Below are 57,671 nucleotides of genomic sequence, written 5' to 3'. Positions count from 1 at the left end.
TTGATAGAACAGCCAGGCCGCAATCCACGGCAGCGTCCACAGCAGGAATACATTGCGCAGGCCGACCAGGTCGCCCAGGCGCCCGGCGGCCAGCGCACCGAGCGTGCCGGCGGCCATGCCGAACAGGGTCAGATGGGCCGATACCCGCGCCTTGTCCACCGGCGCATGCGCGATGCGGCTGGTGTTCACAAGCGCATTCACGCCCAGCCCGAGCCCGAGCAGGACCGATGCGATCAGGTAGCTCGGCGTCGTCGGATACAGTCCAAGCAACAGCAAGGCCGCCATGATGGCCAGGTGCGCGGCGCCATAGATGCGGTCGCGGTGACGGCTGCCCAGCACCGCATTGCCCATGCCAAGCAGCACCGCGACGAAGCTGATGCCCTGCACCGCCATCAGCCAGACTGCATGGTCTTGCGGCCAGTGCAGCAGCTGGATCGCCAGCAGGATCGAGAACACGCCCACGCTGGAAGCGGTAAAGCTGGCCAGCACCTCGAACAGATAGGTGGTGCGCACGACCGGCAGGCGCAGGAGCTCGCGCCAGTCCGACGCCTCTGCACCCTTGCCCTGGGCGCGATGGCCGGTATGGTCCGGCAGCACCTGCCAGCCGAGCAGCGCCAGGATGGCGAACATCGCCGCCGACACATAGAAGCCGCCCGTCAGCCCGAGGTGGGCGATGACGTAATTGCCTGTCAGCGGACCGGCGAACTGGATGCCGAGCATGAGGGTTCCCTTGTACCAACCGGCCTTGCCCTGCCCCAGTTCCGGCAGGCGCACCAGGAACACGGTGCTCATCGCCACGATGCGCAGCGCGATGCACAGGCCGACCAGGAACATCAGCACGGCCACCCACTGCCAGCCGGGCAGCCAGGGCAGGATGCAGAACAGGCCGGACAGGGTCAGGCTGATGGCGGCGTACAGGAATTTCGGATTGCCGCGTGCGAGGATGCGCCCGGCCGGCAAGGTGCCGATCGCCATGGCGGCAGTCTCGGCGCTGCTGATCAGGGCCAGCTGGAAGTTGGTGACGCCCAGGTGCAGGCCGAACATCGTGGCCAGCACCTTGTTCATCCCGATCGTCATCCCGGACAGCATCGTCAGGCCGATGAAACCGACCAGGAAGCGCCGCAACTCCTGCGGCGCGAACAGCGGCGCGCTGGCGGGATTGGCGCCGCTCGTCAAGTCGCTCATCAGGCTGACCTTCCCCGCGCCAGCAAGCGCGCTGCTCGCGTGAACAGCAGGTTCAGCACCAGTGCCAGCAGCGAGATCACCAGCACCGACAGCAGCACCACGTCCATGCGGCCGGTCTGCTCGCTGGCGAGCAGCAGCGAGCCGATACCGGGCGCCGCGGCGAACAGCAGCTCGCCGCCCAGGCAGGCCAGCCAGGCGAACACCTGGGCGTGCGTCACGCCGGTGATGATGGCCGGCAGCGCGGCCGGCAGCAGCACGCGCCGGAAGGTCTGGGCGCGGGTGAGCGTCAGCATGGCGCCGACCTCGCGGTAGCGCACGTCCACCTGGCGCATACCCTCGAAGGTATTGAGCACCGTCGGATAGAAGGCCGCGATCCCGATGATCAGCAGCTTGGCGAATTCGCCGCTGCCCGCCCACAGGGCGATCAGCGGCACGAGGCCCAGCAGCGGCACCTGGCGGATGGTGTGGTACAGCGGCCCAATCAGGCGCTCGGCGACGCGCGACTGCGCCATCAGGGTGCCGGTCGCGATGCCGAGCAGCGCGCCGCACACCAGCCCCGTCAGGGCGCGTTCCAGGCTGGCCGCCACGTGCAGCGCCAGCGTGCCGTCGGCCAGCAGCTCCTGCAAGCCCGTCCACAGCTGTTCGAGCGGCACGAACACATAGGCGGCGCTGGCGCCGCGGCCGGATGCCCACTGCCAGGCCAGCAGCAGGATGGCCGGCAGCACCATGGGACGCAGCGCGGCGCGGGCGGCTTGCCAAATCGGTTTCATCGTCACTTTCCCTTCAACGGCGCTGCCAACGCATCAGCCAAGCCTCGAGCAGGCGGAAGCCCCGGTCCAGCACCAGCCCGACCAGGCCGGTCAACACGACGCCGACCATCACCACATCGAGCCGGAACATCTGGCGCGCCATCTCCATCATCTGCCCCAGGCCATTCTCGGCTGCCAGCAGCTCGGCGCCGACCAGCACCATCCACGAGCGGCCGAGCGCAATGCGCACCCCGGTCAGGGTGGCCGGTACGATGGCCGGCAGCACCACACGGCGGATCACCTGCAACCGCGAAAAACGCAGCATCGCCGCCACCTCGAGGTAGCGCACCGGCAGGCTCTTGACGGCGTCGTGCACCGCCAGCGCCACGATGAAGAAACTGGCCTTGGCGACGATGACGACCTTGAAGGTCTCGCCGATGCCGAACACCAGGATGAAGAGCGGGATCAGGGCCACCGACGGAATCTGGCGCAGCACCTGGAAGGTCGGCGCCGTATACGCATCCAGCCGCGACGACAAGCCGACGGCCAGGCCGAAGACCACGCCCAGCACGCTACCAAAGCCGAAGCCAGACAGCAGCCGGGAGAGGCTGATCCCCACGTGCTCTCCCAGTTCTCCGCTCTCGGCCAGCTCCCAGCCGCTCACCAGCACCTGCCAGGGAGGGACGAGAATCTGCTCCGGCGCCAGCGCCAGTTCGGTGGTCGCCACCCATAGCGCCAGCACCAGCAGCGGCGAGGTCCAGCCCGACCAGCGCCAGTCGAGCCAGCGCTCGACCAGGGAGCGCGCGCGACGTGGCCGCGCGACCCTGGCCGGCGTCGGGGTCTCCGGCCGTCCGGGTTGCACCACCTTGCGCGCATGCTCGGCCAGGCCCAGGCCGCGTGCGCCGGCCGACAGCACACCTGGATTCATCGGCTCGCCCACAGGTTCTGCAGCTTGAGCTCGGCCAGCGCCTGCTCGACGAATTGCGGCGCATACAGATTGGTGGTGTCCAGCGGCCGTCCGATCAGGCGCGCCTGCTGGGCATAGGCGGCGCCGGCGGCGTAGTGCGCGCGCAACTCGGGCGTGAACAGCGGCGCCCAGCGCGTGTTCCAGTCGGTATTGTCGCCTTCCCACTCGCGCTCGATCAGGCTGCGCGCATGGCCGGCCGCGACCTCGTGGCGGATGTAGTTCTCGCGACCGTTCTCCCCAATCACGCTCTGGTGCGCCTTGACGTAGGCGGTGGCCACCAGTTGCGCGAGCCGCGGATGCTTCTGCAGGAAGGCGCTGTCGCCCCACAGCTCGGCGCGCATCTTCCAGTCCTGGGGCGCCTGCTTGCTGGACCAGATGATCTTGCCGACCTTTTTATCTTCCAGCAGGAAGGCGTCGCTCAGCGTGAAGAAGGCGTCGGCGCTGCCGCTCGCCACCGCCGAGGCGCCGGCCTGTGGATTCAGGTTCAGGATGCGCACGTCCTTCTGCGTCATGCCGTTGGCTGCCAGCAGGCGCGAGAACGGGAATTCCCACGGCCGGCCGCGGTGCAGCGCTATCTTCTTGCCCTTCAAATCCTTGATCGAGCGCGCGCTGGAGTCGGCCGGCACCACCAGGTAGGTGTTGTTCATGCTGCCGCCAGGGACCACGAGCTGGGTGCGCAGGCCCGAGGCGTTGGCGATGATCGACGGCAGGTCGCCATACTGGGCGAAGTCGATCGACTTGTTGGCGAAGGCTTCATTGACCTGGACCGCCACCGAGTTGGTGGTCACCGGCACCCACTGCAGCTTGACGCCCAGCTTGCCCAATTCGGCCGCCAGCCAGCCCTGCTCCTGCACCAGCGCCGAGGAACCGGCGAACAGGGTCTTTCCGGATGTCCCGGTGCGCGAAACGGCGGCGATCCGCAAGGCCGCGGGCAAGGGTTCGGCGGCGCGGGCCTGGGTGGCGGACAACAGTACCGGCATCAGCGCGGCCGACAGTCCGACCAGGCGGCGCCGCTGCGAGAATGGTGGAACACGCATGGTCGGCTCCTTACAGGTCGGTCGCGGGCAGCAGCGACAGCGAACGCGCCTGGTCGATCAGCTTGCTCATCTTCCACTGCTGCAGCAGGACGCCGGGGCCGAAGTCGCGCGAGCCGCCCACCGCCTCGGCCGCGATCTGGATCTTGGCGCCTTCTTCCAGCAGCAGGATGAACTCGGCCGTCTTGAGCAGCCCTCCCTTGCCCCATACGGTGGAGCCGCCATTGGCTTCCAGGATTGCCGTCGCATATGGGTTCTTCGCGATCTCGTCGAGGATGAAGTCGACCTCTGGCTGGCGGCGATCGATGTAGATCGGGATCTCGCGGATCAGCTGGAAGCGCTGCACTGGCACGTAACGGATCGGCAGGGTGCGGTGGGTCTGGGCCCAGGCGCCGAGCGCCGGCGAATGCACGTGCGAGATGGTGGTCACGTCCGGGTGGGTATTGAACAGCTTCAGGTAGCGCCCCGCCCCGCCGCCGCCCTTGTTGTCGCCGACGTAGATCGTGCCGTCCAGCCCCGCGACGGTAGCCACCAGGGGCTCGCCCTTGCGGAACGGGCCTGGGTCATTGACGATGACCACCAGCTCTTCGCCCGGCACCCGCTCGACGAAGCCGACGGTACCGAAGGCCGTCAGGCTGCCGGTCTCGCGCAGGGCGGAAAACGCCAGCTGGGCGTCCTTGCGGGTTTGTTCGACGAAGGCGAGGACCTTCTCGCTCAGGCGGGTGGTGGTGTCGGGTTTGACTGCTTCGAGGATGTCGCTCATGGTTGTTCTCCGGTGTCTGGTGGGTCGATATTCAAAGGTTTGCAAGACGTATGCCAGCTCCTGGGAGTGGCAACTGTTGGCTGCGCAGCAGCGGCGGCCAGCGGCACTGCTGCTGCGCCAGCAACGGTGTCTCGATCAGAAGTGATAGGTGTACGATCCACCAACGCGCCGGCCCGGCGCCCAGTAGACGACGTCGCCATTGGTGGTACCCGGCACGAAGGCCGTCAGCGAGTGGTTTTTATAGACCTTGTCGGTGATGTTGTCGGCGTAGACGCGGAACTCGTGCTGGCCGCCCGGCGCGGTATAGATGGCGCGCGCATTGGTCAGCGTGTAGCCGCTCTGGTTCAGCAGGTAGCGCGAGTCGAGCTGCGGATCGACGAAGTAGAACTGCTTGCCGGTGTAATGGCTGTCGACGCCGAACACAACGCGCCCGCCATTGGCCAGCGGGACCTTGTAGTCGGCCGCCAGCAGCGCCGTCACGTGCGGCGAGCGCACGAATTCGTTGCCGTTGCGGCTGCCGCCGCCGTTCTGGATCTCGAAGCGGTCGAACTGGGTGCGCAGCAGGCCGACGCTGGCCTGCAGGTGCAGCGCTTCGGTGGGACGGGCCTCGAGTTCGAATTCGGCGCCAACCACGTGGGCGCGGTCGACGTTCTGCAGGTAGTTGACGGTCTGGGTCGGGTCGCCGTTGTAGATGCCGGTGATATTGACTTGCACCTTCTGGTAATCGTAGTAGAACAGGTTGGCGTTCAGGTTCAGGCGCCGGCCCAGCCATTCGGATTTCAAGCCGACCTCGTACGAATCGAGTTCTTCCGGCTCCACCGTGTTCAGCGCACGCACGTCGGCGGCGCTGGTGTTGTAGCCGCCCGACTTGATGCCGTGCGCGTACTTGAAATAGACGCGCTTGTTCTCGTCGATCTTGTACTGCGGCGTGAAGTCGTAGGTCCAGGCGCGCCAGGTGGTCGACGGGTTCGACGTGAAGTTGTTGCGGGCCACCGCCGGCGCCCCGAAATTGCCGCCGACGAGGGTGTTCCACCAGTTGTCGGCGTTGCCGAAGCTGATGGTATTCGAGGCGGCCTGGATGCGGCGCAGGTCGAGGTCTTTCGTTTCGGTGGTCCAGCGCAGGCCGATGGTGGCCAGCAGGCGCTCGGTGAAGTCGACGGTGGCGCTGCCGAAGGCAGCGAAGCTGCGCGTCTTGTGTTCGTAGACGGTGTTATTGAAGCCCACCGGCTGGGTGCTGGGCAGGAACGCGCCCGCGATCGGTTCCGGCAGGCGCGCCACCGAGGAATCCGAATCGATCGTCTCCCTGAAATAATGCAGGCCGCCGACCCAGTTGATGCGGTCGCCCTTGGGCGAGGCCAGCCGCAACTCCTGCGAAAACTGGCGGCTGCGCGCCTCGGTACGGCCCCGGCTGATTTCCAGCGGAGAGTTGTCCGAATCGGTCAAGCTGTCCGATTCGAAGTCCTCATACCCCGTGATCGACGTCAGCGCATAGTCGCCGAACGCATGCTCGAGCGTCAGGTTGGCGCCCTTCTGTTCGATGTTCTGGATCGATGGCGCATTGCTGCTGACGTCCTCGGGGTCGCGCGACGGGACGTAGCCGTTGCGGTACACGCCATTGGGCGCGTAGCTGGCCACCGTGGTGGTCGCGCCGTCGACCCGGTAGTCGCGGTAGTGCACCGACAGATTGGCGGTGAAGTCGCGATTGATCTTTGCGCGCAGCTGGGCGCGCAAGGCGTTGTCCTTCAGCTCACCATCCTTCGTGCCCTTGAAGACGTTGTTGAAGTTGCCCTCGTGCTGCTCCTCCGAATGGAAGGAGATGCGGCCGGTGAGCACGTCGTCCTTGATGCTGCCGCCGATCGCGCCCTGCAGCAGCACCGTGTCATGGCTGCTGTAGTCGGCCTTGAAATAGCCGTCGGTCTGGGCGCTGGGCTTGCGCGACACCACGTTGATGGCGCCGCCCGTGGTGTTCTTGCCCCACAGGGTGCCTTGCGGGCCGCGCAGCACTTCCACGCGTTCGAGGTCGAACAGCGGGAAGCCGGTGGCGCTCGAGTTGCTGATATAGACGTCGTCGCGGTAGAAGCCGACCGGGTTCGGGAAGTCGATCTGCTGCTGGCCGGCGCCGACACCGCGGATCCACCAGCGCGGACGGCTGTGCTGCTGGGTGCCGGCCGAGGCATTGGGTACATAGTTCAGGATCTCGCTGGCCGAACGGCCCACGCCTTCGGACAGCAGTTCGTTCCCGCCCAATACCGTGATCGCGCTCGGCACATCCTGGGCGCGGCCCTCGCGTTTTTGCGCGGTCACGGTCACGGTCTGCAGGGTCACTGGCGCCAGCGCCGGCTCAGGCGCGGCTTCCACCGGGGCTTCGACAGCATCTGGGGCGTCTTCTGGCGCGGCATGCGCCACGCCGGCGAACGCGCAGCCGCCGAGCGTCACAGCGAAGGCGGCGCGCATGGCGCGTACGAGCAGGGTTGGATTCAGATTGGTGGTGTGCCCCGGGGTGGCAGGAGAGTTCGAACTGCGCATATGCATCCTTTATTGGAAAAAGTCGTTGGACGCTGATCTATTCGCAAGCACCGTGCCCGCTGAAAATCGCCGGTTTGCGGCATTTTTATGTTGATTAGCTAGCAGTTCGCGCGCGAGTGTTGGGATTGGTGCAGTGCAGCGCGAAACGGTGCCGCGCAAGGAGCAAAAGAAAAGGCCGGGTAGCCCCGGCCTTCTTGCCTGTCATACGAACGGGTTCTATCCGACCGCGCGCAGCAGTTGCTGGCCGGCGCGCCCGCGCACCAGCGGCAGCACTTCCTCGCCCACCCGGTAGGCCTCTTCCAGGTGCGGCGTGCTGGCCAGGATGAAGGCGTCGGCGCCCAGCTGCACCAGGTCGTCCAGCCGCTGCGCCACCTGCTCGTAGCTGCCGACGATGCCCTGGGTCTGGCCGCCGCGCAGCAGATTGAAGCCCGACCAGATATTCGGCTCGACGATCAGGTCCTTGTAGCTGTTGACCGTGGTCGGCCGGTTGCCGCGCTGGCGCGCCGCGCCCACTGAATCGCTGCCGTCCACGCCGAGGAAGGCATCCAGCGTGGCCTTGTCGGTATTGGCGAAGCCCTTCGCCACCTCGGCCCAGGCTTCTTCCTCCGTGGCGCGCGCCACGATGTCGACCCGCACCGCGCACTTGATCTTGCGTCCCAGCTTGTCGGTCTTTTCCTTGACCTTGGCGAATTTCTCGCGCAGTTGCTCGAAGGGCTCGAGCCAGGTCAGGTAGTAGTCGGCATGCTTCGAGGCCGAGGCCAACGCCGCGTCGGACGAGCCTGAGAAGTAAATCTCGGGGAATTCCTGGCTGGACAGCGGATGCGCCAGGCCCGCATCCTCCACCTGGTAGAACTTGCCCTGGTAAGAGAACGAGCCGCCGCGCCAGACGCCGCGCACGATGTCGAGGAATTCGGTGGTGCGGGTATAGCGGTCGTCATGGCCGGCCGAATCGCCCCACCACAGCTGCGCCGGCCCGCCGCCGCCGGTGATCACGTTGTACAGCGCCCGCCCGCCGGTGGCGCGCTGCAGGCTGGCCGTCATGCGCGCCGCCACCACCGGGTTCAGAAAGCCCGGCTGGAACGGGATCATGAAGCGGAAGGTCGAGGTCTCGCGCGCCAGCAGGCTCGAGATCACCCACGGCTCGTCCGTCATCGGGAACGACGGTATCAGGCCGCCCTGGAAGCCGGAGATCTCGGCCGCATGGGCGATCTCGGCGATGTAGTCGATGTAGCTGAAACCGCCGCTGCCGCCGCCGACGCTGGGGTTGCGCAGGTTGTCGTTGCCGGGGAACCAGTCACCGCGATGCGGCGCGCGGCTGCGGTGCGAGCTCGGCTCGCCATGGGTGGGAATACGCCAGAAGATATCGATGGTCATGATGGATGTCCTTGAATGCGGAAAGGGTCAGGCGGCCTGGCGGTCTTGGTTCAAGCGGGCGCGCAGGCGCGGCAGCACGTGCTCCCCGAAGCGCCATGCTTCTTCGAGGGACGGCGTGGCGCCCAGCACGAAGCTGGTGACGCCGGCCTCGGCATACTCGGCCAGGCGCTGCTCGACCTCGTCGTAGCTGCCGACCAGGGTGCCGCGCTCGAAGCCGGCACGCTCTTGCCCGCTCTGCGCCAGGTAGAGCGCGGCCTCGCGCTCCGCTTCCGCGGCGTCCTCGCGCGCCAGCACGTCGATGCGCAGTCCGATCGCGAGCGACCTCCCCTGGGCGAGTTCACGCAGGCGCGCGATAGGCGCACGCAGCTCCTCGACCGGGGCGGCGGCGAACACGTGGACGTCGGCCTGGCGCGCCGACAGCGCAAGCGCCTCTTCCGATGTGCCTCCCAGGTACACCGGCGGCAAGGGGTTGCCGCCCAGCGGGCCACGGAAGCCACCGCCCTGCACTTCGAAGAAGCGGCCCTTGAAGTCGTAGGGGGCGCTCGTCTGCACGCCCCGTGCGACGGTCACGAATTCGTCGATCCGCGCCAGCACATCCTGCTGCGGCACATTGTCGGCATGGCGCCGCCGCGTCGCCTCGTCCGCGCCCGCAACGATCTGCCAGCCGAAGCGGCCGTTGGTCGCGCGCTGGAAGCTGACCGCGTTCTTGGCGGCATAGACCGCTGAACCCCAACCCGCATCGAAGCCGGCGATCAGCCGCACATGCCGCGTGCCGCGCGCCAGGTAGCCGGCCACGATCCAGGATTCGTCGCCTTCCAGGTCATGCGGGACCAGCACGCCATCGAAGCCGGTGATGTCGGCAGCGCGCGCGACCTGGTGCAGGTAGTCGAAGTAATTGAAGCGGTCGCCGCGCGGATCGCTCACGCCTTCCGTGAACGGAATGTGGCCCGGCGCGGCGCGCTCTCCGCGGCGGCTGCGCTGCGCTTGCGAGTAGCGGCCGTCGCCGCTGGTGGGCAGTTGCCAGATGAATTCGGTGGTCATACGGGATCCTCGTGAAGTGGTAAGCTCCAGTCGAGCAGGATGCATGCCATGCGGCCGATGGCCAGGCTGCTGCGCACGCAGCACCTGGCGCGCGCGCACTGTCCACAAAACGACAGCCTGCTGCATCCCGCGCAGCGGCCAGCGCCGGCCGCGGCTGGAGCGCTTCTTGCGTGCGGGTGACAGTCCCTTCATCCAACTCCTGGAGTACCGATCTTGTCCTCACCACTGAACGACGCCGCCCTCGACCAGCTGTTTCGCAGCGCCCGCACCTACAGCCGCTTCCTGCCGCGCGCGATCGAGCGCGAGACCATCGCGGCCCTGTACGACTTGCTGAAATGGGGCCCGACCGCCTTCAACGCCCAGCCGGCGCGCTACATTGTCCTGCAGTCGCCAGAGGCGAAGGAACGCCTCGCGCCAGGCCTCTCGTCCGGCAACCGCGACAAGACCCTGGCGGCGCCGGCGGTCGTGATCGTGGCCCAGGACCTGCGCTTTCACGAGCACCTGCCCGAGCAATTCCCTGTCTACGACGCCAAGGCGCTGTTCGACGCCAACCCGGCCCTGCTCGAGTCGACGGCACAACGCAATGCCGCGCTGCAGGGCGCCTATCTGATCCTGGCCGCGCGGGCCCTGGGCCTGGACACCGGTCCGATGTCGGGCTTCGATGCCGATGCCGTCAACCGCGAGTTCTTTGCGGACGGACGATACCGCGCCAACCTCCTCGTCAACCTTGGCTACGGCGACCCGGAATCGCTGCGCCCGCGCGGCCCGCGCCTCGAATTCGCGCAGGCCGTTACCGTGCTCTAGGCCGCCCGCAGGCGGCGCGCCAGCGCGGCGTCGAACGGCCGCGCATCGATCCAGCTGCGCACGTCGACCGCCGCCGGCAGGAATTCCCAGCGCAGCAAGAAGTCCGCGAAATCCTGCAGTCCGGCGATGTTCGCTTCCGACAGCGAGGTGTCCAGCCGCTGATGCGCATCCTGCCCGTAGGCCGCGGTCACCCAGTACTCGCTGGTATTCGATTCGCGCGCCAGGAAGCGGCGCGTATCGTCCGGGTGGACGCGCGCCCACTCCTGGGCGCGCAGCACCTGGTCGACGATGTCCACCGCCACGTCGAAGTGCTGCTCGACCAGGTGACTATCGACCGTCAGCGCGCGCGGCGTGCCGTTATTCGAGCGCACCAGCGGCTCGGGGTGCACGCCGGTATCGATCACCGTGTGCAGGCCAAACAGCTGCGCCAGCTGGGCCGCGATCGCGCCCTTCAGGAAGATCGCATCGACCTCGCCGCGCAGCAGGCCCACCAGCTCGGCCGCCTGGCCGCCGCTACTGCGCCGGCCGCCGAAAACATTGGTGCCGGCCACGCGCTCGGCCGGCGCGTCGCTCTGGCCCTGCTCGATCACGAAATCGACCAGCTCCACGTCGCTGACCTCGAGCCCGTCCAGGCGCAGTGCGTTCTCCAGGCCACGGATGGCTTGCGCGCGGGCGAAATCGATCTGGGCGTTGGTCCACCTGGGCAGGCCGAAGCGGCGGCCCTTGAGGTCGCGCGGGGTGCGGATGCCGCTGGTCGGCAGGGTCAGGATGCGCTGGGTCTCGTCGGCCCACGACAGGCCGATCAGCCGCGTGGCGCTGCCCGCCGCGCGCGCCCACAGCGCCGGGATGTTGCCGCCGTGGCGCACGGAGTTCTGCAGGGTATGGTCGAAATGCGATTCGCGCACGGCGCGCTGGTCCGACTCGCGCAGCGATTTGACGGCGGTGCCGCGCGCGGCCAGCGTCTCTTCGAGCCAGCCCTGCTGAACGGCGATGCCGAGCGCGGTCGGCACCGGGCAGCGGGTGTACCACAGGGTGTCGAGCGGGTGTGATGGTTCGGTACTCATGGATTCTCCTCGATGATGGACTTGGACGACGTCGGTATCTCAACCGCAAGACACGTGCCATCCTCGCGCAGCGGGCAGCTACTGGCTCCGGAGCAGCGATTGCTGACACCGCAGCAGCGGTGCGCACACGCTGCCGCAAATCCAGCAGATCCTCCGTGGCCAGCACCGGCACGCTTCCTGCATCCCTGACAGGCACCGGGCCGTTCGGCCTGCCCACCGAAGGAGCTGAGCGCATGAGCATTGATACGATCTGGTTTACCCGATGTCCCGTCCCCACCGCCACCGGCCTGGCCTACAAGCTGGGATGGCTGGACGAGGAATTCGCCGCCGACGGCATCGCCATCAAGACCTTGCAGGAAACCGGCGGCGAGCTGGCGCGCCACCATTACGACCACGGCCTGACTACATTGATCCGCGAAGGCGGCAACCTGCTTGCCCTGCCGGCGCGGGCACAAGGCGCCGACACCCGCCTGGTTGGCCTGACCTGGATCGACGAGTGGCAAACGATCCTGGTGCGGCCCGGTTCCGGCATCCGCAGCCCGCGCGACCTGCAGGGCAAGCGGCTGGCGCTGCCCGTGTTTCGCCGCGATGACCTCGAATGGAACCGGCGCGGACGGAGCATCGCACGCGGCATGAGCCTGGCCGGCTACCACGGGGCACTGGCCAGCGTCGGCCTGGGCCTGGCCGACGTGATCCTGGAAGAAGTGGGCAGTCCCGAAGCGACGCCGCCGGGCGCCGCTCCCGGCGCCAGCCTGTGGCAAGGCATCGCCGCCCTGGTGCGCGGCGACGTCGATGCGGTCTATGTCAAAGGCGCGGCGGCGGTGGAGGCGGCGCGCGCGGCCGGCGTCGAAGTCGGCATCGACCTCGACGCCCTGCCCCAGCGCCGTCACCGCGTCAACAACGGCACGCCACGGCCGATCACCGTCCACCGCGAATTCCTGGAGCGCCATTTCGACCTGTTGACCCGCTTCCTGGCCCAGACGCTGCGCGCCGCCGACTGGGCAGCCCGGCACCGCGACGAGGTGCGGGCCATCCTGCAGCTCGAGACCCAGGCCGGCGACGACGCCGTGGCCGCCGCCTACCGCGACGGCTTTCATACGGCGCTGGCGCCCGACCTGTCCGAAGAACGCCTGGCCCTGTTCGAACAGCAGAAGAATTTCCAGCTGGTCCACGGCTTCCTCGACCGCGACGTCGACGTGCGCGCCTGGGCCGACGCGCGGCCGCTGGCGGCGGCGCGCGCGCAGCTGGAGAGCCGGGAGCAGTTGGCGGCTTGAGAAATGCGGCCGGCGTCAGGCCAGGACGCCGGCCTTCTTCAGATAGGTGCGCAGCACGTTGCGGCTGATGTTCAGGTAGCGCGCCGTGCGCAGCTGGTTGCGCTCGCTGCTCTCCCAGGCGGCCACCACCAACTGCAGCTGCAGGGCCTCGAAGGTGATCTGCTCGCCCGAGTCGAGCAGCGCCTGCCAGGCGGCCTGGAAGCGGTCGGATTCGCAGGCGACGGGGGCAGACGGCTCGGGTTCGGGCGGTGGAGCTGATACAGGCGCGGCCGGCGCAAAGTACACCGGTGGAGCCGGCGCGATCACATGCGCCTGCATCAACGGCGACAAGCTCAAGTCTGCTGGAGTGACCCGGCCGTTGCGGCACACCAGCAACGCACGGTGGACCACGTTCTCCAGTTCGCGGATATTGCCGGGCCACGGATACTGGCGCAGCGCCAATTCGGCTTCTGGCGACAGGCTCACCTCGCCCAGGTGCAGGCGCTCGGCATAGACCTGGACGAAGTGGCGCGTGAGCGGCATCACGTCCCCGGGCCGCTCGCGCAGCGGCAGCAGCGGCAGCGCGATCACCTGCAAACGGTAGTACAGGTCTTCGCGGAAGCGCCCGGCGCGCACCGCCTCGGCCAGGTCGACATTAGTGGCGGCGATCAGGCGCACGTCGATCGGCACCGTCTGGCGCGAGCCCAGGCGCACCACTTCGCGCTCCTGCAGTACGCGCAGCAGCTTGACCTGCATCGGCATTGGCAAATCCCCGATCTCGTCGAGGAACAGCGTGCCGCCATTGGCGGTCTCGAACCAGCCGGCCTTGCCCTGCACGGCGCCGGTGTAGGCCCCCTTTTCGTAGCCGAACAACTCGCTCTCGATCAGGGTCTCGGAAAACGCGCCGCAGTTGATCGCCACGAATTTGCCGCCGCTACGGCGGCTCAGCGCGTGCACGTGGCGCGCGATCAGCTCCTTGCCGGTGCCGGTTTCGCCGGTGACGAGGATGGTCGCCTCGCTGGGCGCCACGCGCTCGATCATCTCTTGCAGCGCGCGGGAGCGCGGGTCGGCGAACACGAAGGCGGTGGCCCGCACCAGGAGGCTGGTCTTGGGCGCGTCGGTGAACGCCACCAGCGGTTCGGCGTCCGGGCCGCCGCGCGCGAGCTGGGCGTTGCGCGCGAATTCGGGTGGTAGGTAGGGGGCGGTCAGGTTCATGTCCTGACTATAGTCGCGCACCGCCGCGCTGCGAACGAATTGTCCGACGCAAGCTTATCCGGATTACGCATATCCAAGGCGGCCATACCCAAAACTGCGCGCCAGCCAGCAAACGCTGCGCAGAAATCAGCAATCGACAGGCGATTTGCGCTGGCCCGGCGCTTGCTCTGACTGTGGATACGACAACCTGGAAACAACACATGACATCACCACTGCATTCCCCGATCCAGCTCTGGTATAGCCACCGGGGCGGCGCCACCGCCACCGGCCTCGCCGTCGCCAAGGGCTGGCTGCACGCCGAGTTCGACGGCGGCGCCACCTCGCTGCGCTCGCTGGAAGACGCGGCCAGCCGCGACATCCGCCTGTCCTATTACCACCACGGCCAGACGGGCCTGTTCCGCGAAGGCGGCAATGTGCCGGCGCTGTGGGCCCGCTCCGAGGGCCAGGGCGCGGTGGTGGTGGGCATCACCTGGGTCGACGAATACCAGGCCATCCTGGTGCGGGAGGGCGGCGGCATCCAGACCCTGGCCGACCTGAAAACGAAGCGTCTCGGACTGCCGCTGCGCCGGCGCGCCCTGATCGACATCCACCGCGCCAGCGCCCAGCGCGGCTTCGTTACCGCGTTGAACGTTGCCGGGCTCGATCCGCGCCGCGCACGCTGGACCCATATCGAGTCGCCCGATTTCGAATTCCCTCAACGCGATCCCGGGCGCGACATCGAACTCGATGCGCTGAAGTCGGGCTATGTGGATGCGGTTTTCCTGCGCGGCGCTCAGGGCCACGCCGCGGCGCGCGATCCGTCCTTGCGCGTGATCGCCGACCTGAACCGGCTGGAAGATCCGCTGCAGCGGGTGAACAACGGCACGCCACGGCCGATCACGGTCGACGGCGATTTCCTGGCGCGCCATCCCGGCATCGTGCGCCGCTACCTGGACGTGCTGCTGCGCGCGGGGGCCTGGGCGCGCGAGCATCCGGACGAGGTGGGGCAGCTGGCGGCGCTCGAGAATCCCGGCTATACCGCGCTCGACGTGATCGGCGCGCTGGGTCCGGCCCTCCACCGCAGCCTGACGCCGGGACTCGATCCGGTGCGGCTGGCGGGGTTGGCGTCGCAGAAGGAATTCCTGCTTGATTGGGGGTATATACGGCGCGATTTCGATATCGATGACTGGATCGATCCGGCGCCATTATCCGAGGCCCTACAGTTCGCGCGACAACCCGCCCATGCCGCACCGATCTACCCGCCGGTCCAAGGCGCCGTCTACGTCCATTGAATCCGTTAGCCCAAAAACGTCGTCCCCGCGAAGGCGGGGACCCAAGTACTGCCAGCGCTGTCGAAACGCTTAAATACTTGGGTCCCCGCCTGCGCGGGGACGACGTTGATACGAGCTAGAGGTACGCTACCGGATCAGTGCTTGGTATCGCCCTTGTCCGCCGTGTGCAGCTCATGCTCCTTGACCAGCTTGCGCACCTTGGCGACTTCCGCCGCGCCGACTGGCGAAGCCTGGTTGCCCCAGCTGTTACGAACGACAGTCACCAGCTGCGCGGTCTCTTCGTCCGACAACCGCCAGGCGAAGCCCGGCATGCCCAGGTCGGAAGGCGCCGTGTGGGTCGATGGCAGGCGGGCGCCGGCCAGAATCACACGGATCAACGACGTTGCGTCTTCCTGCAGCACGGTCGGATTGCCCGGCAGCGCAGGGAACACGTCGCCGGCCGCCTTGCCGTCCACGCGGTGGCAGGCCGCGCAGTTGTCCAGGTAGAGCTGGACGCCGCGTTCGCTGTCGTTACCCTGCATGATCTTCTGCACGGTGGCGTCGCTGGCGGCGAAGGTGGCCTTCTTGTTGCCGCTCTCCGGCAGGCTCTTGATGTAGAGCGCCATCGCCATCAGGTCGTCGTCGGTCATGTTCTGGGTGCTGTGCTTGACGACGTCCTGCATCGGCTCGCCCAGCACGCCCGAGTGCTTGTTACGGGCGGTCTTGAGCGTGTCGACGATGTCTTGCGCAGTCCAGTTGCCCATGCCGTCGACCTTGTCGCCGCGCAGGTTCACCGCCAGCCAGCCATCGATCAGCGGACCGCCGGCCAGGTATTCCGGACCGGATTCGTCCAGCGCCAGCTCGTTGAGCGTCGCCGCACGCGGGGTGTGGCAGCTGCCGCAATGGCCCAGGCTCTGCACCAGGTAGGCGCCGCGGGCGATGGTCTGGTCGGAATACTTCGACAGGTCCATCGGGCCCTGCACCGGCACGAAGGTCTTGCGCCAGATGCCCAGCGGCCAGCGGGTCGACAGCGGCCAGCTGATCTCGTTGTCGCGGTTGGCCTGCTTGACCGGCTCGACGCCGTGCATGAAATAGGCGTACAGCGCGCGCATATCGTCGTCGCTCATGCGGGCATACGACGGGAACGGCATCGCCGGATACAGCGTGCCGCCGCTCGGCACGATGCCGTGGCGGACCGCGCGATCGAAATCGTCCAGCGAGTAGTTGCCAATGCCGGTTTCCTTGTCCGGCGTGACGTTGGTCGCGTACATATTACCGATCGGCGACTGGATCACGCGGCCGCCGGCGAACTCCTTGCCGCCGGGCGCCGTGTGGCAGGCGATACAGTCGGACGCGGTGGCGACATAGCGGCCCTTTTCGATCAAGCCGGCATCCGGCTTGACGCCGGGCGCCAGGTTGGCCAGTTGCGGACCCGGTTCGATCTTGCGGGTCTCGGTCGGCGCCACGGCATAGCCGTAGGCGCCGGCAAAGACCACCGCGCCGGCGATGGCGAGACCGAGGACGATCTTCTTGACAGGTTTTTGTTTGGTCATGTGTTCGTCCTCTTATGCCTGCACCAGCGGGCCCGGGTTCTTGATGTACTGTTCCCGGATCGCTTTCGCGCACCAGTAGGCCAGCGCGCCGACCATGCCGGTCGGGTTATAGCCGTTGTTCTGCGGGAAGGCGTTGGCGCCCGGCGCGAACACGTTCGGCACGTCCCACGACTGCAGGTACTTGTTCAAGGCCGAGGTCTTCGGATTCGCGCCCATGATGGCGCCGCCGACCGTGTGCGTACTCTGGTACTGGTTGATGTTGTAGTGCGTGCCCGGCTTCTTGGCGTCGCCCTTGGTCGCCAGCGGGTTCAGCACCTTGCACATCTCCTGCGCCTTGTCGACCAGGTAGGCCGACGCCGCGATCTCGTTGTCATGCCAGTCGAAGGTCATGCGCAGCAGCGGACGACCGAAGGCGTCCTTGTAGTTCGGGTCCAGATCCAGGTAGGCGTCGTCGTACGACATGCAGGAACCCTGCACTTCGTAGTAGAACGAGTGACGCATCGCGTCCTTGGCGCCCTTCTTCCAGTCGCTACCCCAGTTCGGCACGCCCGGCGCGGTCGCGATGCCGCGCACCGGACCGCCGCCAGGCTGACGCGCCCAGATGACGCCGCCGCCGACGAAGCCCGACTTGGTCGGATCGTTGCGGTTGCCGTTCAGGTCGTCGAAGGTGGTGCCGCCGCCGCCAACGCCCATGAACTGGTTGGCGTGCACGTTCTTGTCGAAGAACAGCGAGACGCGATTCAGGTTCTGGTACGAGTAGTTCTTGCCGACGGTGCCGGTCTTGGTCACCGGATCGTAGGCCGGGCCGATCTTCGACACCAGCATCAGGTGCACGTTGTACAGCGAGAACGCGCCCAGGATGACGATGTCCGCCGGCTGCTCGCATTCCTGGCCGCCCGCGTCGAGGTAGTTCACGCCGGTGGCCATCTTGCCGTCCGCCGTCAGGTTGACCTTCAGTACCTGGGCCAGCGTGCGCATTTCGAAGTTCTTGCGGCCGCGCAGCACAGGGAAGATGTTGATGTTCGGGCTGGCCTTCGAGTAGTTCAGGCAACCGTAGTCCGAGCAGAAGCCGCAGAAGTTACACGGACCCATCTGGCAACCGTACGGGTTGACATAGCTGGCCGAGGTATTCGAGGCCGGGATCGGGAACGGGTGGTAACCCATTTCACGCGCCGCGGTGTAGAACATTTCGCCGCCCAGGTAATCCGGGTTTGGTCCCAGCGGGTATTCGCGCGAACGCGAACCTTCGAACGGATTGCCACCTGGGACGACCTTGCCGTTGATGACGCCGGCCTTGCCCGAGGTGCCGCACACGTATTCGAAGTGGTCGAAATGTGGCTCCAGCTCTTCGAAGGTGACCGGGAAATCCTGGATCGACATGCCGGCTGGCATGATCTTCTTGCCGTAGCGCTGCTCCATCGTGCTGCGCAGGTTGAAGTCTTCCGGCAACGCGCGGAAGTGCACGCCCGACCAGTGCGAACCCGCACCGCCCACACCGGTGCCCGGCTTGAACGAACCCATGCGGCGCTTCGGCACCGCCACGGTGGACAGGTTATGGCGGATGGTCACGGTTTCTTGCGCCAGCGACTGCAGGTATTTGCGGTGCACCGAGCCTTCGAGTTCGTCGATCACACGCGGATACGCGAAGTCGGTCTGCGTGTCGCGGTCAGGGCCGCGTTCCAGGATGACCACGTTCAGACCGGCGTCGGTCAATTCCTTGGCCATGATGGCGCCGACCCAGCCGGCGCCGACGATGACGACGTCTTTTTTCTCTTTTACGATTGCCATATTCTCTTATCCCCTCCGTCCAGCCAGGTCCACCGGTCCCAGCGGATACGGTTTGTCGCGAATCTTCACCCACTCCAGGTAGTCGCCCCGCATGCCGGGGTAACCGATCATCTTCCAGGCGCCCATGTCCTTGTTGCCGCCGTGGCTAGGATCGGAGAAGTAGCCGGCGCGCGTTTCAGACAGGAAGTCAGCGAAGAAGGTCTTCGACGAAATGTCGGCGAGCTTGATCTTGCCGCCTTCGAGGTCCTTCAGGACCGCTTCCTGCATGCGCACGTCGAGGTCGGCGAACGCCTTGCCTGAATAGGTCTTGACGCAGTGGGCGTCGACGTTGGCGATGCCGACGCGGATGATGTCCTTCAGCGCAAGCTTGCCCTGGTAGCCGAAATCGGACGTCGCTTCCAGGAACGGGCCCTGCATGTACCAGATGCTGCCGGATGCGTACGGCGACTGCATGTGGCGATCGATGAACTCTGGCACGCCCGACTCGACGGCGCCGGGGCCGTGCTCGTCATGCGGAATCAGGCGATCGACCGCGGCGATCACGAATTTCCATTCCTTCGCGTTGAAGAACTTGGGCGTGTAGGGATTCGGCTTGCCTTCCGCGGGGGCGGTGGCGGTGGCATTGGCGTTGGGCAGACCCTGATGGATGGCTGCCGCCGCGCCCGCGCCCATGGGCACGAACACCAGGCTCTTGATGAGGCGCCGCCGCGATGGGGATTGCTGATCGTCGGACATGAAGTCTCTCTCTCAATGTAAGGAATGTATTTTGTATGCAAAATGCAAGATACATAGTACCAACAACCGGGTTGGTATGCCAGTCCCCGCCACCCGCTACGGGTAATTTCTACAGGGAAATTTTTAGGTATCCGACGTTTTGATAGCACCAATGGCCTATAAAGCCACTCACGGCAACTAATTGACGATTACCAATAGTTACACGCGCGACAGCGGCATCAGCTGCTAGAATTGCAGTTTCGAAATTTCAGAAGCTTTAGAATCTTTTGATTCATCTCGCCAGCGGCTTTGGATATCTTGATTCAGCTGGGCTTATCTCCTCTGCCGACCGTGTGCCGTCGCCAGAATGTGCATCTCGTTCACCGGCGAGCGTCGGAAGCAAATCGGGATCGTGTCTGAGAATCGCGATATGACGAACGGGCGCCACGGGCGTCGCATTTGACACTTGGTCAAACTGGATGGCAAGAGACGCCAGGCGTACTCTCGCGTTCGGATTTGTTGCAGAAATGGAACATACTGCAGCCCCGACCTATGCATGGCAGATCATTATTTTCGAGAAGTTAAGTCTGCTTTCAGCGATGCAAATACGGCCGAATGATAGAATTCCTCCAAAACTATGGAAGTGGAGACATTGAATGCAAGACTCGAAAGTTGATCCAGCTTTGGAGCGCGGCGCCGCGGCGCCGGCTCTTCCAAAGCTGGCCCGGCAGCACCTGCACGACACGGTGGTTTCCCACCTGCGCCGGATGATCGTCGAGTCCGTGTTCCCACCCGGAATGAAACTCAACGAGCGCGAACTGTGCGAAACCATGGGCATTTCGCGCACTCCCCTGCGCGAAGCCTTGAAGGCACTCGCCGCCGAGGGCCTGATCGAGATCTCGCCGAATCGCGGCGCCTCGGTCTACAAGATGTCGCAGCAAGAAGTATGGGAAACCTTCGAATTCGTCAGCGGCCTCGAAGCCCTCGCGGGCGAACATGCGTGCGCGCGGATCACGCCCGAGGAAGTGGCCGAGATCCGGGCCCTGCATGATGCCATGCTGACCTGCCGTGAACAGGGCGACCTGCCCGGCTACTACAGCCGCAACCAGGCGATCCACAACAAGATCTCCGAGGCTGCGCGCAATTCCGTCCTCCACCATACTTACCTGAACATGAACCGGCGGCTGCAGTCCTTGCGGCTTAAGTCCAATATCGTCCCCGAAAAATGGGACCAGGCGATCGAGGAGCACCAGCAGATGATGGAGGCGCTCGAGGCGCGCGACGGCAAGCGCCTGGCGGCGATCCTGTCGCTGCACCTGCTGGACAAGCGTAATTCGGTGATGGAGATGGTGACCGACGCCGCGCCGCCGCGCAAGGTATCCTGACCGGCGTCTCGGCTGCCTGCCCGCGCGACGCGAGCCGTCGCATCCACACGGACACTGCAGGTCTTCCCACCGCAGGAATCCCGCCCATGTCCCGCCAGATCCTCAAGGATGCGCGCCATCGCATCATCGGCTATATCGACACCGCGCCCGACGGCCGCCAGACCGGCCGCGATGAGCGCCTGCGCATCGTCGCCCATTACGACCCGCGCTCGAACATCACCCGCGACGAACGGCTGCGGAATGTCGGCTACGGCAACCTCATCGCCTCCCTCATCGGCTGCGGCTGAACAATCAAGGACGAAAGATGTCGCACACCCCCTGGTACCTCCCTCTCGAAAGTTGCCGCACGCTGGACGAGATCGGCCCGCTCTGGCACGGCCTGCTCGACGAGCACCAGTCCGGCCCCACCTGGCCCGAACCACGCTACGCCGACGCCATTCTGCAGTTCGCCGGCATGAGCAGCCTGCCGCCGCAACTCAAGCTGGGCGCCCTGCTGGCCTGGGGTTCGGCCTTCGACGTCGACCTGCGGCTGGTGCTCGGCGCGCTGCTCGAGGCGGTCCTCGAGGCGGACCAGCCCTGGCCTGACGCGGTCGCCGCCTCGGTGTCCGACAACGGCGCCGCCCTGCTGCTGGACACGGCCGATCCCTGGCTCGGCGCCTTCATTGCCGGACGCATGGCCGGCCTGCGCGAAACCTTCGTCCACGATGGCGTGCGTCCCGACGCCTGGCAGGCCGCATTCTGGAAGCGCTTTCTCGAAATCGCCTGCCGCCACGGCGACCTCGAGGCGGTGCGGCGCGCCCTTGAACAGGGCGCCGATCCGCTGGCCGATGGCGGCGCAGCGATCGCCGCCGCCGCGGCCGCAGGCGCCGACACGGTGCTGGCCTGCCTGCTCGACCACGCCGGCGATGCGCGGCGGCCGATGCTGGAGGTCGCCGTCGCGGCTGCCGCCGCTGCGAACGCCACGAGCACCCTGACCTTCCTGCTCACGCAAGGGGTGGACATCGCCAGCGGCGGCAGCGCTGCGCTGGCCGCGGCGGCGCGCCATCTGGCCATCGAGGCCTTCGAATGGCTGCTGGAACACGGCGCAGACGCCCGCGACAAGGATCTGCTGGCGGCTGCCGCATCGACGCTGGACGAGACGTTGGTCGAGCTGGCGCTGGCCGCGGGCGCCGACGTGGACGGCAGCGCGCTGCCCGCCTTCCTCGCGGCGCTCGACAGCACGCCGTGGGAGCTGTATTCGGTGGAGACGGAATTCTTCGACTGGAGGGTAGATGTCATCGCGCTGCTGCTGCGCCATGGCCTGCGGCCAGACGCCGGCGAGCTGGCCGCAGCGCTTCGCGGCGACGAGCGCCGCCGCGAAGTGATCGAGGCGCTGCTGGAGCGCGACGACGCCGGAGAACTGGGCCTGTCCCTGCCGGAATAGGCCTTCGGGATAGGCTTTTACAACGCGCTTACATCCGGAACCGCAGGCTCACGCCATAGGTCGTCGGGTTGTAGCGCACGTCGCGTGGCATGAATTCGCCCAGCGAGCTCTCGAACTTGGCACGCGTCAGGTTGATCGCATCGAACTGCAGCGAGACGTTGTCGTTGATCTCGTAGCCGATGCTCAGGTCGACGAAGGTCGCGGCCTTGACCACGCGGTCCTGGTTGAACGGCAGTTCGGCGATCTGCTCGACGTAGTCGCCGCGGCGGGTGGCGGCCAGGCGGCCGGTGATGCCGTTGCCCTCGTACAGCAGCGCGAAGTTGTAGCTCTTCTTGGCCACGCCGGTCAGCGGCGTGGTGGTGTAGGTGTCGCTGTCGAAGGCGGTGCGGCTCTGGTTCTCGCCGTCGATCCAGGTGTAGTTGGCCTGGGCGCCGAAGTTGGCCCATGGGCCGGGCAGGAAGTCGAAGAATTTCTGGACCCCGAATTCCGCCCCGCGCAGGCGGCCCTTGCCCGAGTTCTGCGGACGCGTCACGCGATAGACCTGCCCATCGATGACCTCGTCGCGCGTGAAGCTCTGCTCGTAGCCGTCGATATCGCGGTGGAACAGCGCGACCTGGGCGAAGCCGTTCTTCTGGAAGTAGTATTCGAGCGTGGCGTCGATATTGGTCGAGCGGGTCGGCTCCAGGTAGGGGTTGCCGGCGCCGCCGCTGCCGGGCACGTTGACGGTCGACGGCACCAGGGTCAGGGCCGGATTGAGCGTGCCGAAGTTCGGCCGGGTGATGGTCTTGCCGACCGAGAAGTGCGACTGCAGGTCTTCGGTCCAGCCGACCACCGCCGAAGCGCTCGGCAGGTAATTGGTCTCGTAGGTCGACAGGTCGACGTTCGACACCTGGTCGCCGATCCGGGTCATGCCGCTCAGCTCACGATTCAGGCGCACCACGCGCGCGCCGATTTCACCCTTGACGTCGATGCCGCCCGGGTTGGCCGCCCAGCGCGTGGCCAGGTACAGGGTGGCATTGCGCTCGCGCTGGTCGAACAGGCGGCCCGGGTCGTCCGGCACGCGTCCGCTGGCCGCGCCGTACAGGTTACGCACCGCGTCGGCATTGTCGATCATATAGTCGGACGACGGGCCGTACCAGGCGCCGCCCAGGCGGTCGAGGCCAGCTACCTGCGCCTGGAACGACGGTCCCAGGACGCTGGCGGCGCTCGGGCGCTCGCCCGTGAAGTCGGCGTGGCCTTCGGCGCCGTGATAGCTGGCCTTGCGCGAAGACAGGCGCAGCCCGGCCAGCACGGCCGTGAAGAAGCCGTCGCCGCCCAGGCGATAGGTGGCGTCGGTGCGCCATTGCAGCTGGCTGCCGGTCTGCTCGTTCCAGTTCTGCACCATGCCGCGCAACACGTAGTTGCGCGAATCCTGCAGCGCATTGGCGCTACTGCCCGGCAGCGTGATCGCGTTGAAGCCGCCATGGCCGTCGGCGCCGTACGAATACACGCTGGCGCTGGCGCCCGGCACCTGCTGGTCGACGATCACGGTATCGTTGACGAACTTGGAGCGGGTATAGCCGAACTGCGAATCGACGCTCAGCGGGCCGTCGTTGTACTTCAGGCCCAGGTTCAGGTAGTGCGTGGCGGTGCGCTCGTTCTGGCCCCAGGTGCTCGATGCCGTGTACGGATCCCAGTCGTAGGCGTTGCCGAATTGCGCGGCCGGGGCGCTGGCAGCCAGGATCGGGCAGATCGCGCCCTGCGGCGTCGCGCAGGCGCTGCCTTGCGGCGCCAGCACCACATCGGTCAGGCGCGGCGCCCAGGTGGTGTTGCTCATCACGTAGTTGACGCCGGTGCGGCCCTGGTAGCCCATGCCCAGGTACTGGGCGCTGGCCGTCAGGCGCGGATTGACCTTCCACTGGAAGGCGCCGTGCACACTCTGGCGCTCGCGCTGGCCGGCGTTGTAGATGCCGCCGATGTTCGGCAGCTGACCCAGCACGTCGCCCGGCGCGGCCGGCGCATAAGGGCCGACGTTGCCGAGGCGGGTCGCGCTGCCGTCCGGGCTCACCGAGAACACATTGTCGGGACGGTCGACGTATTGCACCGGGAAGGCCCAGTTGTCGCGGTTGACGGCGACGTCGAGCAGCGCGCCCATTTCGCCGAAGTCGGTGTTCCAGCGGTTGCTGACCAGGAAGCCGCCGCCCGGGCTGTGCTTGTCCGAGGTATTGCCGCTGCCATTGGTCTGGTTCACGCGATCCTCGACGTAGCCGGTCGCGGTGAAGCCCTTGTTGTCGAACGGCGCGCGCAGGCGGATGTTGACGGCGCCGGCGATGCCGCCTTCGAACTGGTTGGCGGTGGCCGACTTATAGACTTCCATGCCGGCGATCGACTGGACCGGCAAGTCCTGGTACGACAGGCGACGGCCGGCCGCGGTGAAGATCTCGTTGCCGTCGAGCGTGGTGGCGACGTCCGGCAGGCCGCGGATGATCACGGTGCTGGTTTCGCCGCGGTCGCGCCCCACCTGCACGCCGGCCACGCGCTGCAGTGCGTCGCCCGCCTGGCGGTCGGGGAACTTGCCGATGTCGTCAGCATTGATGGCGTCCACCACCTGCGGTGCGTCGCGCTTGATGTCTTCGGCCGAGCGCAGGCTCTGGCGCAGGCCGGTGACCTGGATCACGGCGGCGGCCGGCACGGCCTGGGCCGGCGGCGCAGGTGGAGCGGCTGGAGCGGCTGGAGCGGCAGGGGTAGCAGGTGCGGCGGGAGTGGATTCGACGGCCGGTGCGGCCTGTTCGGTGGCGACGGGCGCCGCCGGGGTCTCGGCGGCGGTTTGCGCCAGCGCTGGCGCGCCGTAGGCCGACATCAGCATGATGGCGGCGCAGATCGGCTTGACTTTCAATCGGGTCATTCACTCTCCAATTCTGTGATTCGGGCTTGCGTGCACGTGCTCCGGACTTACCGGGTCGCGCCCTCTGATACCGGGCTTAACGCTCTGCCATGTCATTCCGTTGACATAAATACACAAAATATTTCATACATCTTTTTACAGGCGATTCGGGATACCCGTACAAACGAAAAAAAGCCCGCCGAAGCGGGCTTGTTGACGCCAGATATGGAATCCGACGTGTCATGCGCAACACGGACGACTCAGTGATCCCAAAACACCGGCGCCCAGCGGAAAGTATCGCCCTCACGCGCCACCCGGCCCACCGACGGGAATGGCAGGTGGGTGGCGACCAGCAGGCCGCCGTTGTCCGCCAGTTCGCCGAACAGCGCCATGCGTACGCGGGTCGATTCCCCCGGATCGTGTTCGAAGCCGTTCTGCCAGTCGGGATGCTCGAAGCCGACCGGGAACATGGCGTCGCCGGCAAAGGTCAGGCGCTGGCCGCTGGAGTCGATGTCGACCACGCAGTGGCCGGGCGTATGGCCGCCTGTGCGTCGCGCGACCACGCCTGGCGCCACCTCGTGCCGCTCCTGGAAGACGTGCAGACGGTCGCGGTACTGCTCCATAAACTGGCGCGCGGTCGAGCGCAGCACGTCCGGCACTGGCTCCGGCATGGCGGTCTGGCTGAAATCGGGCGTGTCCCAGAACGCGACCTCGGCGGCGGCCACGTGGATGCGCAGGTCGGGGCGCAGGCGCTCCTTGATGCCGTCGACCAGCAGGCCGCCGATATGGTCCATGTGCATATGGGTGATCACCACGTCGGTGACGCTGGACAGGTCGATGCCGGCGGCTTCGAGGCGGTGCGGGGTCTGGCCAGCGCGCGGGAAGCCGGGGAATTGCGAGCCTAGGCCGGTGTCGACCAGGATCACCTGCTCCCCGCTCCTGGCCACCAGCACGTTCAGCGGCCAGTCGAAGGCGTCCGGCGGCAGGAACATATGGTCCAGCCAGACGGCCAGGGCGGCCGGATCGGCGTTGGTGGCCATGGTCGCGGCGGGCAGCGGCAGCACGCCGTCGCTGACCACCAGCACGTCAATCTCGCCGACGCGCAGGGCGTAGCGCGACGGAACCAGCTCCTCGGGCTTGTTGGTATTGTCTCGGGCATTCATCTTGACATCTCCTTGGTTGGCGGCCCTTGCATGGGGGCCTGGCCAGTCGGGCGACCGGCAGCGAGATGTCATCGTATGCAGCGTGGGCGCCGCCCGGTAGGCCTGCCGCTGTGCTCACGGTGTTGACTGAAACGCACCAAAGCGACGTGGTCGGGGGGAGCCACGCATGCGCCGGTGTTGGCAGCGCGCGCGGCGCCATGTATGCTCCCGGGCATCCCATCCCGGCAACCACCACCAAAGAAAGAAGCCTATGAAACACCTGCTGTCCTCCTGCGTCCTCGGCCTGGGCCTGACGCTGGCGCTGGCTGGCTGCGACCGCGCCCCGGCGCCGCAGTCGGCCGCGGCCGCCGTCGCCTTCCAGAAGATCGACACCATCCCCGGCGCCGGCAAGGAAGCCGTGGCCGGCGCCACCGCCGTCGTCAACTACACCGGCTGGCTGTACGAGCCGGGCAAGGAAACGCTGCGCGGCACGCAGTTCGATTCCTCGGTCGGCCGCGAGCCGTTCAGCTTCCAGCTGGGCGCCGGCCAGGTCATCCGCGGCTGGGACGAAGGCGTGCAAGGCATGAAGGTCGGCGGCAAGCGCACCCTGATCCTGCCGCCCGAGATGGGCTATGGCGCCGGCGGCGCAGGTCCGATTCCGCCGAATGCGAGCCTGATCTTCGACGTCGAACTGCTCGACGTCCGCTAACGCTCGGCCCTCAGGCCGCCATCACCGGCGCGCCGTAGTCGAGCGGCAGCAGCAGGTCGGGATAGCGTGCGCGCAGCGCGTCGATCGCGCTGAGCGTTCCCGACAGGTGCCGGCGGACCATCTGCTGGGCTGCGGCCGCATCGCCGCGCGCGATGGCCCCGGCGATCGCGCCGTGTTCATCGAGGATCGACTGCGCCTTGCCGTTGAGCGGCAGGTGCAGGCGACGCAGCCGGTCCAGGTTGCCGCTGCGGCTGCGCATCATGGACCACAGGTCCGGCACCGCCGCGGCGTGGTACAGGCAGCGGTGGAATTCCATGTCGACCTGGGTGAAGGTGCCCAGGTCGCCCGAATCCAGGCTGGCGCGCTGGCGCTCGACCAGCGCGGTCAAGGTGCGCGCCAGGACCGGATCGGCATCCTGGGCCAGCACCTGCACCATCTCGAGCTCCACCGACAGGCGCAAAAAGTGCGCCTGCCTGGCCTGGGCCAGGTCGATGCGGCGCACCCGGGTCTGGTGCTGCGGGTAGATGTCGACCAGGTGCTCCTCTTCCAGGCGCAGCAGCGCCTCGCGCACCGGGCTGGCGGACAGCTTGTAGAAATCGCACAACTGGGGCCGCGCCAGCACCGTCCCCGGCTTGATCGCCAGGCTGACGATCAATTCGCGCAGGTGCTCGAACACCTGGATGGTCGCATTGCGCGAGCGGTCGAGGTGAAAGTTGTCTGCGGCGAAATTCATGGTGGAGTCTCTCATGGCTTGCGGGTCGAAGGCGGCACTGGTATTTCAATGTCCCAGTGTCTGCCATTGTTCCCGATCCGCGCCCCACTGTCCGCCTCTCGCGCGAATCAATCACGATCATGAGCGATCCGCGCCCTGCCCTTCATGCACCGTGCATCAGCGCACCAGGCAGGGCCGTTTGGGGTCGAAGCGCCAGCCCGGCACCAGGAACTGCATCGCCACCGCGTCGTCGCGCGCGCCCAGGCCCATATTGCGGTAAGCCTGGTGCGCCGCCTCGATGGCATCGGGATCGAGCTCGATGCCCAGCCCGGGCCTGGCCGGCACCTGCACCTGGCCATCCTCGATGCGCAGCGGTTCCTTCGTCAGGGCCTGCCCATCCTGCCAGATCCAGTGGGTGTCGATCGCCGTCACCCGGCCCGGCGCGGCCGCGCCCACGTGGGTGAACATCGCCAGCGAAATGTCGAAGTGGTTGTTCGAATGCGAGCCCCAGGTCAGGCCGAACATCTCGCACAACTGCGCCACCCGCACCGAGCCCTGCATGGTCCAGAAATGCGGATCGGCCAGCGGGATGTCGACCGACTGCAGTTGCAGCGAATGGGCCAGCTGGCGCCAGTCGGTGGCGACCATATTCGTCGCCGTGGGCAAACCGGTGGCGCGCCGGAATTCGGCCATCACTTCGCGCCCCGAATAGCCGTTCTCGGCGCCGCATGGATCTTCGGCATAGGCCAGCACGTCGTGCTGGTCGCGGCACAGGCGCACCGCTTCATCGAGCGACCAGGCGCCGTTCGGGTCGAGCGTGATGCGCGCGGCCGGGAAGCGCTCCTTGAGCGCCACCGCCGCCTCCATCTCGGCGGCGCCATCCAGCACGCCGCCCTTGAGCTTGAAGTCCTGGAAGCCGTAGCGCGCCTGCGCCGCCTCGGCCAGGCGCACCACGCCCTCGGCGTCCATCGCCGCTTCGTTGCGCAGGCGCAGCCAGGCGTCGCCGGCCTCGGGCTCGACGCGATAGTCGAGCGTGGTGCGGCCACGGTCGCCGATATAGAACAGGTAGCCGAGCATCGGCACCGCATCGCGCTGCCTGCCCTCTCCCAGCAGGTTCGCGACCGGCACGCCCATGAACTGGCCCAGCAGGTCGAGGAAGCACGACTCGACGGCGGTCACGGCGTGAATGGTGGTGCGCAGGTCGAAGGTCTGCAGGCCGCGCCCGCCGGCATCGCGGCCGGCGAAGGCGCCGCGCATGGCGTTGAGTACCGAGTTGTAATCGCCCAGCGACCGGCCGACCACCAGCGCACGCGCATCCTCGAGCGTGGTGCGAATCGATTCGCCGCCCGGCACTTCGCCCAGGCCGGTGTTGCCGGCGCTGTCGGTCAGGATCACGACGTTGCGGGTGAACCAGGGCCCGTGGGCCCCGCTCAGGTTCATGAGCATGCTGTCGCGGCCGGCGACCGGGACCACCCGCATCGCGGTGACGACCGGCGCCCCGCCCGTATGTAAAGGCATGGATGGTACTGGAGGAGTCATCGTGTGGGCGCTCATTTGCGGCGGTAATAGTCGGACAGGACATCGAAGGCCTGCTTGCGCACGCCCGTTTCGGACAGGATGCCCTTGCGGTTCCAGCCGTTCTGGAACACCGGGTGCTCGCGGCGCGGCGAGCGGAAGTCCTTCAGGATCCAGGGCGACAGGCCGCGCAGGGTCGGGATGCCCTCGGCCATGGCCAGCGTCTTGCGGTAGTACTCGGCCTGGTATTCCTCGGTGAACTTCTTGAGCCCCTGGCCGCGGTGGCCCGCCAGCGCATCGGCGCCGAACTCCGACAGGATCAGCGGCCGCTCGCCCGGAACGTTCCAGCGCAGCTTCGCGATGCCGTCCAGCGTGTCGGGACCGTACCAGCCGGCATACACGTTCACCGCCAGCACGTCGAGCTTGTCGATCAGCGGATCCTGGATCTCCAGCACGTCGCCCTTGCGCTCGACCAGCAGCGCGGCGCTCACCAGGCGGGTCGGGTCGAGGGCGCGCACATTGTCGGCCATGGCGCCGTGGAAGCGCGTGCGCGACGGAGACACCGGCGTCTCGTTACCGACGCTCCACAGGATCACCGAGGCGCGGTTGCGGTCGCGGTAGATGGTTTCAGCCTGCATCAAGAGCGCCTTGCGCAGCACGGCCGGGTTGTCCCAGTCGACGGTCCAGTACACTGGGATCTCGCTCCACACCAGCAGGCCCATTTCATCGGCCAGGCGCACCGTGGTCTCGGAGTGCGGATAGTGCGACAGGCGCACGTAGTTGCCGTTCAAGCCGTGCTTGATCTCGTGCAGCAGCGCGCGCGACGCCTGCTCGGTCATATTGCGCCCCGGGTTCGGGCCGAACTCTTCCTCGTGCAGCGAGATCCCGCGCAAGAACAGTGGCTTGCCGTTCAGGAGGATCTGGTTGCCCTTGACGGCGATGGTGCGGAATCCCATGCGGTCACGTACCTGGTCGCCGCTGGCGCTAAAGCGCACGTCGTACAGGGTCGGCTTCTCGGGCGTCCAGCGCTCCAGGCCCTTCGGCGCCGGCAGCTCGAGCAGCGCGCGTCCGTTGGCGTCGGTGGTGGCGCGCGCCGTACCGAGCGCGCCGATCGCCACCGTCACCGCCTGGTTCGCGGCCTGCGGTCCCTGCAGCTGTACTTCGCCGGCGATGCGGCCATCGGAACGCAAAGTCAGCGTCGCATCGTCGATGAAGGTCGCCGGCGTGGTGACAAGGCTGACCTTGCGGGTGATGCCGCCGTACAGGTCCCAGTCGGTGATCTGGGTCGGGATCGACTGGGCGTCGTGGCTCGAATCGACGCCGACCACCAGCCGGTTGTCGCCCGCGCGCAGGGCGTCGGTGACTTCGAGCACGAAAGGCGTGAAGCCTCCCTCGTGGCGGCCCACTTCCTTGCCGTTGAGGTAGACGTAGGCGCGGTAGTTGACCGCCTCGAAGCGCAGGAAGGTGCGCTTGCCGGCTTCAGGCCGCGCATCGAACTTGCGCTGGAACCAGATCAGGCCATCGTAGTAGCGCAGCTCGGCCGCCGCCGCGTTCCAGGCGCCGGGCACGTTGATGAGCGGGCCGCGGTCCATGTCGAACTCGTAGAAGTCGACGCCGCCCTTGGCTTCGACGGCGGCGACGTCGACGTCGCGCGCACGCTGCATGCGCGACTTGGCCACCCAGCCGTTGATGTCGGTAAGGCCTGTGCGGTACAGGTCCTTCGAGTAGGTCCACTGGCCGGACAGGTCCTGGCTGTCGCGGTGCAGCGCGCCGGTGAGCAGGAAGGCGGGGCGCAGAGAATCGGCCGGCGCCGCCTGCGCCAGCGCCGGCTGGCAGGCCAGCACGCCGATAAGGATCCAGAATGCCGTGATGAGTTTTTTCATGTCCTTGGATCTCAGAAGTCGTATTTCATGCGCACGCCGAAGTAGCGGTCCGAGTTGCGCGGCAGGGTCTGGGTCAGCACGTGCACATTGCCGAACACATTGTAGTTATCGCCGACGAAGCTGGCATAGCTCTTGTCGAACAGGTTGTTGACGTAGAAGGTCAGCTTCACGTTCTGCGATGGATTGAAGAAGGCGATGCTGCCGTTTACGGTGCCATAACCTTTCTGGTCGGCCAGCGGATTGGCGGCCAGGTCATAGTTGACGCTCGACTGGTACTGGCCGTTGATATTGGCAATCCCGCTATAGCCGCTCTCCCCGATCGGGAAATTATAGGTCGCGCCCAGATTGAGCTTGGTGCGCGGCGCGTTCGACAGGCGCTTACCCGACAGGTCTTGCAGCGGCACGCCGCCGATCAGGACGCAACCCTCGGCCACGGTCTGGCCGGGATAGCAGTTCGTGTTCGGGAACTTCTTGATCGTCGCGTCGACCCAGGCCACCGATGCTTCGAGCAGCAGCGTGTTGATCGGCTTGGCCTGCACTTCCAGCTCCAGGCCGCGGGTGCGCAGTTCGCCGACGTTGGTGACGACGTTCTCGTAGGCCTGGGTGAGCGGATCGAGGCGGCGCGACTGGGCCTGGAAGTCCTCGTAGTCGGTGTGGAACACGGTGGCGTTGAGCTGCAAGCGGTTGCGGAAGAAGCGGCTCTTCATGCCCAGCTCCCACGATTCGGACGTCTCGGGCGCCACCGGCAGGCGCACGCGCGCCTCGTTGAAGCCGGTGGAGACGTCGTAGCCGGCGCCCTTGTAGCCGGTAGCGAAGGAACCGTAGACCATCACGTCCTTGACCAGGTCGTGCTGCAGGGCGATCTTGCCGGTGGTGGCGTCGTCGCGGCTGCGGCCGTCGAAGATGGCCGGCACCGCCGGCAGGCGGTTGGCGAAGTCGACTTCGATCGTCTCGCGGTTGAAGCGCACGCCGGTGCTGACGCGGGTGGCCGGCGTGATCCGGTACTCGGCCTGCGCGAAGGCGGCGGCGGTCTGGTTGCCGGAGCGCGCTTCCCAGTTGGCCAGGTTCGAGACCGGGCCGCGCAGATAGCTGCGTTCGGTGCGCGAGTCTGCGTAATACAGGCCGCCGAGATAAGTCAGCGCGCCGTCGCCGTTGGACGTCAGGCGCAGTTCCTGGGTCGACATGCGCGAACGGTATGGGCCGCCGGCGGTGACGCCGCCGTGGAAGCGCCCGTTCGACTGCGGGCCGAGCTGGTCGAGGTTGGTGCCGTCGAAGTCGGTCAGGAAGTCGAACTGCCAGTCCTGCCAGGTGGTGACCGAGGTGATCGTGTGGTTGTCCAGCTTCCAGTTCAGGGTGCCGGCGATGCTGCGCGACTCGTGTTCGGCAAAGCCCGGATCGTCCATGCGCACATCGCGGTTGTCCGGGCCCGGGATGATGCCGACCAGGGCCGGGCCGATCGGCGCCACGCCGCGCAGGCTGGCGCCCGGCGGCACCGACAGGAAGGTCGTCACCGGGCCTTCGATGCGGCGCTTGTTGTAGTCGGCGATCAGGCGGCCGTCGAGGCTCGTGGTGGGCTTGAAGTCCAGGCGCAGGCGCGCGCCCTTGCTGCGTTCGCCGTTCAGCTTGGCGCCCGACTCGAGATTGGTGACGTCGCCCTCGCGGTTGCCGGTGTAGGCGTTCAGGCGATAACCCAGCTTGTCGCTGATCGGGCCCGAGATGCCGGTTTCGAGGCGCTTTTCGCCGTCGCTGGTCAGGGTGACCTGCGCATGGCCTTCCTGCTCCTCGCTCGATTCCTTGGTGACGATGTTGATGACGCCGGCCGACGAGTTCTTGCCGAACAGCGTGCCTTGCGGGCCGCGCAGCACCTCGACGCGCGCGATGTCGCTCAGGTTCGAGAACGCTTGCAATTGCTGGATCACGGGCACGTCGTCGATGATCACCGAGACGGCCGATTCGATGCCGATGCTGAAGGCGAAGGTGCCGATGCCGCGCAGCGCAATATTGTTATTGTTCGGGTTCTCGTTGATGGTCAGGGCCGGCGCCACACGGGTCAGGTCCGAGAAGCCGACGATCTGCTGGTTCTCGATCGCGCGCTCGTCCACGGTGCTGACCGCGACCGGCACGTCCTGCATCGCCTGGGGGCGCTTCTGCGCGGTCACTGTCACCACTTGCAGGCCTTCCGCCGACTGCGTGTTCGTTTCTTGAGCCTGTGCGGTCATGGCGCCGGCAGCCAGCAGGGCCGCGGCATGGGCGATAGAGGTCTGGGCCGAGCGGCGGCGCGAGGATGGAAAACTCATTGTGTCTCCTGATAATAATTATGAAATACGTTCTACGAGCGACGTGATCGACTAGTATTTCAGCGCTCACGCAGCCGTCCATCGCCGCCGCGCTGCCTTTGCTATCCGGCTGCGGCGGGTCCACGCCCGGCGTACCAGGCATGGGAAATCTCTGAAAAATGGCTGACTCGCACGGGGGCGAGCCAGCAAAGAGACAGCAGCTGACTCGGGTTGCCTCAGAGCATCCAATCGGCCCACTGCGGTGATATATTAGGATTCCAACCCACCATGCACAACAGCTCGGCGGGTTTAGTCATCAAGTTGAGCGAAGTGGCTCAGGCGCCCACTTTGGCGTGCGTTTCGATCACGCGGTTGATCGAGCCCGCAAGTCGCGTAGGATCTCGCGTGCGGCGTTGTGGCCGGGCGCGCCGGTGACGCCGCCACCGGGATGGTTGCCCGCGCCGCAGGTGTAAAGACCCGCCACCGGCCCGCGGTAATCGGCATGGCCCAGCATCGGGCGCGCCGAGAACAGCTGGTCGAGCCCCAGCGCGCCGTGGAAGATGTCGCCGCCGACCAGGCCGAATGTGCGTTCCAGGTCGAGTGGACTCATGATCTGGCGGCCCAGCACCGCACGCCTGAAATTCGGCGCATAGCGGTCGACGGTGTCGATCATGATTTCGGCCACCTGGTCGCGGTGCTCGTCCCAGCTCGCGCCATCGGGCAGTTGCGGCGCGACGTGCTGGCAGAACAGGCACGCCACGTGCTGCCCCGCCGGCGCCAGGGTCGGGTCGAGCGTCGACGGGATCAGGAGTTCGACGATCGGCGCTTGCGACCAGCCCGACGCGCGCGCGTCGTGATAAGCGCGCTCCATGTAATGCAGGCTGGGTGCGATGATGATGCCGCTGCCATGGTGGTCGGCCATCACCCTGCCCGGCAGGCAGCTGAAATCCGGCAGTTCGGACAGCGCGACGTTCATGCGGAAGGTGCCCGAACCGCAGCGCCAGGCCGTCATGCGGCGCAGGAAGTCGCTCGGCAGCGCGCCGGGGTCGACCAGCCGGGTGTACAGCAGGCGCGGATTGAGGTTCGACACAACTGCGCGCGCATCGAACCGTTCGCCGTCGGCGGTAACGACGCCGGTGGCGCGCCCCTTGTGCAGCAAGACCTCGGCCACCGCGCATCCGGTGCGGATCTCGACACCGAGGGCCTGCACGGCCTTCGCCATCGCCTGGGTGATGGCGCCCATGCCGCCGATCGCGTGGCCCCAGGCGCCCTTCTTCCCATTGACCTCTCCGAACACGTGGTGCAGCAGCACGTAGGCCGATCCGGGCGTGTATGGACTGGCGTAGTTTCCCACCACGCTGTCGAAACCATAGGCCGCCTTGATCGGGTCGCTCTCGAACCAGCCGTCCAGATAGTCGCCCGCTGACTTGGTGAACAGGTCCAGCAGTTCGCGCTGGCTGGCCAGCGACAGCTTGCGCATGCGGTTGCCGAGACGGCCGGCCTTGAGCACCTCGGGCAACGCCGCCAGCCAGCCGCCCTCGATGCGGTTGGGTGGCGTCTGCAGCACCAGCTCGCGCAGCAGGTCGGCCGCGTCGTCCAGCTGGCGGTGGTAGTCGTCCAGGCGCGCGGCATCGCGCTGCGAGAACTTCGCCACTTCAAGAGCGGTCCGGCCGGCGCCGACCTTCAGGTAGCGGCCATCTTCGAGCGGGAGGAAGTTGGAGAGCGGGCGTTCGACGATGCGCAGGCGATGCCGGGCCAGCGCCATGTCGTTGATCACCTTGGGATTGAGCAGCGAGACGGTGTAGGCGGCCACCGAGTTGCGAAAGCCCGGATGGAATTCCTCGGTCACCGCGGCGCCGCCGACGACGCCGCGCCGCTCGAGCAGCGTCACCTTCAGGCCGGCGCGGGCCAGGTACCAGGCGCAAACCAGGCCGTTATGGCCGGCGCCGATGATGATTGCATCGCGCATCTGGCGTCTCCCCGAAGCGTTCAAGCGAACGCGACGATTCTACCGAGGGAATGGGGCGATGGCAAAAAAAGCCCCTGCGGACAGGGGCTGGATCATGCTCGCCTTACTTCGCGGCCGCCTTGGCTCGCGCCGTGTGCAACTTGCGGTAGCTGTCGATCAGGCGGTGGTGACGGTCCAGGCCTTCCAGCTGCATGCTGGTCGGGGTCAGACCGTGGAAGCGCACGCTGCCGTCGACCGAGCCCAGTACCGCATCCATCCGCGTGTCGCCGAACATGCGCCGGAAGTTGACGACGTAGTCGTCCAGTTCCATCTCGTCATCGAGCACCACTTCGAGCACCACATTCATCGTCTGGTAGAACAGGCCGCGCTCGACGGTGTTGTCGTTGTACTGCAGGAAGGCGCCCACCAGCTCGTGCGCGTCCTCGAAGCGCTGCAGCGCGAGGTTGATCAGCAGGCGCAGCTCGAGCACCGTCAGCTGGCCCCAGTCGGTGTTCTCGTCGAACTCGATGCCGATCAGGCTGGCGATGTCGGAATACTCGTCCAGCTCATTGTTTTCCAGGCGCTCGAGCAGCGCCTCCAGGCTGTCGTCGTCCAGGCGGTGCAGGTTGAGGATGTCGGAACGGAACAGCAGCGATTTATTCGTGTTATCCCAGATCAGGTCTTCGACCGGATACACCTCGGAATAGTCGGGCACCAGGATGCGGCAAGCCACCGCGCCCAGCTGGTCGTACACAGCGGTGTAGACTTCCTTGCCCATCTCTTCGAGGATGGCGAGCAGGGTCGCGGCTTCCTCGACGTTGGCATTGTCGCCCTGCGCGGTGAAATCCCACTCCACGAAATCGACGTCCGACTTGGCGCTGAAGAAGCGCCAAGAGACGACGCCGCTCGAATCGATGAAGTGCTCGACGAAGTTATACGGCTCGGTCACGGCTTCGCTGGCGAAGGTCGGCCGCGGCAAATCGTTGAGGCCTTCGAAGCTGCGACCCTGCAGCAGTTCGGTCAGGCTGCGCTCCAGCGCCACCTCGAAACTCGGGTGGGCGCCGAAGGAAGCGAAGACGCCGCCGGTGCGCGGGTTCATCAGGGTCACGCACATCACCGGGTATTGGCCGCCGAGCGACGCGTCCTTGACCAGCACCGGGAAGCCCTGCTCTTCCAGGCCCTTGATGCCGGCCACGATGCCCGGGTATTTCGCCAGCACTTCCTGCGGCACGTCGGGCAAGGCCATCTCGCTTTCGAGGATCTCGCGCTTGACGGCGCGCTCGAAGATCTCGGACAGGCACTGCACCTGCGCTTCTGCCAGCGTGTTACCGGCGCTCATGCCGTTACTGGCATACAGGTTTTCAATCAGGTTCGACGGGAAGTACACGACCTCGCCATCCGACTGGCGCACGAAGGGCAGCGATACGATGCCGCGCTCCACATTGCCCGAATTGGTGTCGATCAGGTGCGAGCCGCGCAATTCGCCATCGGGATCGTAGAACGACAGGCTGTATTCGTCGAGGATGCCGTCCGGCAGCGCATCGTCCGGGCCGGGCTTGAACCAGCGCTCGTTCGGATAGTGCACGAAGTCGGCGTTGGCGATGTCCTCGCCCCAGAATACGCCGGCATAGAAGTGATTGTTGTTCAGGCGTTCGATGTATTCGCCCAGGGCCGAAGCCAGCGCGCTTTCCTTGGTCGCGCCCTTACCGTTGGTAAAGCACATCGGCGAATGCGCATCGCGGATATGCAGCGACCAGACATTGGGAACGATATTGCGCCACGACGCGATCTCGATCTTGATGCCCCAACTGGCCAGCATGCCCGACATATTGGCGATGGTCTGTTCCAGCGGCAGGTCCTTGCCCGCGATATAGGTGCGCGATTCCGCGTCGGGTTGCAGGGTCAGCAGGGCCTGGGCGTCGGCGTCCAGGTTGGCCACTTCCTCGATCACGAATTCGGGGCCGGCCTGGACGACCTTCTTCACCGTGCAGCGCTCGATCGAACGCAGGATGCCCTGGCGGTCTTTTTCCGAGATGTCGGCCGGCAGCTCGACCTGGATCTTGAAGATTTGCTGGTAACGGTTTTCCGGGTCGACGATATTATTTTGCGACAGGCGGATATTCTCGGTCGGGATATCCCGGGTATTGCAGTACAACTTCACGAAATACGCCGCGCACAGGGCGGACGAGGCCAGGAAGTAATCGAATGGGCCTGGCGCCGAGCCGTCGCCTTTATAGCGGATGGGCTGGTCGGCGATGACGGTGAAATCGTCGAACTTGGCTTCCAGGCGAAGCTTGTCGAGGAAGTTGACTTTAATTTCCATGGAAAAATCCAGATACGGTGGGTAAAAATACAAAGCCCTGTCAGAACAGGGCTCATGGGGGTCACTGTACAGTACGGAATTTCTCGTGGAGAGTCGCGCTTCGCTCGATCCGCTACTGCCAAGATAGCGCGCGTATTTTAACACGCGGGTGCCCCATCGCCGCCCGGCCGGATGGTGCATTGCAGTGCTTGCCCAGCCGTCACTGGGTTACCATAAGGATAATAATTAAGAAGGGTAACCCATGCACACGACACGGAGACGCATCTTGAAACAAGTCGGGGCCGCAATGCTGGCCGCATCCACATCGGGGGCCGCGCTGTCAGCCACGCCCGCATCGGCAGCAAGCTGGCCATCGGCGCCCACCACGATCCCGCTCTGGCCCGAAGGCGTGCCCGGCGCCCGCGCCGGACTGGAACCGGAACGCTATGTCGACGGCAGGATCAGCCACGTTGCCGACCCCACGCTCACCATCTATCCTCCGGCGGTCGACCGCGCCAACGGCAGCGCCGTCATCATCTGCCCCGGCGGCGGCTACGAGCGCCTGGCCATCGAGCGCGAAGGCGAACAGTATGCGCGCTGGCTGTCGAGCCTGGGCGTGACCGCCTTCGTCCTCAAATACCGGATGCGCGAATTCGGCCATCCGGCGCCGCTGCAGGACGTGCTGCGCGCGGTGCGCCTGGTGCGCTCGCAGGCGGTGCAGTACAAGCTGCAGCCGGAGCGCATTGGCGTGATGGGCAGTTCGGCCGGCGGCCACCTCGCCGCCAGCGCCGGCACCCTGTTCGATCATCCGCTGGGACGCACCGGCGCCCAGCTCGACGCCGTCAGCGCGCGTCCCGACTTCCTGGTGCTGATGTACCCGGTGATCGCGCTCGACGGGCCGGCCGCACACATGGGTTCGCGCAACGCCCTGCTCGGCGCATCGCCCAGCGCGGCGGACGTGGAACTGATGTCGGTGGCGCGCCAGGTGACGGCGCGCACGCCACCGACCCTGCTGATCCATACCCAGGCCGACGCCGCCGTGCCGGTCGAGAACAGCATCCTGTTCTACCAGGCGCTCACGCGCGCGAAGGTGCCGGCCGAGATGTATTTGTTCGAGCATGGCGAGCATGGCATGGGTATGCGGCCCAATCTGGGAACAGCGTCGGCGTGGCCGCGGCGCGCCGAGGAGTGGTTGCAGGCGCGTGGGCTGCTGGACCGAACGAAATAAACCGGATTGGCCAGCGCCCTGAATCCCGCCGGTCCACGTGGGTCCTGCTTGCGTTGTCCTTACGCACGGTGCTAATATAGGAACCGATCGGTTCACATATTAGCCCGCACCCAGGAGTATCGATGACAAACCATAGCGGTCTCGGTCGCCCACGCGAATTCGAACTGGACGTCGCCGCGCGCGACGCGATGAACGTCTTCTGGGACCGGGGTTACGAAGGCGCGTCCCTGCCCGACCTGATCGAAGGCACGGGCCTGTCGCGCGGTAGCCTGTACAAGGCCTTCGGCGACAAGAAGGGCTTGCTGCTGGCCGCGCTCGACTTGTACATGGAAAAGGGGCTGCAAGCCACGGCCGACCTCCTGTCCGGGCAGGGCTCGGCCAGGGAAGCTATCCGCGCTTCGCTGATGAGACTTGCCGCCCTTTCCTCCGGCGATGCGGGGCGGCGCGGATGCCTGATCGTGGCGATGGCCACCGAGGTCGGCACACACGACCCGGACATCGCCGAGCGCAGCGGCCGCATGTTCCGCCGCCTGCAACAGCTGTATGGGCAGGCGATCGTGCGCGGCCAGGCAAGCGGCGAGATTGCGCCACGCGACCCGCAGGTGCTGGCCTACTTTCTCGTCTGCCAGATCCAGGGCATGCGCGTGCTGGGTAAAACCGGCGTTGGCGAGGCTGATATGACCGCGCTCGTCGACACCGCCATGCGCATTCTCGACTAAATTTTTTTGCCGACTTTGGAACCACTTGGTTCCGTAAAGGGAATCTGATGACCCACACAACCCCACCCGAACCCCGCCGCTGGGCGATCTTCGCCATCCTGTTGGTCGGTTCTTTCCTGCCGCCGCTGGATTTCTTCATCGTCAACGTGGCGCTACCGTCGATCCAGTCCGAACTGGGCGCGTCGACATCGGCCGAGCAGCTCGTCATTTCATCCTATGCCGCGCTGTATGCGGTGACCCTGATCAGCGGCGGACGCCTGGGCGATCTGTTCGGCCGTGGCCGCATGTTCCTGGTCGGACTGGCCGGCTTCGCGGCGGCATCGCTGCTATGTGGCCTGGCGTGGTCGCCGGCGGCGCTGATCGCTGGGCGCGCCTTGCAGGGGGTGACGGCGGCCATCATGGCGCCGCAGGCGCTCGCGTCGGTCCATGCGATCTTTCCGGAAGCCGACAAGCCGCGTGCTCTCGCCCTGTACGGCGCCGTATTCGGCCTGGCCTCCGTCATCGGACAGGCGCTGGGCGGCATCCTGATTTCACTGGACCTGTTCGGCATGGGCTGGCGCATGATCTTCCTCGTCAACCTGCCGGTGGTGCTACTGGTCCTGGCATTCGGCCCTCCCTTGCTGAAGGAAGCGCGGGCGCCGCGCTCGAGCAGGCTGGATCCTGGCGGCACGGCGCTGTCGGTGCTCGCACTGGGCGCCCTGATCGTGCCGCTGATCGAAGGCCGGGAAGCGGGCTGGCCGTGGTGGTCCTGGCTGGCTTTGTGCGCCGCGCCCTTGCTGGCATGGAGCTTCTGGCGCTACGAAAGCGGACTTGTCCGCGCAGGCGGTGCGCCCCTGGTCGATCCCTCCTCCCTGCGCGCACCGGGCATGCGACGCGCGCTGGCGATTGCGTTGCTGTTATACGCGCTCGCCGCGTTTTTCCTGCTGTTCTCGATCTATCTGCAGAATGCGCTGCACGTGAGCGCCCTGGACGCGGGCCTGGTTTTCCTGCCGTTCGGCGTCGGCTACCTGCTCGGGCCCCTGGCGACACCGCTCGGCAGGCGCTTTCTCGGGGACTGGGTCAATCCGATCGGCATGGCATTGATGGCAGCGGGCTTCGTCGGCCTGGCCGCGCTGGTGACGGCAATCCCGGTAGGCGTCGCGCCGCCGGGGGCAACGCTGGCCGCCCTGCTCTTCGCCATCGGCTTCGGCCAGGGGCTGGCGCTGCCGTCGCTGATGCGGATGATCACGGGCCGCGTGGTGCCCACCCATGCCGGGATGATCGCCGGCGTCGCAAGTTCGACCCTGCAAGTCGGCACCGCGCTCAGCGTGGCCCTGATCGGGGGCATCTTCTATACCGTCCGCGGCGTCCACGACGAACCGGCGGCGATCACGGACGCCTTCATCGTCGCGATCCTGTGCATCGCCTTTTGCCTGGGCCTCGGTGCAGTGCTGGGGGCGACATTGGCGCGCCGGGCGAATGTCGTCCCGGCCGTGACGGGCCGGTCCAGCGGTGCGTAAGGCCCCCTTCTTGCCAGCCTTGTTTATGGGTTGTCAGCTTTTTCGTAGTCGTTAGCGTTAGCTGAATTTGGTATTTCTTTCATTTTATGTTGGTTAGTTACGTTTTATGATATGGTGACGCCACACCCATCCAACACGTCTCGCCATGCACACCGCCACTTCATGGGACGCCGACCCCGTCAAATCCTTCAAGGCATTCATATCCACCACGGCTTTCGCCGAAACCGGCCGGCGCCAGCGCGCCGACGGCACACTGCGGGTGCTGTCCGCCGAATCGGCAAAGATCTACCTGTTCATGTTCAACAACCTGGCGAGCTGGCTGCAGGAACAGGGACTCACGTTCTCCCGGGTGACGCAGACCGACCTGCTGCGCTTCATCGGCCGCACGGTCAAGGGCAAGCGCGTCCTGAACAGCAAAATCGCCTACCGCTACCTGCGCCTGCTGGAACGCTGCTACGAGCATCTTGGGGTCGTGCCCAATCCGGCGCAAGAGGCGATCCTCGGCATCGACCGCGCCCACATCGCGAGGGACGAAGCCGGACGCACCCTGTCGGAAGACCAGCTGCAGCGCTTCTTCGCCGCCCTGCCGGCCGAGGCGCCGCGAAAACGCCGCAACACGCCGTTCGATGGCTGGAAGCGTCGCCGCGATCGCGCCATGCAGGTGGTCATCGCGCTGGCGGGACTGAAGGTAACGGAAGCGGTGGGTCTATTGACCACCGAAGTGGGCCGCCAGGCCTCGATCGACGGCGCGCTCGTGCTGACGATCACCCCTGAGGAAAAGCTCGATACCAGCCATGAACACGAAGTCGCCCTCCCCCGCGAAGGCGCAGACGAGCTGCGCGCCTGGCTCGAAGAGCGGGACGCGATGGCGATCCCGGGCGAGTTCGTCTTCCCGGCCAACCTCACCGGCGCCAGGATGACCAGGAAAACCGTCTATATGCAGATGCGCGCCACCTTCGAACGCGCCGGCATGGATTTGTCGCGTTCGGGCGGGCGCACCTTGCGCAACACCTTCGCCAAGCGCCAGCTCGATCAGGGCGCGAGTCCCGACGAACTGAAGGACGTGCTGGGCCTGGCGCTCGAGCGCTCCGCTGCCGACTACAAGCTAACCCGCGTGAAGCCCGATCCGGAAGCGTGAGCAGCGCGTGAAAAACTGTCAGGCCGCCAGTAAGTGCGGCCCGATCTCGCTGACCGAGCGCACGCCGGTCAGGACCATATTGGTACGCAAGTCCTTCTCCATGATCTGCAGCAGGCGCTCGACCCCGGCCTGGCCCTGCGTGGCCAGCGCATACACGAAGGCGCGCCCCAGCAGGACGCCGTCCGCCCCCAGCGCCAGCATCCGGAACACGTCGGTCCCGGTGCGCACGCCGCCGTCGGCGAAGATCGTCATCTGCCCCTGGACCGCGGCCGCGATGGCCGGCAGCACCGAGGCGCTGGACGGCGCACCATCGAGCTGGCGCCCGCCGTGATTCGACACCACGATGCCGTCGGCGCCGAAGGCCAGCGCATCGCGCGCGTCCTCCGGATCGAGGATCCCCTTGATCACCAGCTTGCCCTGCCACTCGTCGCGAATCCATTGCAGGTCGGGCCAGGCAATGCCGGGATCGAAATTGGCGCCGAGCCAGCCAATGTAGTCGGCCAGGCCGGTAGCGCTGCCGCGATAGGCCGTGATGTTCCCCAGGTCGTGCGGACGCCCGAACAGGCCCACGTCCCAGGCCCAGCGCGGATGCAGCGCGGCCTGCAGCATGCGCCGCAGCGGCGCGTTCGGCCCGCTCATGCCGCTGTGGGCGTCGCGGTAGCGCGCGCCTGGCACCGGCATATCCACCGTGAACACCAGCGTGCGTGAGCCGAGCTCCCATGCACGGCGCATCACGTCGCGCATGAAGCCGCGGTCCTTCAGCACGTAGAGCTGGAACCAGATCGGGTGCGCGGCCTGGGCCGCCACCTCGGCCAGCGGGCACACCGAGACGGTCGACTGGATGAACGGGATGTTGCGGTGGCAGGCGGCGCGCACCGCCTGCACCTCGCCGCGCCGGGCATACATGCCGGTCAGGCCCACCGGCGCCAGCGCGATCGGTAGCGAATAGCCTTCTCCGAACCACTGCACGCCCAGGTCAAGCTGCTCGGAGCCGCGCAGCACGCGCTGGCGCAGCCTGATCGCCTGCAGATCGTCGACGTTGCTGCGCAGCGTCTGCTCGGCGCCGGCGCCGCCGTCGAGATAGTGGAACAGGAAGGGAGGCAGCCGGCGGCGCGCGGCCTGGCGGAAGTCGGTGGCGGACGAAATGATCATGTACGAGGTCGAGATGGGCAGATGATGAGCAGATGAGCGGATCGAATCCGCAGTCTACGCCGTCGCCCGCCTCCTCGTCCATCGACAGGGCCGGGATAATCAGTGTCCTGATCGCGCGCGCGGTATTGACATGGGCCGCAAACGCTCAAGCGCCTGATTAAATGGACCACGAAGCCGCCCGCCCGTTGACACTCCCCGAACGGAAAATGAATACTCGGCCGGGCAAGCCTTGATCAGCGACAGGATAACCATGGCGTCCTCCTCCCAATACCAAGCACTCAAACGTGGCACGGCCCTCGCGCTGCTGGCACTGGCCTGCACCGCCTGCGCCACCCCTGGCCGCCAGCTCGAACCGCTCGATCGCGGCGTCGTCGCGATCCACACCGGCGACGGCAATTTCGTCAGCTGGCGCGCGCTCGGCCCGGAAGACCCGGCCACCACCTTCAACCTGTACCGTGACGGCGTGCGCCTCAATACCACGCCGCTGAGCGCAACCAACTTCGTCGATGCCGGCGCCGCCGCCAGCGCGGCCTACAGCGTACGCGCCGTCAGCAAAGGGGCGGAGAGCGCCGTCGACGCGGGCGCCGGCGCCACCTGGCCGCAGCCGTTCAAGACCATCCCCTTGCGCAAGCCCGCTGGCGGCGTCACCCCGGACGGCGAAGCCTATACCTATGGCGTCAACGACGGTTCCGCTGCCGACCTCGATGGCGACGGCGTCTACGAATTGCTGGTCAAGTGGCAGCCGACCAACGCCCACGACAACGCCCATCGCGGCTACACGGGTTCGACCCTGATCGACGCCTACCGCCTGGACGGCACGTTCATGTGGCGCATCGACCTGGGCAAGAACATCCGCGCCGGCGCCCACTACACGACCTATCTCGCCTTCGACTTCGACGGCGACGGCCGCGCCGAACTGATGGCCAAGACCGCCGACGGCACGGTCGACGGCGTGGGCAAGACTATCGGCGACCCGGCGGCGGACCATCGCAACAAGGCCGGCTACATCCTGGCCGGCCCGGAGTTCCTGACCGTGTTTGACGGCCGCACCGGCGCGGCCCTGGCCAGCACCGACTACACGCCGCTGCGCGGCGACGTCGCGGCCTGGGGGGATGCCTACGGCAACCGGGTCGACCGCTTCCTGGGCGGCGTAGCCTACCTCGACGGCAAGCGGCCGAGCGCAGTCTTCGCGCGCGGCTACTACACCCGCGCCGTGCTCGCGGCCTGGGACTGGCGCGACAACAAGCTCACCCAGCGCTGGGTATTCGACAGCGACCTTCCTGCCAATGCGGCCGCCGCCGGCCAGGGCGCGCACTGGATGGCCGTGGCGGACGCCGATGGCAACGGCCGCGACGACATCGTCTACGGCGCCGCCACCATCAGGAGCGACGGCACGCTGATGTACAGCACCGGCCTGTGTCACGGCGACGCCCTGCACGTCGGCAAGCACGACCCCAGCCGCCCCGGCCTGCAGGTATTCATGGTGCACGAATCGCCATCGTGCTACCGCGGCAACGGCGCCGAGATGCACGACGCCGCCACCGGCAAGGTCTTGTGGGGCATCGCCAGCAGCATCGATGTGGGACGCGGCATCTGCATGGACATCGATCCCGCGCACCCCGGCAACGAGTGCTGGGCCGCGATCGGCGGCATCAACGACCCGGCCGGCGGCCTGGTGAACGCCGCCGGAGTGCAGATCTCGACTACCCGTCCGCGGGCCTACAACTTCGGCCTGTGGTGGGATGGCGACCTGCTGCGCGAATCGCTCGACGGCACCCGGATCGAAAAATGGAACCCGCAGGCGCAGCGCCTCGAACCGCTGCTCGATGGCGCGAAACATGGCGCCGCCTCGATCAACGGCACCAAGGCCAATCCCGTGCTGTCGGCCGACCTGTTCGGCGACTGGCGCGAAGAAGTGGTCTGGCGCAGCGCCAACGACGAGGCGCTGCTGGTGTTCTCGACCACGGCGCCGACCCGGCACCGCATCCCGACCCTGATGCACGACACCCAGTACCGGGTGCAGGTGGCGGCGCAGAATGCCGCTTATAACCAGCCACCCCACCCCAGCTTCTTCCTCGGCGAAGGCATGACGCTGCCGCTGCAGACTTCCGATCAATCCAGATAGAGCTTTCGATATGAATCTTCGCCTGACCCTTCCCCTCGCCGCCGTCGCCGCGCTGTTCTCCTTCGATGCCAGCGCCTTTGATCGCCTGAGCGTGACCGCCAGCCATGCACTCGACATCGCGCGCCCGGCCGAGACGATCTCGGTCCCCTGGGCCCGCGTCAACGACGCCCTGCCCCAGGCACGCTCGCAGCAACTCGTGATCAAGGACGCCGCCGGCCGCACCCTGGCCTACCAGGTGACCAATGTCGACGCCACCGCCAAGGACCCGAAGATGATCGGCGCCGCTTATGGCGAGCTGCTGTTCCAGTATGACTTCAAGGCCGGCGAGAAGTCCGCCACCTTCACGATCGAGAAGTCCGGCGCCACCGTGCCGCCGTTCCCGCCCAGGACTTATGCGCGCTTCGTCCAGGAGCGGCTCGACGACTTCGCCTGGGAAAACGACAAGCTGGCGCACCGCGCCTATGGCCCCGCGCTGAAGGCGCCGGCCGCGCCGGGCAGCGACAAGGAAGTGCTGGTCACCAGCGGTCTCGATATCTGGTTCAAGCGGGTGCCGTATCCGGTGGTCGACCGCTGGTACAACATCGGCCACGACCACTACCATGAAGACCAGGGCGAAGGCATCGATATGTACAACGTCGGCCCGACCCGCGGCGCCGGCGGCACTGGCATCTGGGATGGCAAGCAGCTCCACGTCGGCGCCAACTACCGCGAGTGGCGGATCCTGGCCAATGGCCCGATCCGCACCGTGTTCGAACTGCACTACGACGCCTGGGATGCCAACGGCGCCAAGGTCGCGGAAGTCAAACGCTTCACGGTCGACGCCGGCCGTTATTTCGACCGCATCGACAGCACCTTCACCTTCAGCGGTCCGGCCACGCTCAATGCCGCCGTCGGCCTGCATAAGACGCCAAGCGACAAGGGCCAGGAAGTCAGGGTCGACTTTGCCGAGAACAAGGCGGACGGCAGCCTGGTGCAATGGGTCACGCAGCGCAGTTTCGGCGACTTCGGCGTGGCGGTGATCGTGCCGTCGGCATCGGCCTTCGCCTCCGATGCGCGCAACGGCCTGGTGACGGCGCCGGTCACGTCGGGCAAGCCGCTGCGCTACCACGTCGGCGCCGCCTGGACCCGCGGCAGCCCGTTCGCGACCCAGGCGCTGTGGCAGAAGCACGTCGCCGACGAGGCGGCGCGCCTGCGCTCACCGGTGAGCGTAAGCCTGGCGGCGGGACGCTAAGCAGTGGCCCCGCTGTCCCGACGCACCTTCTTCAAGACCGGCGCGCTGGCCGCCGCATTGCCGCTGGGGGTGAACGCCGCACAGGCCGATGCCGCGCCGGCCGCGCCGGCCGCGCCGGGCAGCGTGGAACTATCCTGGCTCGAAGGCAGGCCTGGTTTGATGACCGGCGCCACCTTCGGCGTGCCCTGGCCGCGCGGCGCGCTGCGCAATGACCAGGCCTTCGTCCTGTCGGGAGACAACGGCGACCTGCCCTGCCAGAGCTGGCCGACCGCCTACTGGCCGGACGGCTCGCTGAAGTGGACTGCGCACGCGCTGCCAGCCATGGATGCGGCGCCCGGGCGGCTGCGACTGCGCCCGGGTAACTCGGGCGCCAAGGGCGGCAAGCAATTGACGGTCAAGGAAAGCCCCGACGCCATCGTGATCGACACCGGTGTCATCGAATGCACGGTCCCGCGCCAGGGCGCCGAGATCGTGCGCAGCCTGCGCCGTGGAGGACGCGACATCGCGCGCGCCGGCAAGCTGGTCGCCCTCTGCGACGATAGCCCGGACGGCAGCACCCGGCAGACGGCCTACGAAAGCCGGCTGCAGCGCGTCACGCTTGAGCAGCGCGGCCCGCAGCGCAGCGTGGTCAAGGTCGAAGGCATGCACCGCACGCAGGACGGCGGACGTTCCTGGCTGCCGTTCGTGCTGCGCCTGTATTTCTACGCCGGCGCCGAATCGGTGCGCATCATGCACACCTTCGTATTCGACGGCGACGAGCAGAAGGATTTCGTGCGCGGCCTCGGCCTGCGCTTCGACGTTCCCCTGGTCGACGCCCCGCACGACCGCCACGTACGCTTCGGCGGCGAGGCCGGCGGCCTGTGGGCCGAGGGGGTGCGCAATCTCACCGGCTTGCGGCGCGATCCCGGAGAGGCGGTGCGCAAGGCGCAACTGGCCGGCCAGGCGGTGCCGCCGGTCGCCGAGCGCGTGAACAAGTCGCTGCACCTGATCCCGGCCTGGGGCGACTACAGCCTGGCCCAGCTCTCGCCCGACAGCTTCCGCATCCGCAAACGCACCAAGGCCGGCCATGGCTGGATCGACGCCGCCTGGGGCCGGCGCGCGCCGGGCCTGGGCTATATCGGCGGCGCCAGAGGCGGCCTGGCCTTCGGCATGCGCGACTTCTGGCAGCGCCATCCGACCCAGCTCGACATCCGCAACGCACACACGGACGCCGCCCAGGTCACGCTGTGGATCTGGTCGCCCGAAGCGCCGGCGATGGACTTGCGCTTCTACCACGACGGCATGGGCATGGAAACGCATGCCGACGAGCTGCAGGCGCTGGACGTCACCTACGAGGATTATGAAAAGGGCTTCGGCACGCCGGTCGGCGTGGCGCGTAGCAGCGAGTTTACGCTATGGGCCCTGGACACGACGCCGGCGCGCGAGCAGCTGGTGCGCATGGCGACCCAGGTCCAATCCCCGCCGCAGCTGTGCGCCGCGCCAGCCCATATCCTGGCCACACGCGCCTTCGGCAATCTGTATGGCCTGCCGGACCGCTCGACGCCAGCCAAGGCCAATATCGAAGACCGGCTCGACGCCCACTTCGCGTTCTACCGCGACGAGGTCGAGCAGCGACGCTGGTACGGCTTCTGGGACCATGGCGACGTGCGTCATACTTATGATGCCGACCGCCACGAATGGCGCTACGACGTCGGCGGCTATGCGTGGGCCAATTCGGAACTCTCGCCCGACCTGTGGCTGTGGTACGCCTTCCTGCGCAGCGGCCGCGCCGACATCTTCCGCATGGGCGAAGCCATGGTGCGCCATACCACGGACGTGGACACCTACCACCTGGGCCGCTTCGCCGGCCTGGGCACGCGCCACAATGTCCAGCACTGGGGCTGCAGCGCCAAGCAGGTGCGCATCAGCACCGCGGTCTACCGCCGCATGTACTATTACCTCACGGCCGACGAGCGCACCGGCGACGTGATGCGCGAGCTGCTGGACGCCGACCTGCGCCTGGATGCGGTCGACCCGGTGCGCAAGCTGCCGAACCAGCCGCCCAAGGGACCGTATCCGGTGCGCGCCAGCTTCGGCACCGACTGGGCGTCGCTGGCCGCCAACTGGCTCACCGAATGGGAACGCAGCGGCGACATCCGCTACCGCGACAAGATCCTGACCGGCATGCGCGATATCGCCGCCATGCCGCACGGTTTCTTCAGCGGCGAACGCATGGGCTATGAGCCCCGAACCGGGCGCCTGCACAATATGGCCGGCGACAGCGTCAAGGCCTCGCACCTGAATGCCGTGTTTGGCGCAGTGGAAGTATTCGACGAGCTGATCGCCCTCACCGGAGATCAAGCCTTCGAGCGCGCCTGGCTCGATTACTGCGCACTGTATAACGCGCCCAAGGACGAGCAGCAGCGCCGCCTGGGCAAGCCGCATGGCGGCTCCGATGTGCTGGTGGTCGGTCACTCCCGCCTGACGGCGTATGCGGCCTGGCGGCGCAAGGACCCGGCGCTGGCGCGCCGCGCCTGGCATGAGTTCGCGGGCGTGCGCCCCTATCCACCCTTCGTGGCAACCAAGGTCACTGGCGCGGCCACGCTCAATCCAGTCACTGAGGTGCCGTGGGCCACCACCAACGACACCGCGCAATGGGGCCTGGCCGCGATCCAGAACCTGGCGCTGATCGGTGACGCCCTCTGACCCTTTTATCCGATCCGCCATGACCCACACTTTCCACGCTCTCTGCCTGGCGGCCGGCGCACTGCTGGCGGCACAGGCGCACGCCGCCGCGCCCGCTCAATACGTGTTCGGCGACGCCGACGCTCCCGCAGGCTACACCCGCGTCGCCCACGGCACACCTTACGATGCGGGGCGCGGCTACGGCTTCGAGGACGGCGGCAGTTATTTTTCGGTCCGTCTCCCCGAGGGCAACTACGCCGTCACCGTCGTGCTGGGCCATGCCACGCAGCCGACGGCGACCACCGTAAAATCGGAGCTGCGCCGGCTCATGCTCGAGAACGTGCCGGCAGCCGCCGGGCAGCGCGTGCTGCGCACCTTCGTCGCCAATGTGCGCACCGCGCGCATCGCCGCCGTTCCCGGCGTCGCGGCCGGCGCGGTCGCCCTCAAGGCTCCGAGAGAGACCGAGTCCGAGGCCTGGAACTGGGACGAGCGACTGACCCTGGAGTTCAATGGCGATCCAAGCGCCGTCCAGCGCCTCGAGATCGTACCGGCCAGGGTGCCGACCATCTTCCTGCTGGGCGACTCGACCGTCAGCGACCAGCCAGGGGAACCATATAACAGCTGGGGCCAGATGCTGCCGCGCTTTTTCGGTCCCACCGTCGCGGTATCGAACCACGCGCAATCGGGCGAAACCTACCGCGACTCGATGGCGCGCCGCCGCATCGACAAGATCCTGAGCATGATGCAGCCGGGCGACCTGCTCCTGATGCAGTTCGGCCACAACGACCAGAAGCAGATCAAGGATAACCGCAGCGGCCCGTTCACGACCTACAAGGCCGAGATCAAGACGCACGTGGACATGACGCGTGCGCGCGGCGGCCTGCCGGTGATCGTTTCGCCGGTCGAGCGCCGCGCCTTCGACGCCGCAGGCCAGGTCAAGCCCTCGCTCACCGACTATGCCGAAGCGGCACGCCAGTCGGCCCGCGAGCTGGGCGCACCCTTCATCGACCTGAACGCGATGAGCAAGACCATGTACGCCGCCCTCGGCGTCGAAGGCTCCAAGGCGGCGTTCGCATCGCCGGCGCCGGGAAAGCTGGACAATACCCATCACAACCCCTATGGCAGCTACCTGCTGGCCAAGTCGGTAGCATTGGGCATGCGAGAGGCGAAACTTGCGCATGCCGCCCACCTCGTGCCCGACTTCCGTTTCGACCCCGCCCATCCCGATCCGATGGCTGGCTTCACGGTGCCGCCCAGCCCCGGTCGAACGCAACCACGGCCGCTCGGCGACGACGGACAGCGCGAAGTGACCACCGGGGCTGCTCGATGAAGCGCCGTACCACCCTGGCCCTGCTGGCGAGCGGCCTGCTCGGCGGATGCGCCGTTCCGCGGTCGGCCAGTCGTTCCACCGAAGACCAGGCTTACCTGTTCTCTTACTTCCTGGGCAACGGCGCCGACGGCCTGCATTTCGCCGCCAGCCGCGACGGCTACCACTGGGAGGCGCTGCGCGGCGGCGCCAGCTTCCTGGCGCCCACCGTCGGCCCGACGAAGCTGATGCGCGACCCATGCATCGCGCGCGGGCCGGACGGGCTGTTCCACATGGTCTGGACCAGTGGCTGGAACGATACCGGCATCGGCTACGCGTCATCGCCAGATCTGGTCCAATGGTCGAACCAGCGCAGCCTGCCGGTGATGGCGCACGAACCGACGGCGCTCAATGCCTGGGCTCCCGAGGTGTTCTACGACGCCGGAAACGCACATTTCCTGATCCTGTGGTCATCGACGATCCCGGGCCGCTTCCCCCGGACCGAGGCCGGCGGCGACGCTGCCGGCGACAAGAAATACGACCACCGCATCTACGCCACCACCACCAAGGATTTCTCCAGCTTCACGCCGACCCGGCTGTTCTACGATCCGGGTTTCTCGGTGATCGACGCCACCTTCGTGCGGACACTGGGTCGCGACTGGCTGGTGGTGAAGGACGAGACCCGCCATCCGCCGCGCAAATACCTGCAGGTCGCACAGGCGGCGAGCCTGGACGGCCCGTTCGGCACATTGAGCACACCGATCACGCCGGCGGGCCTGTGGGCCGAGGGACCGAGCGCGCTGCAGGTTGGCGACGAGGTGCTGCTGTACTTCGACGCCTACACCGCCGGCCACTACGGCGCGCTACGCTCGCGCGACATGCTGCACTGGGAAGACGTCAGCACGCGCATGCGCTTTCCGCCCAAGATACGCCATGGGACCGCCTTCGCGGCCCCGGCGAGCCTGGTGGAGCGGCTCAGGGCGCTGGCGCCCTGAGGGTGAAGGTCAGTCGCGGCCGCCCTGGAACATCAGGCCGCTGTCGTTCAGGCCGAACTTGAACTTCTTGTTCATCTCGATGATCTCGGCGCCGGCCAGCAGGGCCGGACCGTAGCCGTGCGCCGCCTTCACGCTGGTCGGCCGATAAGCGTAGAAGGCCGGGTCGAACGCCATCCCGGTACCCACGCAGATCCCTTCGATCTGGCCGTTTTGCGTGACCTTGCTGGCCACCGCATTCCAGGCCAGGTTGGCCATTGGACCATACATCTCGGGTTCGACGTAACCGCGGTTGACCGCGCGTGCGATCGCGTAGGCATAGATCGCGGTGGCCGAAGTCTCCTGGTAGGTGTCGTTGCGGTCGATCAGCTGGTGCCAGAAGCCGTCGCGGGTCTGGTAGCTGGCCAGGCCACGAATGTGCGCGCGCAGTTGCTCGAGCACGGCGTTATAGCCCTTGTGGGTTTTCGGCAGCACTTCGAGCACCTCGACCATCGACATCACCGCCCAGCCGTTGGCGCGGGCCCAGCGCAGCTCGGGGTGATCACGCTTGCCCTCGACGTAGCCGTGCATGTAGATGCCGAGCTTGGGGTTGAACATGCGCTTGGAGAACTGCTGCACCTGGCGCACCGCGTCGTCATAATATTTGCTGTCGCCCGTGGTCTTGCCCAGGTAGGCCATGGTCGGCACGCCCATGAACATATCGTCCAGCCACAGGGTGTCCGGCAGCGGGCGCATCTTGCGGCCGCCTTTTCCGTCCGGGCCGCCGCGCGCCAGCGTGCCGTCCTTCAGGCGGTACTCTTTGTTGGTGACGAAGTCACCGCACACGCCGATCATCTGGCCGTAGTCGACCTTCGAGCCGGCCACTTTGGCCTTCAGGAAGCTGTGGCACAGCGCACCCGCATCGTCCAGCGCATGCGGGTTCAGGAAGCCCTTGATCGGCGCATGCGCGTTCTGTGCATCCGCCTTCACCGCCGGCAGATAGGCGCGGGTCAATTGCGACAGCAGGGTGTGACGCTTGGTCATGTAATCCTGGTAGCGGGTGTCACCGGTGGCCTGGGTCGCGGCCAGCATGCCGATATAGGTCACGCCCCATTCATAACTGTTCAGGCGAAAGTCGCCGGGTTTGAGCACGGCGTTCGGATTGGCCGACGCCACATCGGTGATGGCGGCGCCCGTGGTCTTGTCGATCAGCTCCGCCGGCGTGGTGCGGTCCAGGTAGGCGAACACGCGATCGAGCACGGCCTTGATTTCGGCCGCTTCCATTGCGCGGTAAGGTGTCGGGTACTTCACGTCGAGCGCATGCAGCATGGCGTCGGCCGGGGCCGGCCCTTTTTCTTGCGGCGGCGGCGCGTCCTGCGCGATCGCATTCAGGGAAAACGGGAACAGGCCCGCCACGAGTATGGCCATCAGGGTGTGGCGCGGCTTCGATGATTGCATTGCTTGTGTCTCCTTTTATTGGATTTGGTGGATGGTCAGTCCGGCGATGGTCTGGCGCGACCACGTGGTGCGGAAACCGAAATACCCGCGCGTGAGCGGCCGCGGGTCGTAATAAGTGAAGGCGTCTCGGCCGTCCACGCGCATGCGCGTGCAGCCGTCGCGCACCGCGATCTCGACGCGGTAGTCGCGATTGGGTTCGAGCAGGAAGTCGCGGCCCAGGCGCTCGGCGACCAGCGCGCGCTCGCCGCCGCCGTAGCGGCGCATGCGCGTGGTGGTGTTGCCGTTGCCGCCCATGCCGGCGTAGTACAGCTCCAGGTTGTCGTAGTCCTCGAATTTGCCGGAGCGGGTGAAGAGCGAATCGCGCGCCGGATCGCGCGCCATCCAGAACTGGTTCAGGTCCGACAGGCGGTCGTTCGGCCCGCCGTCCATCACCACCCGGCGCGTGTAGGCGATCAGGAGGTTGCCCGACAGGGGCTTGTCGAGCCACACGGTGGCGCCCGAATCGACGTCGATCAGCAGGCGGCCGTCGCGGTTGGCGACGACGTTGCCGGGTTTGCGCGCATATTCGCTCACATAGCCGGTCAAGGAGCCATTGAAATCATCCTGATGGAGCAAGGCGCCGCGCTCGCCCCAGCGCACGCAGGCTTGCGGCGAAAAATAAGCGTCCAGCGGGTTACCCGGCAGCGCTGCGAGGCCGGCGACGACTTGACGCGCATTGAATTCGGCGCCAGCGGCATTGGTATGGGTGCGAGCGTCCGAGAAGAAGGTGTCGACCGTCGCCGCGCCGATGTCGCGATAGGCGTCCGAGACCAGCATCGTCAAGTCCATGAAGTGGGCGCCGCCGGCTTGGGCCACCTGCCGGCCCCAGTCGGCGAAATTGGCGAAATCGCGCTCACCCTGCCACTTGTCGCGGTGCGGGATGGGCGCGGCAATGACCACGGTGGCGCCCTTTTCCCTGGCGTCGGCGACGTAGCGCGTCATATACCAGCCGAAGCTGTGCACCTGCTCCTTGCTGCCGTCCGGGCGGGTATCCTCGACCGTCTCGGGACCGATGCCGGGTGCGGAAGCACGATTCTTCGAGGCCGGGTCGCCGATGCGGCCGCCGTCGTTATGGCCGAACTGGATCAGCACCACGTCGCCGCGCTTGAGCTGCGCCCTGACCCGCTCCCAGCGGCCCTCGGTAAAGAAGGTGCGGCTGCTTCGACCGCCGATCGCGGCATTGACCACATTGATCTTGCCGGTATCGAAATACGGCGCGATGCGCTCGCCCCAGCCGATCGCCCCGTTCTGGCCACCGCTCTTGACGGTGGAATCGCCGACCAGGAACAGGGTCGGCAAGGACGGATCGCGCGCCGCCTCGTCGCGCACGGTGCGCGCATCGACCACCGGCCGCACGTCGTCCACCGGTTTCAGGAAAGTCTTCATGCGCGGGTCGCCCAGCTTTGCCAGCTCGGTCGCCACGACCTGGGCGTTCAGGACCGCGCCGGCCCAATTGGTGTGGACGCGCTCGTCCGGCACGGTGGCCGGAAACAGCGCCATGACGGCATCACGCCCCATTGCATCGTAGCGGGTCGCCACGATTTCGTTCAGGTCGATGAAACCCACCTGTTCGCTGCGCGCCACCTCGGCCGCCCAGCCCGCGTAATCGGCGCGATTGCGGCGCACCTTGCCCCCATCGTCGCTCCACGCCTTGCGCGGGACCAGCGAGGCCACCACCGGCGTCGCCCCCTTGGCGCGGATGTCGGCGATATATTTGCGCAGATACCAACCGTAGCTGTGCACCGTCTCGCGCTGGCCGGTCAGGAGGTTGTCGATCTCGGTGGACTCTTCACCCACGCCGCGGATCGTGCCGCGCGCGCGCTTGTCGTCATTGACCGGAGATGCGTCGTTGTGCCCGAACTGCATGATGACGACGTCGCCCGCCTTGACCAGGACCAGCGTGCGCTCCCAATGCCCGCTGCTGATGTAAGTACGGCTGGACAGGCCGCCCACGGCGCGGTTTACCAGATTGACGCGTGCCGCATCGACGTGGGCCGCCAGCGGATTCCCCCAGCCCCACTGCCCCTGAGCGCCCTTGCCCTGGCCGTCGTCGTGGCCGTTGCGCACGGTGGAGTCGCCGATCAGGATGATCGAAGGCAGGGCCGGGTTGGCCGGTTCGGGGAGCACGACCTGTGCGCGCGCAGGGTCGGTGTTCACAGCAGCCGACTGGCCTTGTGCATGGACCGGCGCGATGGCGCAGGCCAGCACCAGCCATGCGAATACCCGCTGTAGGGCGCGCGAAACAGTCATTGCCACGGTCTCCGTCGGTCGTTGTTATAGGCAGATTCTATGCGGCGCGATCAACCACGGCAGTCAATACGCAGAAAGAATCAGCAATATGATTGGAAATGAGCAACTCGTACTGTAACAATGAGCGGACAACATCCACAAGACGGAGACACCCTCATGCGACCCCTCATGCATTCCGCGATCGGCCTGGCCGTCGCGCTGCTGCTGTGCGCCGACGCCTCGGCCCAGATCGGCAAACGCTTTCCCTCCGAGCGCAAGCTCGTCAAGGATCCGGTCACCGGCACCGAACTGACCTTCCTGACCAGCAAACCGCACGGCGACTCGAAGATCTATCCAACCCACCCGCAGTGGACGGCCGATGGCAAGTGGCTGGTATTCCGCTCGCGCCTGGCCGGCAGCGAGGCGCTTGCGGTGAACGAAGAGACGGGCGACCTGGTGCAAGTGACCGAGGGCGGCTACACCGGCATGCTGAACCTGGCGCAGAAGTCGATGAAGCTGTACTACATGCGCAAGGCAGATGCTGGCTTGCAGATCGTCGAAACCGATCTGGCGCGGGTACTGGCCGACAGCGCCGCCAAGCGCATGCAGCCCGCGGCGACCTACCAGCGCGTGGTCTCCAACCTGCCGGCCGAACTGGAAGCCGGCGGCGACCTGGCGCTCGACGCCGATGAAGAGTGGGTTTACTTCAAGGTCGGCCCTGGCCAGGCCGCCAAACACCTGGCGCCGGGAACGAAAATCGAGCCGGCCTTCGGCCCGCGCAAGATGGGCGCCGGCCCGCAAGGCATCGCGCGCCTGAACGTGCGCACCGGCGAGATCAAGCATGTGGTATCGGTGCCGTTCCAGGTCGGCCACATCCAGGCCAATCTATGGAATCCGGGTGAGATCGTGTTCTGCTGGGAGACCGGCGGCAAGTCGCCGCAGCGCACCTGGACCGTCCGCGCCGACGGCAGCGGCCTGCGTCCGCTGTATCCGGAAGCGCAGTACGAATGGGTCACGCACGAGGCGGTAATCACGAAGGACGAGGTCGCGATGGCGATCATGGGGCACCGCGCGATTCCGGGCGCGGCGGCGTCGGTGGCCGGCCCCGCCACCGACGTCGGCGGCGCCAACCCGGGCCAGGACGACGGCTGGGGCGCCACCGGCACCCGCGAAAAGCCGACCGGCCTGGCGATCGTCAACCTGCGCACGCGCCAGATGCAGATCGTCGGCCAGACCGAGTCTGGCAGCGGCCTGTGGCACGTGCACGGCTCGAGCGACGGCCGCTTCGCCGTCGGCGATGACTTCAGCCGCAGCGTCTACCTGATCGACCGCCGCAACCGCGAGATGATGATGCTCACCACCGGCCACAAGACCACCGCGGCCGACCACCCGCACCCGACCTTCAATGCCGACGGCACCCGCATCCAGATCCAGTCGGCCATGCTGTCGGAAGACGGCCGCTCGATGAATATCGTGGTGGTGCCGGTGCCGAAGGCCTGGCTCGAACGCAGCTTCCCGGCGCGCTGACCCGGATGGGAAAACGGCCTGGCAATGCCAGGCCGTCGGATCAATCTGAATCAAGCCAGGTGAAACACCTGGGTCAGCGGCCACTCCTTCGGCCGGTTGCCCGGCTCGACCTCCATCAAGTCGGCCATGTAGTCCCACCACTTGCGCATCACCGGATGATCGGGCAGCGGCCCGAGCTCGTGCCCCGGATGCAGCTTCATCACCGCGAACAGGTCGAGCGTCGCTTCGTCGAGGAAGATCGCATAGTCGTGGATGCCGGCGTCCGACAACAGCGCAGCCAGCTCGGGCCAGATGGCGTCGTGCCGGCGACGATACTCCGCCTCGTTGCCGGCCGTGAGCTTCATGCGGAAGGCCCGCGTGGCGTGAACGCTCATGATCAGACGATCCCGCTGCCGCTGGCGCCGGCCTTTGCCGGGCGCAGGCCGGCCACGCGATCGCGGTAGCCGCTGGCGCGGTAGCAGGCCACCGGATCGGCGGCGCCACCCGCACGCACGCGCGCCATCGCCAGGATCGGGCTGACGTCGGTGCGGAAGGCGCGCTTCAGGGTCTGCGCCGCTTCCAGCACGTCGTTCTGCTCCTGCAGGCCGGTCAGAACGGCGCGGTCGACCAGGGCCGACTGCACGAAGGCGCGCTGCACCTCGGCCGCACTGCTCATCAGGCTCTCGATCGGATCGGTCACATTGTGCGACTGGTCCAGCATATAGGCCGGCTTGAAGGCCTCGCCCTCGCGGCGCGCCGCATCGGCCAGCTCGTTAAACACAAGGAACAGCTGGAACGGGTTGATCGAGCCGGAATCCAGGTCGTCGTCGCCGTACTTGCTGTCGTTGAAGTGGAAGCCGCCAAGCTTGCCGAACTGCGCCAGGCGCGCCACGATCATCTCGATATTCGTGTTCGGCGCATGGTGGCCCAGGTCGACCAGGCACTTGGCCTTCGGCCCCAGCTCGGTG

Annotated in this window: 43 protein-coding genes (2 of these 43 running past the window's edge); 17 read left to right on the top strand and 26 right to left on the bottom strand. The window is 66.7% G+C overall.

Going from position 1 to position 57,671, the window contains the following annotated elements:
• The 8 genes from SOM28_RS03045 to SOM28_RS03010 all read right to left on the bottom strand — a co-directional run.
• Positions 1-1,185: the 5' portion of an MFS transporter gene (locus SOM28_RS03045; RefSeq protein WP_320467147.1), read on the bottom strand. The gene continues 24 nt to the left of window position 1, outside the view; only the first 1,185 of its 1,209 coding nucleotides appear in the window; the start codon lies at positions 1,183-1,185; its stop codon lies off the left edge, out of view.
• Complete coding sequence (locus SOM28_RS03040) at positions 1,185-1,955, bottom strand: ABC transporter permease (protein WP_320467146.1); 771 nt, start codon at positions 1,953-1,955, stop codon at positions 1,185-1,187. The genes SOM28_RS03045 and SOM28_RS03040 overlap by 1 nt, the downstream gene beginning before the upstream one ends.
• Positions 1,956-1,968: 13 nt before the next feature.
• Complete coding sequence (locus tag SOM28_RS03035) at positions 1,969-2,862, bottom strand: ABC transporter permease (RefSeq protein WP_320467145.1); 894 nt, start codon at positions 2,860-2,862, stop codon at positions 1,969-1,971.
• Positions 2,859-3,938 carry an ABC transporter substrate-binding protein gene (locus SOM28_RS03030; protein ID WP_320467144.1) on the bottom strand — a complete coding sequence of 360 codons (1,080 nt, stop codon included), beginning with the start codon at positions 3,936-3,938 and terminating at the stop codon, positions 2,859-2,861. Before SOM28_RS03030 ends, SOM28_RS03035 begins: the two co-directional genes overlap by 4 nt.
• Positions 3,939-3,948: 10 nt before the next feature.
• A complete protein-coding gene (locus tag SOM28_RS03025) occupies positions 3,949-4,698 on the bottom strand; it encodes a class II aldolase/adducin family protein (protein WP_320467143.1) in 750 nt (249 codons plus the stop codon).
• A gap of 135 nt (positions 4,699-4,833) precedes the next feature.
• Positions 4,834-7,224, bottom strand: a complete 2,391-nt coding sequence (locus SOM28_RS03020; protein ID WP_320467142.1) for a TonB-dependent receptor — start codon at positions 7,222-7,224, stop codon at positions 4,834-4,836.
• Positions 7,225-7,440: 216 nt separating this feature from the next.
• On the bottom strand, positions 7,441-8,598 hold the full coding sequence (locus SOM28_RS03015) for an LLM class flavin-dependent oxidoreductase (RefSeq protein ID WP_320467141.1): 1,158 nt from the start codon (positions 8,596-8,598) through the stop codon (positions 7,441-7,443).
• Between the two features lie 27 nt (positions 8,599-8,625).
• Positions 8,626-9,639 (bottom strand): LLM class flavin-dependent oxidoreductase, encoded by a 1,014-nt coding sequence (locus SOM28_RS03010; protein ID WP_123068079.1) that lies wholly within the window; start codon positions 9,637-9,639, stop codon positions 8,626-8,628.
• Between the two features lie 213 nt (positions 9,640-9,852).
• On the opposite strand from SOM28_RS03010, the gene SOM28_RS03005 reads away from it, so the two are divergent.
• Complete coding sequence (locus SOM28_RS03005) at positions 9,853-10,443, top strand: malonic semialdehyde reductase (protein WP_320467140.1); 591 nt, start codon at positions 9,853-9,855, stop codon at positions 10,441-10,443.
• Here SOM28_RS03005 and SOM28_RS03000 read toward each other — a convergent pair.
• Positions 10,440-11,507, bottom strand: a complete 1,068-nt coding sequence (locus tag SOM28_RS03000; RefSeq protein WP_320467139.1) for an ABC transporter substrate-binding protein — start codon at positions 11,505-11,507, stop codon at positions 10,440-10,442. The two genes, SOM28_RS03005 and SOM28_RS03000, sit on opposite strands and share 4 nt — an antisense overlap.
• Before the next feature lie 233 nt (positions 11,508-11,740).
• On the opposite strand from SOM28_RS03000, the gene SOM28_RS02995 reads away from it, so the two are divergent.
• Entirely contained in the window at positions 11,741-12,781 is a 1,041-nt protein-coding gene (locus SOM28_RS02995) for an ABC transporter substrate-binding protein (protein ID WP_320467138.1), read from the top strand.
• Positions 12,782-12,796: 15 nt separating this feature from the next.
• On the opposite strand, the gene SOM28_RS02990 is transcribed toward SOM28_RS02995, so the two are convergent.
• Positions 12,797-13,975, bottom strand: coding sequence for a sigma-54 interaction domain-containing protein (locus tag SOM28_RS02990; protein WP_320467137.1), 1,179 nt, complete (start codon positions 13,973-13,975; stop codon positions 12,797-12,799).
• Positions 13,976-14,175: 200 nt separating this feature from the next.
• Here SOM28_RS02990 and SOM28_RS02985 point away from each other — a divergent pair, with 200 nt between their 5' ends.
• Entirely contained in the window at positions 14,176-15,246 is a 1,071-nt protein-coding gene (locus SOM28_RS02985) for an ABC transporter substrate-binding protein (protein ID WP_320467136.1), read from the top strand.
• A 134-nt stretch (positions 15,247-15,380) separates the two neighbouring features.
• Here SOM28_RS02985 and SOM28_RS02980 read toward each other — a convergent pair whose 3' ends face one another.
• Genes SOM28_RS02980 through SOM28_RS02970 form a run of 3 tightly spaced genes read right to left on the bottom strand, consistent with a single transcriptional unit; the run spans position 15,381 to position 19,301 of the window.
• Complete coding sequence (locus SOM28_RS02980; protein ID WP_320467135.1) at positions 15,381-16,778, bottom strand: cytochrome c; 1,398 nt, start codon at positions 16,776-16,778, stop codon at positions 15,381-15,383.
• 12 nt (positions 16,779-16,790) lie between these two features.
• Positions 16,791-18,566 carry a GMC family oxidoreductase gene (locus SOM28_RS02975; protein WP_320467134.1) on the bottom strand — a complete coding sequence of 592 codons (1,776 nt, stop codon included), beginning with the start codon at positions 18,564-18,566 and terminating at the stop codon, positions 16,791-16,793.
• A gap of 6 nt (positions 18,567-18,572) precedes the next feature.
• Positions 18,573-19,301 carry a gluconate 2-dehydrogenase subunit 3 family protein gene (locus SOM28_RS02970; protein ID WP_320467133.1) on the bottom strand — a complete coding sequence of 243 codons (729 nt, stop codon included), beginning with the start codon at positions 19,299-19,301 and terminating at the stop codon, positions 18,573-18,575.
• Between the two features lie 635 nt (positions 19,302-19,936).
• Here SOM28_RS02970 and SOM28_RS02965 point away from each other — a divergent pair.
• From SOM28_RS02965 to SOM28_RS02955, 3 genes are all read left to right on the top strand, one after another.
• On the top strand, positions 19,937-20,665 hold the full coding sequence (locus SOM28_RS02965) for a GntR family transcriptional regulator (protein WP_320467132.1): 729 nt from the start codon (positions 19,937-19,939) through the stop codon (positions 20,663-20,665).
• A gap of 86 nt (positions 20,666-20,751) precedes the next feature.
• Positions 20,752-20,952, top strand: a complete 201-nt coding sequence (locus tag SOM28_RS02960) for a hypothetical protein (protein WP_320467131.1) — start codon at positions 20,752-20,754, stop codon at positions 20,950-20,952.
• Positions 20,953-20,969: 17 nt separating this feature from the next.
• Positions 20,970-22,088 (top strand): ankyrin repeat domain-containing protein, encoded by a 1,119-nt coding sequence (locus tag SOM28_RS02955; protein ID WP_123068068.1) that lies wholly within the window; start codon positions 20,970-20,972, stop codon positions 22,086-22,088.
• Positions 22,089-22,116: 28 nt separating this feature from the next.
• Here the strand turns inward: SOM28_RS02955 and SOM28_RS02950 are convergent, their stop codons facing one another.
• Positions 22,117-24,972 (bottom strand): TonB-dependent receptor, encoded by a 2,856-nt coding sequence (locus SOM28_RS02950; RefSeq protein ID WP_320467130.1) that lies wholly within the window; start codon positions 24,970-24,972, stop codon positions 22,117-22,119.
• Between the two features lie 239 nt (positions 24,973-25,211).
• The gene (locus SOM28_RS02945; protein ID WP_320467129.1) at positions 25,212-26,114 is read right to left on the bottom strand and encodes an MBL fold metallo-hydrolase; all 903 of its coding nucleotides are present in this window, start codon (positions 26,112-26,114) and stop codon (positions 25,212-25,214) included.
• Positions 26,115-26,364: 250 nt separating this feature from the next.
• Between SOM28_RS02945 and SOM28_RS02940 the strand changes: the two genes are divergently transcribed.
• Complete coding sequence (locus SOM28_RS02940; protein ID WP_123071762.1) at positions 26,365-26,802, top strand: FKBP-type peptidyl-prolyl cis-trans isomerase; 438 nt, start codon at positions 26,365-26,367, stop codon at positions 26,800-26,802.
• Positions 26,803-26,812: 10 nt separating this feature from the next.
• Here SOM28_RS02940 and SOM28_RS02935 read toward each other — a convergent pair whose 3' ends face one another.
• The 6 genes from SOM28_RS02935 to SOM28_RS02910 all read right to left on the bottom strand — a co-directional run bounded on the left by SOM28_RS02935 (position 26,813) and on the right by SOM28_RS02910 (position 37,459).
• A complete protein-coding gene (locus SOM28_RS02935) occupies positions 26,813-27,535 on the bottom strand; it encodes a GntR family transcriptional regulator (RefSeq protein WP_123071763.1) in 723 nt (240 codons plus the stop codon).
• A 156-nt stretch (positions 27,536-27,691) separates the two neighbouring features.
• Complete coding sequence (gene gudD, locus SOM28_RS02930) at positions 27,692-29,032, bottom strand: glucarate dehydratase (protein WP_320467128.1); 1,341 nt, start codon at positions 29,030-29,032, stop codon at positions 27,692-27,694.
• Between the two features lie 32 nt (positions 29,033-29,064).
• Positions 29,065-30,912 (bottom strand): glycoside hydrolase family 2 protein, encoded by a 1,848-nt coding sequence (locus SOM28_RS02925; protein ID WP_320467127.1) that lies wholly within the window; start codon positions 30,910-30,912, stop codon positions 29,065-29,067.
• 11 nt (positions 30,913-30,923) lie between these two features.
• Positions 30,924-33,209, bottom strand: a complete 2,286-nt coding sequence (locus tag SOM28_RS02920; protein ID WP_320467126.1) for a TonB-dependent receptor — start codon at positions 33,207-33,209, stop codon at positions 30,924-30,926.
• Between the two features lie 343 nt (positions 33,210-33,552).
• Positions 33,553-35,157 carry a phytoene desaturase family protein gene (locus tag SOM28_RS02915; RefSeq protein WP_320467125.1) on the bottom strand — a complete coding sequence of 535 codons (1,605 nt, stop codon included), beginning with the start codon at positions 35,155-35,157 and terminating at the stop codon, positions 33,553-33,555.
• A 103-nt stretch (positions 35,158-35,260) separates the two neighbouring features.
• A complete protein-coding gene (locus tag SOM28_RS02910) occupies positions 35,261-37,459 on the bottom strand; it encodes an OsmC domain/YcaO domain-containing protein (protein ID WP_320467124.1) in 2,199 nt (732 codons plus the stop codon).
• A gap of 265 nt (positions 37,460-37,724) precedes the next feature.
• Here SOM28_RS02910 and SOM28_RS02905 point away from each other — a divergent pair, with 265 nt between their 5' ends.
• From SOM28_RS02905 to SOM28_RS02890, 4 genes are all read left to right on the top strand, one after another.
• Complete coding sequence (locus tag SOM28_RS02905) at positions 37,725-38,666, top strand: alpha/beta hydrolase (RefSeq protein ID WP_320467123.1); 942 nt, start codon at positions 37,725-37,727, stop codon at positions 38,664-38,666.
• 122 nt (positions 38,667-38,788) lie between these two features.
• Positions 38,789-39,385: a TetR/AcrR family transcriptional regulator gene (locus tag SOM28_RS02900; protein WP_320467122.1), complete on the top strand. Its 597-nt coding sequence runs from the start codon at positions 38,789-38,791 to the stop codon at positions 39,383-39,385.
• A 47-nt stretch (positions 39,386-39,432) separates the two neighbouring features.
• Positions 39,433-40,884, top strand: coding sequence for an MFS transporter (locus tag SOM28_RS02895; RefSeq protein WP_320467121.1), 1,452 nt, complete (start codon positions 39,433-39,435; stop codon positions 40,882-40,884).
• A 145-nt stretch (positions 40,885-41,029) separates the two neighbouring features.
• Positions 41,030-42,022, top strand: a complete 993-nt coding sequence (locus SOM28_RS02890) for a site-specific integrase (RefSeq protein WP_320467120.1) — start codon at positions 41,030-41,032, stop codon at positions 42,020-42,022.
• 18 nt (positions 42,023-42,040) lie between these two features.
• Here SOM28_RS02890 and lldD read toward each other — a convergent pair whose 3' ends face one another.
• Complete coding sequence (lldD, locus tag SOM28_RS02885) at positions 42,041-43,174, bottom strand: FMN-dependent L-lactate dehydrogenase LldD (RefSeq protein WP_123068346.1); 1,134 nt, start codon at positions 43,172-43,174, stop codon at positions 42,041-42,043.
• A gap of 250 nt (positions 43,175-43,424) precedes the next feature.
• Here lldD and SOM28_RS02880 point away from each other — a divergent pair, with 250 nt between their 5' ends.
• From SOM28_RS02880 to SOM28_RS02860, 5 genes are read left to right on the top strand one after another with little or no spacing between them, the layout of a single operon-like run.
• Positions 43,425-45,299 (top strand): rhamnogalacturonan lyase, encoded by a 1,875-nt coding sequence (locus SOM28_RS02880; RefSeq protein ID WP_320467119.1) that lies wholly within the window; start codon positions 43,425-43,427, stop codon positions 45,297-45,299.
• Positions 45,300-45,309: 10 nt separating this feature from the next.
• A complete protein-coding gene (locus SOM28_RS02875; RefSeq protein WP_320467118.1) occupies positions 45,310-46,530 on the top strand; it encodes a DUF4861 family protein in 1,221 nt (406 codons plus the stop codon).
• 3 nt (positions 46,531-46,533) lie between these two features.
• Positions 46,534-49,215 carry an exo-rhamnogalacturonan lyase family protein gene (locus tag SOM28_RS02870; protein ID WP_320467117.1) on the top strand — a complete coding sequence of 894 codons (2,682 nt, stop codon included), beginning with the start codon at positions 46,534-46,536 and terminating at the stop codon, positions 49,213-49,215.
• Between the two features lie 19 nt (positions 49,216-49,234).
• Entirely contained in the window at positions 49,235-50,524 is a 1,290-nt protein-coding gene (locus tag SOM28_RS02865) for a rhamnogalacturonan acetylesterase (RefSeq protein ID WP_320467116.1), read from the top strand.
• On the top strand, positions 50,521-51,495 hold the full coding sequence (locus SOM28_RS02860) for a glycoside hydrolase family 43 protein (RefSeq protein ID WP_123068351.1): 975 nt from the start codon (positions 50,521-50,523) through the stop codon (positions 51,493-51,495). Before SOM28_RS02865 ends, SOM28_RS02860 begins: the two co-directional genes overlap by 4 nt.
• Positions 51,496-51,504: 9 nt before the next feature.
• Here SOM28_RS02860 and SOM28_RS02855 read toward each other — a convergent pair whose 3' ends face one another.
• Together SOM28_RS02855 and SOM28_RS02850 are read right to left on the bottom strand one after the other, a co-directional pair.
• Positions 51,505-52,929, bottom strand: a complete 1,425-nt coding sequence (locus tag SOM28_RS02855; RefSeq protein WP_320467115.1) for a glycoside hydrolase family 88/105 protein — start codon at positions 52,927-52,929, stop codon at positions 51,505-51,507.
• 15 nt (positions 52,930-52,944) lie between these two features.
• Positions 52,945-55,218 (bottom strand): DUF6250 domain-containing protein, encoded by a 2,274-nt coding sequence (locus SOM28_RS02850; RefSeq protein ID WP_320467114.1) that lies wholly within the window; start codon positions 55,216-55,218, stop codon positions 52,945-52,947.
• 156 nt (positions 55,219-55,374) lie between these two features.
• On the opposite strand from SOM28_RS02850, the gene SOM28_RS02845 reads away from it, so the two are divergent.
• On the top strand, positions 55,375-56,724 hold the full coding sequence (locus SOM28_RS02845) for a TolB family protein (protein ID WP_123068354.1): 1,350 nt from the start codon (positions 55,375-55,377) through the stop codon (positions 56,722-56,724).
• Positions 56,725-56,774: 50 nt separating this feature from the next.
• Here the strand turns inward: SOM28_RS02845 and SOM28_RS02840 are convergent, their stop codons facing one another.
• Positions 56,775-57,098: an L-rhamnose mutarotase gene (locus SOM28_RS02840; RefSeq protein ID WP_123068355.1), complete on the bottom strand. Its 324-nt coding sequence runs from the start codon at positions 57,096-57,098 to the stop codon at positions 56,775-56,777.
• Positions 57,099-57,100: 2 nt separating this feature from the next.
• A protein-coding gene (rhaI, locus tag SOM28_RS02835; RefSeq protein ID WP_320467113.1) for an L-rhamnose catabolism isomerase crosses the window boundary here: on the bottom strand, positions 57,101-57,671 show its final stretch. The gene runs 725 nt beyond the window's last position; only the last 571 of its 1,296 coding nucleotides appear in the window; its start codon lies off the right edge, out of view — the gene reads right to left on this strand; its stop codon occupies positions 57,101-57,103.

The sequence above is a fragment of the Massilia sp. CFBP9026 genome (assembly GCF_034045165.1).
In the GTDB taxonomy this organism is placed as follows: Bacteria; Pseudomonadota; Gammaproteobacteria; order Burkholderiales; family Burkholderiaceae_D; genus Telluria; species Telluria arenae.
This window is presented reverse-complemented; position numbering and strand designations above follow the sequence as displayed.

Coding starts and splice junctions, on each gene's coding strand:
- SOM28_RS03040 (WP_320467146.1), bottom strand. CDS start 1,955: ATGAAACCGATTTGGCAAGCCGCCCGCGCCGCGCTGCGTCCCATGGTG.
- SOM28_RS03035 (WP_320467145.1), bottom strand. CDS start 2,862: ATGAATCCAGGTGTGCTGTCGGCCGGCGCACGCGGCCTGGGCCTGGCC.
- SOM28_RS03030 (WP_320467144.1), bottom strand. CDS start 3,938: ATGCGTGTTCCACCATTCTCGCAGCGGCGCCGCCTGGTCGGACTGTCG.
- SOM28_RS03025 (WP_320467143.1), bottom strand. CDS start 4,698: ATGAGCGACATCCTCGAAGCAGTCAAACCCGACACCACCACCCGCCTG.
- SOM28_RS03020 (WP_320467142.1), bottom strand. CDS start 7,224: ATGCGCAGTTCGAACTCTCCTGCCACCCCGGGGCACACCACCAATCTG.
- SOM28_RS03015 (WP_320467141.1), bottom strand. CDS start 8,598: ATGACCATCGATATCTTCTGGCGTATTCCCACCCATGGCGAGCCGAGC.
- SOM28_RS03010 (WP_123068079.1), bottom strand. CDS start 9,639: ATGACCACCGAATTCATCTGGCAACTGCCCACCAGCGGCGACGGCCGC.
- SOM28_RS03000 (WP_320467139.1), bottom strand. CDS start 11,507: ATGAGTACCGAACCATCACACCCGCTCGACACCCTGTGGTACACCCGC.
- SOM28_RS02995 (WP_320467138.1), top strand. CDS start 11,741: ATGAGCATTGATACGATCTGGTTTACCCGATGTCCCGTCCCCACCGCC.
- SOM28_RS02990 (WP_320467137.1), bottom strand. CDS start 13,975: ATGAACCTGACCGCCCCCTACCTACCACCCGAATTCGCGCGCAACGCC.
- SOM28_RS02985 (WP_320467136.1), top strand. CDS start 14,176: ATGACATCACCACTGCATTCCCCGATCCAGCTCTGGTATAGCCACCGG.
- SOM28_RS02980 (WP_320467135.1), bottom strand. CDS start 16,778: ATGACCAAACAAAAACCTGTCAAGAAGATCGTCCTCGGTCTCGCCATC.
- SOM28_RS02975 (WP_320467134.1), bottom strand. CDS start 18,566: ATGGCAATCGTAAAAGAGAAAAAAGACGTCGTCATCGTCGGCGCCGGC.
- SOM28_RS02970 (WP_320467133.1), bottom strand. CDS start 19,301: ATGTCCGACGATCAGCAATCCCCATCGCGGCGGCGCCTCATCAAGAGC.
- SOM28_RS02965 (WP_320467132.1), top strand. CDS start 19,937: ATGCAAGACTCGAAAGTTGATCCAGCTTTGGAGCGCGGCGCCGCGGCG.
- SOM28_RS02960 (WP_320467131.1), top strand. CDS start 20,752: ATGTCCCGCCAGATCCTCAAGGATGCGCGCCATCGCATCATCGGCTAT.
- SOM28_RS02955 (WP_123068068.1), top strand. CDS start 20,970: ATGTCGCACACCCCCTGGTACCTCCCTCTCGAAAGTTGCCGCACGCTG.
- SOM28_RS02950 (WP_320467130.1), bottom strand. CDS start 24,972: ATGACCCGATTGAAAGTCAAGCCGATCTGCGCCGCCATCATGCTGATG.
- SOM28_RS02945 (WP_320467129.1), bottom strand. CDS start 26,114: ATGAATGCCCGAGACAATACCAACAAGCCCGAGGAGCTGGTTCCGTCG.
- SOM28_RS02940 (WP_123071762.1), top strand. CDS start 26,365: ATGAAACACCTGCTGTCCTCCTGCGTCCTCGGCCTGGGCCTGACGCTG.
- SOM28_RS02935 (WP_123071763.1), bottom strand. CDS start 27,535: ATGAATTTCGCCGCAGACAACTTTCACCTCGACCGCTCGCGCAATGCG.
- gudD (WP_320467128.1), bottom strand. CDS start 29,032: ATGCCTTTACATACGGGCGGGGCGCCGGTCGTCACCGCGATGCGGGTG.
- SOM28_RS02925 (WP_320467127.1), bottom strand. CDS start 30,912: ATGAAAAAACTCATCACGGCATTCTGGATCCTTATCGGCGTGCTGGCC.
- SOM28_RS02920 (WP_320467126.1), bottom strand. CDS start 33,209: ATGAGTTTTCCATCCTCGCGCCGCCGCTCGGCCCAGACCTCTATCGCC.
- SOM28_RS02915 (WP_320467125.1), bottom strand. CDS start 35,157: ATGCGCGATGCAATCATCATCGGCGCCGGCCATAACGGCCTGGTTTGC.
- SOM28_RS02910 (WP_320467124.1), bottom strand. CDS start 37,459: ATGGAAATTAAAGTCAACTTCCTCGACAAGCTTCGCCTGGAAGCCAAG.
- SOM28_RS02900 (WP_320467122.1), top strand. CDS start 38,789: ATGACAAACCATAGCGGTCTCGGTCGCCCACGCGAATTCGAACTGGAC.
- SOM28_RS02895 (WP_320467121.1), top strand. CDS start 39,433: ATGACCCACACAACCCCACCCGAACCCCGCCGCTGGGCGATCTTCGCC.
- SOM28_RS02890 (WP_320467120.1), top strand. CDS start 41,030: ATGCACACCGCCACTTCATGGGACGCCGACCCCGTCAAATCCTTCAAG.
- lldD (WP_123068346.1), bottom strand. CDS start 43,174: ATGATCATTTCGTCCGCCACCGACTTCCGCCAGGCCGCGCGCCGCCGG.
- SOM28_RS02880 (WP_320467119.1), top strand. CDS start 43,425: ATGGCGTCCTCCTCCCAATACCAAGCACTCAAACGTGGCACGGCCCTC.
- SOM28_RS02875 (WP_320467118.1), top strand. CDS start 45,310: ATGAATCTTCGCCTGACCCTTCCCCTCGCCGCCGTCGCCGCGCTGTTC.
- SOM28_RS02865 (WP_320467116.1), top strand. CDS start 49,235: ATGACCCACACTTTCCACGCTCTCTGCCTGGCGGCCGGCGCACTGCTG.
- SOM28_RS02860 (WP_123068351.1), top strand. CDS start 50,521: ATGAAGCGCCGTACCACCCTGGCCCTGCTGGCGAGCGGCCTGCTCGGC.
- SOM28_RS02855 (WP_320467115.1), bottom strand. CDS start 52,929: ATGCAATCATCGAAGCCGCGCCACACCCTGATGGCCATACTCGTGGCG.
- SOM28_RS02850 (WP_320467114.1), bottom strand. CDS start 55,218: ATGACTGTTTCGCGCGCCCTACAGCGGGTATTCGCATGGCTGGTGCTG.
- SOM28_RS02845 (WP_123068354.1), top strand. CDS start 55,375: ATGCGACCCCTCATGCATTCCGCGATCGGCCTGGCCGTCGCGCTGCTG.
- SOM28_RS02840 (WP_123068355.1), bottom strand. CDS start 57,098: ATGAGCGTTCACGCCACGCGGGCCTTCCGCATGAAGCTCACGGCCGGC.